The 57,671-nt window shown below is 48.6% G+C and carries 57 protein-coding genes (2 of these 57 running past the window's edge); 41 read left to right on the forward strand and 16 right to left on the reverse strand.

Features of this window, described 5'->3' with window-relative positions:
* The 5 genes from ACO0LD_RS04715 to ACO0LD_RS04735 form a co-directional block, all read right to left on the reverse strand.
* On the reverse strand, positions 1-295 hold the beginning of the coding sequence (locus ACO0LD_RS04715; protein WP_423004253.1) for an acyl-CoA dehydrogenase family protein. The gene continues 896 nt to the left of window position 1, outside the view; only the first 295 of its 1,191 coding nucleotides appear in the window; it begins with the start codon at positions 293-295; the stop codon falls past the left edge of the window.
* A gap of 263 nt (positions 296-558) precedes the next feature.
* On the reverse strand, positions 559-2,412 hold the full coding sequence (locus ACO0LD_RS04720) for a DUF3857 domain-containing transglutaminase family protein (protein ID WP_423004255.1): 1,854 nt from the start codon (positions 2,410-2,412) through the stop codon (positions 559-561).
* Positions 2,413-2,492: 80 nt separating this feature from the next.
* Positions 2,493-2,987, reverse strand: a complete 495-nt coding sequence (locus tag ACO0LD_RS04725; RefSeq protein ID WP_423004257.1) for a GNAT family N-acetyltransferase — start codon at positions 2,985-2,987, stop codon at positions 2,493-2,495.
* A gap of 49 nt (positions 2,988-3,036) precedes the next feature.
* Positions 3,037-4,263: a DUF2863 family protein gene (locus ACO0LD_RS04730; protein WP_423004259.1), complete on the reverse strand. Its 1,227-nt coding sequence runs from the start codon at positions 4,261-4,263 to the stop codon at positions 3,037-3,039.
* A gap of 66 nt (positions 4,264-4,329) precedes the next feature.
* A complete protein-coding gene (locus ACO0LD_RS04735) occupies positions 4,330-5,022 on the reverse strand; it encodes a glutathione binding-like protein (RefSeq protein WP_423004261.1) in 693 nt (230 codons plus the stop codon).
* Positions 5,023-5,190: 168 nt separating this feature from the next.
* Here ACO0LD_RS04735 and ACO0LD_RS04740 point away from each other — a divergent pair, with 168 nt between their 5' ends.
* The 5 genes from ACO0LD_RS04740 (at position 5,191) to ACO0LD_RS04760 (ending at position 10,395) form a co-directional block, all read left to right on the forward strand.
* Complete coding sequence (locus tag ACO0LD_RS04740; protein ID WP_423004263.1) at positions 5,191-6,048, forward strand: DMT family transporter; 858 nt, start codon at positions 5,191-5,193, stop codon at positions 6,046-6,048.
* Positions 6,049-6,200: 152 nt separating this feature from the next.
* Entirely contained in the window at positions 6,201-6,581 is a 381-nt protein-coding gene (locus tag ACO0LD_RS04745) for a BlaI/MecI/CopY family transcriptional regulator (RefSeq protein ID WP_423004265.1), read from the forward strand.
* Positions 6,578-8,170, forward strand: coding sequence for a TonB family protein (locus ACO0LD_RS04750; protein ID WP_423004267.1), 1,593 nt, complete (start codon positions 6,578-6,580; stop codon positions 8,168-8,170). The genes ACO0LD_RS04745 and ACO0LD_RS04750 overlap by 4 nt, the downstream gene beginning before the upstream one ends.
* 71 nt (positions 8,171-8,241) lie before the next feature.
* Positions 8,242-9,588, forward strand: coding sequence for a TonB family protein (locus ACO0LD_RS04755; protein ID WP_423004269.1), 1,347 nt, complete (start codon positions 8,242-8,244; stop codon positions 9,586-9,588).
* Positions 9,589-9,660: 72 nt separating this feature from the next.
* A complete protein-coding gene (locus tag ACO0LD_RS04760) occupies positions 9,661-10,395 on the forward strand; it encodes an SIMPL domain-containing protein (RefSeq protein WP_423004271.1) in 735 nt (244 codons plus the stop codon).
* A 73-nt stretch (positions 10,396-10,468) separates the two neighbouring features.
* On the opposite strand, the gene ACO0LD_RS04765 is transcribed toward ACO0LD_RS04760, so the two are convergent.
* Both ACO0LD_RS04765 and ACO0LD_RS04770 read right to left on the reverse strand, forming a co-directional pair.
* Entirely contained in the window at positions 10,469-11,728 is a 1,260-nt protein-coding gene (locus ACO0LD_RS04765; RefSeq protein WP_423004273.1) for an acyl-CoA dehydrogenase family protein, read from the reverse strand.
* 70 nt (positions 11,729-11,798) lie between these two features.
* Positions 11,799-12,866 (reverse strand): phosphotransferase family protein, encoded by a 1,068-nt coding sequence (locus ACO0LD_RS04770; RefSeq protein WP_423004275.1) that lies wholly within the window; start codon positions 12,864-12,866, stop codon positions 11,799-11,801.
* 407 nt (positions 12,867-13,273) lie between these two features.
* Here ACO0LD_RS04770 and ACO0LD_RS04775 point away from each other — a divergent pair, with 407 nt between their 5' ends.
* Positions 13,274-13,777, forward strand: a complete 504-nt coding sequence (locus ACO0LD_RS04775; RefSeq protein WP_423004277.1) for a hypothetical protein — start codon at positions 13,274-13,276, stop codon at positions 13,775-13,777.
* 274 nt (positions 13,778-14,051) lie between these two features.
* On the opposite strand, the gene serB is transcribed toward ACO0LD_RS04775, so the two are convergent.
* Both serB and mfd read right to left on the reverse strand, forming a co-directional pair.
* Positions 14,052-14,900 (reverse strand): phosphoserine phosphatase SerB, encoded by an 849-nt coding sequence (gene serB / locus ACO0LD_RS04780; protein ID WP_423004279.1) that lies wholly within the window; start codon positions 14,898-14,900, stop codon positions 14,052-14,054.
* Positions 14,901-14,936: 36 nt separating this feature from the next.
* Positions 14,937-18,368 carry a transcription-repair coupling factor gene (gene mfd / locus ACO0LD_RS04785; RefSeq protein WP_423004281.1) on the reverse strand — a complete coding sequence of 1,144 codons (3,432 nt, stop codon included), beginning with the start codon at positions 18,366-18,368 and terminating at the stop codon, positions 14,937-14,939.
* A gap of 156 nt (positions 18,369-18,524) precedes the next feature.
* Between mfd and ispD the strand changes: the two genes are divergently transcribed.
* The 13 genes from ispD to ACO0LD_RS04850 all read left to right on the forward strand — a co-directional run bounded on the left by ispD (position 18,525) and on the right by ACO0LD_RS04850 (position 27,793).
* Positions 18,525-19,253 carry a 2-C-methyl-D-erythritol 4-phosphate cytidylyltransferase gene (gene ispD / locus ACO0LD_RS04790; protein ID WP_423004283.1) on the forward strand — a complete coding sequence of 243 codons (729 nt, stop codon included), beginning with the start codon at positions 18,525-18,527 and terminating at the stop codon, positions 19,251-19,253.
* A 10-nt stretch (positions 19,254-19,263) separates the two neighbouring features.
* Positions 19,264-19,767, forward strand: coding sequence for a 2-C-methyl-D-erythritol 2,4-cyclodiphosphate synthase (gene ispF, locus ACO0LD_RS04795; protein WP_423004285.1), 504 nt, complete (start codon positions 19,264-19,266; stop codon positions 19,765-19,767).
* A 30-nt stretch (positions 19,768-19,797) separates the two neighbouring features.
* Positions 19,798-20,070, forward strand: coding sequence for a DUF4404 family protein (locus tag ACO0LD_RS04800; RefSeq protein WP_423004287.1), 273 nt, complete (start codon positions 19,798-19,800; stop codon positions 20,068-20,070).
* Between the two features lie 186 nt (positions 20,071-20,256).
* Positions 20,257-20,865, forward strand: a complete 609-nt coding sequence (locus ACO0LD_RS04805; protein WP_423004289.1) for a GbsR/MarR family transcriptional regulator — start codon at positions 20,257-20,259, stop codon at positions 20,863-20,865.
* The gene (gene cydP / locus ACO0LD_RS04810) at positions 20,865-21,146 is read left to right on the forward strand and encodes a cytochrome oxidase putative small subunit CydP (protein WP_423004291.1); all 282 of its coding nucleotides are present in this window, start codon (positions 20,865-20,867) and stop codon (positions 21,144-21,146) included. Before ACO0LD_RS04805 ends, cydP begins: the two co-directional genes overlap by 1 nt.
* Positions 21,133-22,737, forward strand: a complete 1,605-nt coding sequence (locus ACO0LD_RS04815) for a cytochrome ubiquinol oxidase subunit I (RefSeq protein ID WP_423004293.1) — start codon at positions 21,133-21,135, stop codon at positions 22,735-22,737. Before cydP ends, ACO0LD_RS04815 begins: the two co-directional genes overlap by 14 nt.
* A 9-nt stretch (positions 22,738-22,746) precedes the next feature.
* Positions 22,747-23,886: a cytochrome d ubiquinol oxidase subunit II gene (gene cydB / locus ACO0LD_RS04820; RefSeq protein WP_423004295.1), complete on the forward strand. Its 1,140-nt coding sequence runs from the start codon at positions 22,747-22,749 to the stop codon at positions 23,884-23,886.
* Positions 23,887-23,917: 31 nt separating this feature from the next.
* Complete coding sequence (gene cydX, locus ACO0LD_RS04825) at positions 23,918-24,088, forward strand: cytochrome bd-I oxidase subunit CydX (RefSeq protein WP_423004297.1); 171 nt, start codon at positions 23,918-23,920, stop codon at positions 24,086-24,088.
* 128 nt (positions 24,089-24,216) lie between these two features.
* Positions 24,217-24,696 carry an FKBP-type peptidyl-prolyl cis-trans isomerase gene (locus tag ACO0LD_RS04830; protein WP_423004299.1) on the forward strand — a complete coding sequence of 160 codons (480 nt, stop codon included), beginning with the start codon at positions 24,217-24,219 and terminating at the stop codon, positions 24,694-24,696.
* 128 nt (positions 24,697-24,824) lie between these two features.
* A complete protein-coding gene (locus ACO0LD_RS04835) occupies positions 24,825-25,103 on the forward strand; it encodes a DnaJ domain-containing protein (protein WP_110253570.1) in 279 nt (92 codons plus the stop codon).
* Positions 25,100-25,702 (forward strand): hypothetical protein, encoded by a 603-nt coding sequence (locus ACO0LD_RS04840; RefSeq protein ID WP_423004301.1) that lies wholly within the window; start codon positions 25,100-25,102, stop codon positions 25,700-25,702. The genes ACO0LD_RS04835 and ACO0LD_RS04840 overlap by 4 nt, the downstream gene beginning before the upstream one ends.
* Positions 25,703-25,711: 9 nt before the next feature.
* Positions 25,712-26,482, forward strand: a complete 771-nt coding sequence (locus ACO0LD_RS04845; RefSeq protein WP_423004303.1) for a hypothetical protein — start codon at positions 25,712-25,714, stop codon at positions 26,480-26,482.
* Between the two features lie 87 nt (positions 26,483-26,569).
* Positions 26,570-27,793 (forward strand): hypothetical protein, encoded by a 1,224-nt coding sequence (locus tag ACO0LD_RS04850; RefSeq protein ID WP_423004305.1) that lies wholly within the window; start codon positions 26,570-26,572, stop codon positions 27,791-27,793.
* A 43-nt stretch (positions 27,794-27,836) separates the two neighbouring features.
* Here ACO0LD_RS04850 and ACO0LD_RS04855 read toward each other — a convergent pair whose 3' ends face one another.
* From ACO0LD_RS04855 to ACO0LD_RS04865, 3 genes are all read right to left on the reverse strand, one after another.
* Complete coding sequence (locus ACO0LD_RS04855; RefSeq protein ID WP_423004307.1) at positions 27,837-28,997, reverse strand: iron-containing alcohol dehydrogenase; 1,161 nt, start codon at positions 28,995-28,997, stop codon at positions 27,837-27,839.
* Positions 28,998-29,062: 65 nt separating this feature from the next.
* A complete protein-coding gene (locus ACO0LD_RS04860) occupies positions 29,063-29,815 on the reverse strand; it encodes an SAM-dependent methyltransferase (RefSeq protein WP_423004309.1) in 753 nt (250 codons plus the stop codon).
* A gap of 42 nt (positions 29,816-29,857) precedes the next feature.
* On the reverse strand, positions 29,858-30,469 hold the full coding sequence (locus tag ACO0LD_RS04865) for a Maf-like protein (protein WP_423004311.1): 612 nt from the start codon (positions 30,467-30,469) through the stop codon (positions 29,858-29,860).
* A 116-nt stretch (positions 30,470-30,585) separates the two neighbouring features.
* Between ACO0LD_RS04865 and ACO0LD_RS04870 the strand changes: the two genes are divergently transcribed.
* The 16 genes from ACO0LD_RS04870 (at position 30,586) to ACO0LD_RS04945 (ending at position 43,485) form a co-directional block, all read left to right on the forward strand.
* Positions 30,586-31,110, forward strand: coding sequence for a YceD family protein (locus ACO0LD_RS04870; RefSeq protein ID WP_423004313.1), 525 nt, complete (start codon positions 30,586-30,588; stop codon positions 31,108-31,110).
* A 124-nt stretch (positions 31,111-31,234) separates the two neighbouring features.
* Positions 31,235-31,417 carry a 50S ribosomal protein L32 gene (rpmF, locus tag ACO0LD_RS04875; RefSeq protein WP_008449924.1) on the forward strand — a complete coding sequence of 61 codons (183 nt, stop codon included), beginning with the start codon at positions 31,235-31,237 and terminating at the stop codon, positions 31,415-31,417.
* 254 nt (positions 31,418-31,671) lie between these two features.
* Positions 31,672-32,766: a phosphate acyltransferase PlsX gene (gene plsX / locus ACO0LD_RS04880; RefSeq protein ID WP_423004315.1), complete on the forward strand. Its 1,095-nt coding sequence runs from the start codon at positions 31,672-31,674 to the stop codon at positions 32,764-32,766.
* Complete coding sequence (locus ACO0LD_RS04885; protein WP_423004317.1) at positions 32,763-33,749, forward strand: beta-ketoacyl-ACP synthase III; 987 nt, start codon at positions 32,763-32,765, stop codon at positions 33,747-33,749. Before plsX ends, ACO0LD_RS04885 begins: the two co-directional genes overlap by 4 nt.
* A 74-nt stretch (positions 33,750-33,823) precedes the next feature.
* Positions 33,824-34,765, forward strand: coding sequence for an ACP S-malonyltransferase (gene fabD / locus ACO0LD_RS04890; protein ID WP_423004319.1), 942 nt, complete (start codon positions 33,824-33,826; stop codon positions 34,763-34,765).
* Positions 34,762-35,514, forward strand: a complete 753-nt coding sequence (gene fabG / locus ACO0LD_RS04895) for a 3-oxoacyl-ACP reductase FabG (RefSeq protein WP_423004321.1) — start codon at positions 34,762-34,764, stop codon at positions 35,512-35,514. Before fabD ends, fabG begins: the two co-directional genes overlap by 4 nt.
* Positions 35,515-35,666: 152 nt before the next feature.
* A complete protein-coding gene (gene acpP, locus ACO0LD_RS04900; protein WP_110253556.1) occupies positions 35,667-35,906 on the forward strand; it encodes an acyl carrier protein in 240 nt (79 codons plus the stop codon).
* A gap of 33 nt (positions 35,907-35,939) precedes the next feature.
* Positions 35,940-37,181, forward strand: coding sequence for a beta-ketoacyl-ACP synthase II (fabF, locus tag ACO0LD_RS04905; protein ID WP_423004323.1), 1,242 nt, complete (start codon positions 35,940-35,942; stop codon positions 37,179-37,181).
* A 61-nt stretch (positions 37,182-37,242) separates the two neighbouring features.
* Positions 37,243-37,701, forward strand: a complete 459-nt coding sequence (locus ACO0LD_RS04910) for a protein YgfX (RefSeq protein WP_423004325.1) — start codon at positions 37,243-37,245, stop codon at positions 37,699-37,701.
* A gap of 136 nt (positions 37,702-37,837) precedes the next feature.
* Complete coding sequence (gene rpoE, locus ACO0LD_RS04915) at positions 37,838-38,440, forward strand: RNA polymerase sigma factor RpoE (protein ID WP_423004327.1); 603 nt, start codon at positions 37,838-37,840, stop codon at positions 38,438-38,440.
* A 72-nt stretch (positions 38,441-38,512) separates the two neighbouring features.
* Positions 38,513-39,181 carry a sigma-E factor negative regulatory protein gene (locus ACO0LD_RS04920; protein WP_423004329.1) on the forward strand — a complete coding sequence of 223 codons (669 nt, stop codon included), beginning with the start codon at positions 38,513-38,515 and terminating at the stop codon, positions 39,179-39,181.
* Positions 39,182-39,300: 119 nt separating this feature from the next.
* Positions 39,301-40,200 carry a MucB/RseB C-terminal domain-containing protein gene (locus ACO0LD_RS04925; RefSeq protein ID WP_423004331.1) on the forward strand — a complete coding sequence of 300 codons (900 nt, stop codon included), beginning with the start codon at positions 39,301-39,303 and terminating at the stop codon, positions 40,198-40,200.
* Between the two features lie 12 nt (positions 40,201-40,212).
* Complete coding sequence (locus ACO0LD_RS04930; protein WP_423004333.1) at positions 40,213-41,700, forward strand: DegQ family serine endoprotease; 1,488 nt, start codon at positions 40,213-40,215, stop codon at positions 41,698-41,700.
* A 134-nt stretch (positions 41,701-41,834) separates the two neighbouring features.
* Positions 41,835-42,089 carry a glutaredoxin family protein gene (locus tag ACO0LD_RS04935; RefSeq protein WP_423004335.1) on the forward strand — a complete coding sequence of 85 codons (255 nt, stop codon included), beginning with the start codon at positions 41,835-41,837 and terminating at the stop codon, positions 42,087-42,089.
* On the forward strand, positions 42,082-42,687 hold the full coding sequence (rnhB, locus tag ACO0LD_RS04940; RefSeq protein WP_423004337.1) for a ribonuclease HII: 606 nt from the start codon (positions 42,082-42,084) through the stop codon (positions 42,685-42,687). The genes ACO0LD_RS04935 and rnhB overlap by 8 nt, the downstream gene beginning before the upstream one ends.
* Positions 42,688-43,485 (forward strand): TrmH family RNA methyltransferase, encoded by a 798-nt coding sequence (locus ACO0LD_RS04945; protein ID WP_423004339.1) that lies wholly within the window; start codon positions 42,688-42,690, stop codon positions 43,483-43,485.
* Here the strand turns inward: ACO0LD_RS04945 and ppsR are convergent.
* The gene (gene ppsR / locus ACO0LD_RS04950) at positions 43,479-44,327 is read right to left on the reverse strand and encodes a posphoenolpyruvate synthetase regulatory kinase/phosphorylase PpsR (RefSeq protein WP_423004341.1); all 849 of its coding nucleotides are present in this window, start codon (positions 44,325-44,327) and stop codon (positions 43,479-43,481) included. The two genes, ACO0LD_RS04945 and ppsR, sit on opposite strands and share 7 nt — an antisense overlap.
* A gap of 232 nt (positions 44,328-44,559) precedes the next feature.
* On the opposite strand from ppsR, the gene ppsA reads away from it, so the two are divergent.
* The 4 genes from ppsA to ACO0LD_RS04970 all read left to right on the forward strand — a co-directional run bounded on the left by ppsA (position 44,560) and on the right by ACO0LD_RS04970 (position 50,827).
* Positions 44,560-46,977, forward strand: coding sequence for a phosphoenolpyruvate synthase (ppsA, locus tag ACO0LD_RS04955; RefSeq protein WP_423004343.1), 2,418 nt, complete (start codon positions 44,560-44,562; stop codon positions 46,975-46,977).
* Between the two features lie 322 nt (positions 46,978-47,299).
* The gene (locus tag ACO0LD_RS04960) at positions 47,300-47,734 is read left to right on the forward strand and encodes an NfeD family protein (protein WP_423004345.1); all 435 of its coding nucleotides are present in this window, start codon (positions 47,300-47,302) and stop codon (positions 47,732-47,734) included.
* 63 nt (positions 47,735-47,797) lie between these two features.
* The gene (locus tag ACO0LD_RS04965; RefSeq protein ID WP_423004347.1) at positions 47,798-48,748 is read left to right on the forward strand and encodes an SPFH domain-containing protein; all 951 of its coding nucleotides are present in this window, start codon (positions 47,798-47,800) and stop codon (positions 48,746-48,748) included.
* Between the two features lie 135 nt (positions 48,749-48,883).
* Positions 48,884-50,827, forward strand: a complete 1,944-nt coding sequence (locus ACO0LD_RS04970; protein WP_423004349.1) for an SPFH domain-containing protein — start codon at positions 48,884-48,886, stop codon at positions 50,825-50,827.
* A gap of 25 nt (positions 50,828-50,852) precedes the next feature.
* Here ACO0LD_RS04970 and ACO0LD_RS04975 read toward each other — a convergent pair whose 3' ends face one another.
* From ACO0LD_RS04975 to ACO0LD_RS04985, 3 genes are read right to left on the reverse strand one after another with little or no spacing between them, the layout of a single operon-like run.
* Positions 50,853-51,743: a putative DNA-binding domain-containing protein gene (locus ACO0LD_RS04975; protein ID WP_423004351.1), complete on the reverse strand. Its 891-nt coding sequence runs from the start codon at positions 51,741-51,743 to the stop codon at positions 50,853-50,855.
* The gene (locus tag ACO0LD_RS04980; RefSeq protein ID WP_423005027.1) at positions 51,740-52,654 is read right to left on the reverse strand and encodes a DUF692 domain-containing protein; all 915 of its coding nucleotides are present in this window, start codon (positions 52,652-52,654) and stop codon (positions 51,740-51,742) included. Before ACO0LD_RS04980 ends, ACO0LD_RS04975 begins: the two co-directional genes overlap by 4 nt.
* A 43-nt stretch (positions 52,655-52,697) precedes the next feature.
* A complete protein-coding gene (locus tag ACO0LD_RS04985; RefSeq protein WP_423004353.1) occupies positions 52,698-54,764 on the reverse strand; it encodes a ferritin-like domain-containing protein in 2,067 nt (688 codons plus the stop codon).
* A 186-nt stretch (positions 54,765-54,950) separates the two neighbouring features.
* Between ACO0LD_RS04985 and ACO0LD_RS04990 the strand changes: the two genes are divergently transcribed.
* Both ACO0LD_RS04990 and ACO0LD_RS04995 read left to right on the forward strand, forming a co-directional pair.
* Positions 54,951-55,643 (forward strand): DNA alkylation repair protein, encoded by a 693-nt coding sequence (locus tag ACO0LD_RS04990; RefSeq protein WP_423004355.1) that lies wholly within the window; start codon positions 54,951-54,953, stop codon positions 55,641-55,643.
* 111 nt (positions 55,644-55,754) lie between these two features.
* Positions 55,755-57,671, forward strand: the 5' portion of a protein-coding gene (locus ACO0LD_RS04995; protein WP_423004357.1) for a polysaccharide deacetylase family protein. 753 nt of this gene lie beyond the right edge of the window; 1,917 of the gene's 2,670 nt are visible here — the first part of the coding sequence; it begins with the start codon at positions 55,755-55,757; its stop codon lies off the right edge, out of view.

A 57,671-nucleotide genomic window follows, 5' to 3' on the forward strand; every position in this document is an offset into this window, starting at 1 on the left:
GGGCCACCATATTCACGCCAAAAGGCAAGATGGCTGGTGTGCCAGCGCGGGCGCATTCTTCTTCAAAGATATGGCGTTGGGTGGCTGTCCAGCCTGTGCCGCCGTATTCTGCTGGCCAGCCTGTGGCTACCCAGCCTTGTTTGGCGAGTATTTTGTGCCAGCGAACAAAGTCTTCTCTGGACAGGCGTTTATGATTCAATACTTTTTGTTGCAGGTCTTGTGGAAGATTGGCTTCCAGATAGTTGCGTACCTGATCCCGGAAGGCAAGGTCTTCTGCCGTATAGTTCAAATCCATGTTGTCTCCTGTTTATAATGGCCGCCGCAAGCTATTAAAGAAAAAAGGCAGAAAAAAGCACGACCGTTCAAAACTAATTGTACATCGGATTTTGGAAATGGTGATAGTCGTGTTTTGCCGACAAATGATGATTGATTTTTAAGCTATTTTCATTGTGCAAACAATATCGGGCTGAACTAGAGAATATAAAAATAATTCTTGGGCACATAGGTTCTTTGACCTGCCCAGATTTAACAGGGCTGGCCCGGACTAGTCAGAAAATTCTACTGCACCTGTACGATGAACTGGCTACGCAAATCTTGCACCATTTTTTTGATGGTGGCTTGCATGGCCTGATGGTCCTTGGGTGTGCATACACGGCTGCCTTCCTTGCCGCTTTTAAATGTGCGTTTGATGATTACCTGTTTGTCGTTGTGGGTATATTTTGCCTGATACTCAAAAAAGGCAGTATGCACATCGACATCCTTGGGGACATACAGGATTTTTGCTTGCGCAGGGAATTGATAGACTGCTTCTTCGACGATATTGTTTTCCGGGCATACGAAATCTTGTGTTCGTTCTACTTCAGCGGTCAAGCCATAAATGTTATTGGCCATACCGGCATACAAACTGCTATTGGTGGCTATGCCAACTGTGCCGGGTAAATACGTCCAGTTATCGACTTCACCTTTTAGTTTGAATTCATATTGGTCTTCGTTTGCCTTCAGGTCACCCAGTTCCACCGTGCCGCTGCCGGTCATGCCATAGCCTTTCAGTATGTTTTCGACGGCGAGTTCCCGATCGTTGATGCGCCAGTTACTTTGTTCGTAGCGTGTGACCTCGGCCAACTGGCCTGCATCCTTGCGCGTAAATTCAAACTGGGCTGCACCTGTGGTCGTGATATTGACTTTGTAGGTGTTATTGGTTTTGAAGAATTCCGTTGCAGGGGTTTTGCCAATTTCTCCGGTCTTGGTCAATATTGCAGGTTTGTCCCACACTGAAGCAGGTAAATAGCCATGATTGACGTTGATGGCAGTTGAATCAAGATAAAGGTTCAGACTGGGGATATAGGTAATGGCATGGTTGAGCTGACCCAGGCTGGCAACAGGTGATAGTTTAAAGGAGTCGCCAGAATTGATCAGCACTGGGGTGCTGTCAATTCCTGCGGTGGCCAACATGGCCTCCATCAGACTGGTGTGGTCTTTGCAATCACCATACAGGTTGTCCAGGATTTCATCTGCATTGTGCGGCACCAGCCCACCGTTGCCGATGTACACGGCCACATATCGAATATTCTTTCTTACCCAGTCATAAATGGCATAGGCCTTGTCACGTGGATTGCTCAGGCCTTTTATTATTTCTGTGGTTTTTGCCTTTATTTTTGCATTCGCCTCTGTCGTCAGGGCTGCTGTCTGGTAATAGGCTTTGCCCAGACTGGCATAATCCGTAAAAGTGGAAACCACCAGTTGCTTTCCATAATCTGCATAATTGACTGAAGATGCTTCTATGCGTGGATTGTCTGAGGGAAGATAATCCCAGCGATACATGGTACGACCATTTTTTGTGACGGGAGATGTGGCGGCAAAACCATTTGCCTGGCTATGCAAGAGCATCTCGGCAGGCATATCATAATTGATGGTTAGCTGTTTTGTCGGAACATAACGGCCAGCTGTGTAATCGCTGAACTGGCCAGGGAACATTGCCGTTTTGCGTATTTTGCGGTGCCTTGAGTAAATCTTGTCGCCGACAGCCACTTCGGGGTAAATTGCCACCTTGACTTGCATGTCCTGAAACATGGGTGCACCACTGTATGCAGGCTCTTGCTGTAACTTTATCTGCTCTGGCTTGACATGGACTTTGCGCCCGTCAGGTTTTTCTATGTAGGCCTCCAGTAACTCCAGGGTCTCCAGGCTTTGATTAAAGTGCCACTGCCGCTGTGACTCTGATTCCACTGCACGTTCTTCGTTGATCTGTATGCAGGACTCAATGGTTTCGGTATAGCTACCGTCCTTGTTGACGACGATGGATTGTATTTCTTTCAGGATGGTGATTGATCTGTCCGTTCCATTGTCTTTAGCTGCGACTGAGGTACTGGCGAAAGTGAAAATGCAGGAAAAAACGATCAGATATTTTTTCATAAACAGGTATTTTTTTTTGGTATTGTTTGTCGTCAAATTGGAGGCTACTGCTCATTCTGACAACTTTTCTGTTCGAATGTTCAATTAAATTGCATGGGCAAAAAGGTGATTCCATGCATTGCCACGATCTGTCCCTTAGCCTGGAAGCTAAAACGTTCATAGACCGGGATGGCATTCAGGGAGGAATTGACCGTGAAACTGGTGCCATGGCCTTGCGTAGTAGCATAGCGATGAGCGCGTTGCCACAAGGCGGTAGCTAGCTTTTGCCTCTGAAATGCAGGATTGACAAACAAGTGAAACAGATGACCAAGGTCGCGCATGGCAATGAATCCGGCCAGCATCCCGCCCTGTATTGCAAGGATAAAGTGGTAGCGGCTATCTGCAAGATACGTTCGCTCTGCCGCCTCTGACACCGACTGATGAAATACTTCGGCACCGCTACCATCAGAGTTGATACAAAAGTCTTTGGCAAACAGCAGGATCAAGTCGCTGACGATCTTTGCGTCTGCAGTCAAACCAGCCCGGAAATGTAAATCAGTGCTGATTTCATTACCGGACTGTTCGCTTTTATGCATTGACCTGTCTTTGAGCGCCATAACGAACCATCAAGCCATGCGAATTGCATCAGTGGAAGTGGGTAGCGCCTGGTGTTGGTGCATCATCTGGCATCTCAGTGTGTACCAGGTCGCTGTCACGATCTGCAAACAGTGGCGTACCACAATCATCGCAGAATTCCATGGCAAAAATTTCTTCCAATTGAATGATGTCGGTGACGCCGCATTCTTGCAAGATGCCTGGGATTTCACCTGCAAGCTGCTCGTTTTCATCCAGATTGACGGCAATGATCTGGTCCTCTGCCTGGTACAGAGGCCAGACCACGCCATAGATCACTTCTGGCGCATCACGCAGGCAAAAACTGATGCGGTATTCATCGATTTGCCCTGGATTTTCCTGCTCGCCAAAAGACGCAATGATGACAGTGAACTGGTCAGCTTCTTTGCTCAGGGTTTGGGAGAGATAGAACATGGCAGAGCGTATGGTTGCTGGGCGTATCCTGATATCTGCTTCACGGCAAGCCGTGTAGTAGGATTCGGGTAATAAAAGTTCTATGCCACATCCGGGTAGCAGGCGTTTAATGCTCGCATCTGTCTGTAGCTGCCATTGCAGCAAGGCATCACTTTTGGCCTGTGCGCAATCATAAGGCGCATCTATGGTTTGCCATTGGAAGAGTGGGGCTCCTTTTTTGACTACCAGGACCCCAAGTACATAGCGTATGTCAGCCAGAAAAGGAATGGTGGGCGCGCGCTCGGCTTCTGCTGGCGCCGGCATATTTTTTAACAAGGCCAGACTGTGGCGCTCCAGCAAGGCATAGGTTTCTACATGGCTACGCGGCAATTGATCTATCGAGTACAAGCTGGGCAGCAGGCGCAGTTGAGCCTCATCAGCCAACAAATGGGCATTCAATTGCGTGTGCAGTACGCTCAGTGCTTCTGTGGGTACACTGCCCGAGGCAATTTCAAAACGCGTCCATGCCAGTATGGGGGCGGCAATCAGCAAGCTGGTATAAGTCTGCCCATCATGTTCAAACTGAGCGCAGGTGCTGACTGATTCCAGTGTTTCAGTGAGTACCTCATAACCATTGGGGTGGGTCTGGAACAAATGTTCAGTCGCTGCCTCCAGCACGTCCTGGTGATGTTGCCTGAGGCTTTTTGTCACTAGTGCATCCAGTTTGGCTTGCCAGTCCAGGTCCTCCACCCGGCTGGCAGATTGTGCAACTGCAAGCGCAAGATTGGCGACGCGCTGGCTTTCAGCGGCGAGTTTAAGGCGGTTTCTTTTTATAGGGCGACGCATACTGAAATAGTGTTGAGAGGTAAAGCCCATTGTAACGGCAATTGGCTTTACCCCCGGTGAATGGGTTTATTTCTTTGCGTACTGTGTTTTTCCAAACAAAACTTCTCTTGCCTTGTCATTGTCGAGTGGCTTGCGCAAGTCTGCCAACACTTGCACGCCACGCTGTACTGCAGGGCGTTGGCTGATGGCATCAAACCAGCGTTTAGCATTCGGGAATTCTGCCCAGTCTACACCCTGATTGGCGAATGAACGTGTCCATGGGTAGGTGGCGATATCAGCGATGCCATATTCCTCTCCTGCCAGGTAAGTAGTTTTCTCCAACTGTTTATCGATAACACCGTAGATGCGCTTGGTTTCATTGGTATAGCGGTCAACGGCATACGCTATCTTTTCGGGAGCATACATCCGGAAATGATGGGCCTGACCCAACATAGGGCCAACACTGCCCATCTGGAACATCAGCCATTGCAGCTCATTGTATTTTTCCCTGTCGGTTTTTCCAAGGAATAAGCCAGTTTTACCAGCCAGATAAATCAGGATCGCACCAGATTCAAACAGGGCGATAGGTTTGCCATCGGGGCCATCGGCGTCGACGATGGCAGGTATTTTGTTGTTAGGTGAAATCGCCAGGAAATCAGCTTTGAATTGATCGCCAGCGCCAATATCAACTGGAATGGCGCGGTAAGGCAAGCCGCATTCTTCCAGCATGATGTGTACTTTGTGTCCGTTTGGTGTCGGCCAGGAATAAACGTCTATCATTGCTTCCCTCTTTAATGGGTTGATGAAAACAGCAAGTATCCATTATGCATAGATTCATGCGTTTGCGCTTTAATCCAAAATAAAAGTGCTACACCCGCATCTGACATGTTGCATCAACGGCTTTCTACTTCGGTTGTATACTCACCACTCGCCAAGCATAAACACAACATGAAAAAAACTGCACTGTCGTCTTTATTTGCCCTGCATATTGCGGTATTTTTATTTGGTACTGCGGGCGTGCTTGGCAAGTCGCTGACGGTCAGCTCTTTATTGCTGGTGTTCGGACGCACTTTGTTTGCCGCTTTGTGCCTTATACCTGTGCTGGCGTATCAGCGACAATTGCATTTTCGCGATATCTCAAAGAGTGTTGTCCTTTGTGGTTTTTTGCTGGCTGTACACTGGCTGACTTTTTTTGCCTCACTCAATTTTGCGCCAGTTGCTTTTGGCTTGATGGGCTTTGCCAGCTTTCCTTTATTTGTGGCATTGCTGGAACCCTGGTTTTTTAAAGAGCCGAGGCAGACACATGACGCCTGGGCCGCCATATTTGTAGTCGTCGGTATGGTAGTTATGGTCAGCGCCACATCATGGGGTGATGGGGCTATTTATGCTTTAGGCTTGGGTATATTATCCGGCTTTAGTTTCGCCTTGTTGGCAATGGTGAATCGCTGGCAGGGTGGGCATATTCCCCCATTTAAACTGGCGTTTTTGCAAAATGGTGTGGCAGCTATTTTGCTTTTGCCTTTGATATTAGTGACAGGTGATCTGGCAGGCAACAGCGCACAAACCTGGTCGGGATTGATTTTGCTGGGTGCAGTGTTTACAGCCTTATCCCATGGTTTGTTCATGTTCAGCCTGCGTTATTTATCCACCAGTTTCGCCAGCATCGTGACTTCGCTGGAGCCGGTGTATGGCATGTTGCTGGCATTCCTGTTTTTACAAGAAATGCCTGGCATGCGTGAATTTGCTGGTGCTTTCATCATACTAGCGGCTACTGCTTACGCCAGTTATCAGCATCAAGTGCACTAGCTTATTCTTGCTGCTAGCTTTCCATTCAACCTTTCCGTTTGTATCTTTTTAGCACTTATTTTAATTGCGTCATGAAGTAGATAAAATAATCTAGACAAAATTATCTAGACCATATAATCTACATCTTAATCAATTATCTACGAGAGCAAGATATGGGCAAAATCATTTCACGTAAACCGACGACAGCAGAGTTGGATTTGTTGCGTCTGATGTGGCAATTGGGGCCATCAACTGTCAAGGATGTACATCAGGCAGCGGTGCAAGACAGGCCCGAACTATCTTATGCAACCGTATTGCGGCTCATGCAGGTCATGCATACCAAAGGTTTGCTTAGCAGGGATGAAACCCAGCGCTCACATGTGTATGCCGCAGCGCAGGCACAAGATTCCCTGCAAACCAATCTGCTGAAAGATTTGATCCATAAGGCTTTTTCAGGATCAGCCAAAGACTTGGTCATGGCAGCTTTGCGTGGCCATGTCAGTAAAGAAGAACGGGAAGAAATTCAAAAATTGCTGAATGAGGACAAAAAATGAGCCAATTTTTTCAACAAGCTGTCAATGCGCTTGGTTGGGCATTATTGCATTTTGTCTGGCAAGGCCTGCTGATCGCGCTGCTATTGGCTGTGTTGTTGAATTTTATAGCGTCCGCTCACGCCAGGACACGTTATGCCACTGCGTATATTGCCCTGATTACTTGTATCTGTCTTCCAGTCAAAGAGTTTTTCTTCAGGATGAGTGAAAAATACGCGGGTAAAGAGGTGTCGGCATTGAGTGAAATACCGATTCAACTTGGGCTTGATACCACATCAATCTGGCTTGATTTCATGACTTGGCTGGACGTGCATATGAACGATATTGTAGTCGCATGGATGATATGCGTCGCAGTTCTGGCTATACGCATGTGTATGGGCTTGCTTTGGTTAGCTGCTTATACCCAGCCCAATCGCAGCAAACCTGACCCATTCTGGCAGGCGCGTATCGATCAGATGAGCCATAAATTTCATATCCGCAGACGGGTGATATTCAGGGTAGTCGAAAATTTGGATTGCCCTGTCACGGCAGGTATAGTCCGCCCCATGATTTTGTTGCCAGCGGCAATGCTGACCGGCATGCCAGTTGATTTGCTGGAAATGCTGCTGGCCCATGAAATGGGTCATATCAAGCGTCATGATTATTTATTGAACCTGATTCAGACTGCGATAGAAACACTGCTGTTTTACCACCCGGCAGTGTGGTGGATATCAAAGCAAATCCGTAGTGAGAGAGAAGAAATTGCGGATGAAATAGCCGCAAGGGTTACAGGTGAACCACGACGTCTCGCTCTTGCACTTTCTGAATTGGCCAACTTCCAATTCACAACACCCCAACTAGCCCAGGCGGCGCATGGAGGAAATCTTATGTCTCGTATTAAACGTTTGCTTCAACCTGAAGTTAAAAATGCCAGTGCTCGCGGTATCCTCGGCTTGCTTGGTGTGGCGGCAACGACGGTGGTGTATGCAGGCCAGGCTTTGACTTCCTCGTCTGATGCGATTGTTGCAGAAGTGGCGACGAATATTCAATCAGCTGCAAACATACAGTTGTCACAGCAGGTCAATGTGCAATACCTGCTGCAGGAAAAAATGGGCAATCCGGTTTTTGTTTCTTCTTCAAAGCAAGAAATCAAACTGGCTCTACTGCAACCCAAGCCAAAGACTATAAGCAAGATACCGGCGACCGCTGTTCCTGAGACTGAAAGTCAGGATGCTCCAGCCGATAAAAGCGCGGACGCAGCACAAGAACTAAGCAAGCCTGATACTGAAAAAACGCCGGAGCCGGAAAAACCCAAACAAATTGATGCAGCTATTGCCAAGCCAAAATTTTCATATGATTTTTCAGCCTGTTATCCGGCATACCCGCGTAGTTCTTTAAGGAACAACGAAAGCGGCGCGACCTCCCTGCTTTTCAAGGTAGGTACAGACGGAATCATTGATAGCGTAAAAGTGGCTAGTTCCAGTGGTTTTTTTAATCTGGATAATGCGGCAGCACAGGCTTTTCAGGGGTGCAAGGTAAAGCCAATGCAAGTAGACGGAGCGGCTGTCGCAAAAAATGTAAAAATCCAATTTATTTGGCAGATTAAAAAATGAGAATTTTTTGCTCTCAGTTTGCACACGCTTGTAATTGAGCTGCCTATTAAAATATTTTGGGATGATATCAAATGAATGAGTTGCTACCAGTCGTCGTCAATGCCTTGGGGCGGGCTTTATTGCATTCTATCTGGCAAGGAAGCCTTGTTGCATTGGGTTTGGCTTTATTCCTGAGTTTAATTGGTAGTAATCATATCAGAGCGCGTTATCTGGCCAGTTATTTGGCTTTGATAGTCTGCATGGGACTCTTTGTCAACGAATTCTGCTTGCGTGTTTTTACTCCTTTCGCTGAGAAGATTGTTCCGACTCTGAATCAAACCATCACCAGTCAGGTGTGGGTATCGAATGACTTGTTAAGTCTGTCTTCGTGGCTGGAAACACGCATGGAGATGATCGTCATCGTATGGTTGAGTTGCGTAATTTTGCTAGCTTTGCGCATGTGTGCAGGTTTGCTATGGATAGATAGTTATACGCAGCGCAATCGTAGCATGGCTCATCCTTTGTGGCAGGCACGAGTCAACCGCATGGCTGAACAGTTTCAAATCCAGGGCAAAGTCTTACTCAGGGTGGTCGATGATTTACACAGCCCTTTGGCCGTCGGCGTTCTTCGCCCGATGATTTTGATACCAGGAGCAATGTTGACGGGTATGCCAACTGATTTACTGGAAATGTTATTGGCGCACGAAATGGCACATATCAAACGGCATGACTATTTACTGAATCTGATTCAATCGCTCATAGAAATGATTTTGTTTTACCACCCTGCAGTTTGGTGGATATCGAGACAGATTCGTAATAACAGAGAAGAAATTGCGGATGATCTAGCCGCAAGAGTCACAGGCGAACCGCGGCGTCTTGCTCTTGCACTTTCTGAATTGGCCAACTTCCAATTCATAACCCCTCAACTGGCCCAGGCGGCCCATGGAGGAAATCTTATGTCCCGTATCAAACGTCTTGTCAAACCTGAAGTAAGAACCGCGAACTGGAAGGCGACATTTTTTATTCTTGGCCTGGTATCAAGTTCCTTGACCTTGTTTGCTCATGCCAATGTCTCATCTGCAAATGGTGCAAAAGAAACTGGCACTGCAAAAGAGGCTAGTGCTGCAAAACAGCTTTACAGGGATGATGAAAAGAAAGGTGACAAAAAGCCCGTCATCGATTTTGCCAAATGCCGTCCCATGTATCCGAGAGAATCTCTGAATAAAAAAGAGTCCGGGCGGGTGCAGATGTCAGTGCTAATTGGGGCAGATGGCGACATACTGAATGCCAAAGTAGATCGTTCCTCTGGCCATCGGATGTTGGATAATGCGGTAGTAGATGCATTGAAAACCTGCAAGGAAAAAGCGACACCAGGCAAAATCAATGGTGAGTATGCGCAAATCTGGACAAAAGTGCAGTTTGTCTGGAAATTGGAGTAAGCATGCTTTGCCGGTGGTAGCTGGTCTGCCACCGGCTTTTACCCAGGATAATGAATATCACAGTGAGTATCGATGAATTTACGCTATTTCATATTTTTTATTGTCGCACTTGTTTCAGCAGGTGTGCAAGCGGGTACGTTGCCAACTTATCCCTTCATCCACGTCAATGGAAGTGCCACCATTACTTTACCTGCCAACATTGCCGAAATGGATTTTGAACTGACATCTTTCGAGGCCAGTGCAGATGAAACGCTGACACTGTTAAATGTACAATCCAGTGAAGTGCTGGAATTTTTGTCAGGCCATCAGATTATCGCTGCAGATATTGAAGCGCATGACACCAGGAAATTAGTCAGCGCGAACGAGATGCAGGCAAACGACCAGCGCCTGCAACGTCATCGCCTGATCAGAACTTTCCATGTCTACGTCAAAAATCTGGAGCAATGGAATGCCATGACGCAATACCTGCTTTTCAGGCCGTATCTGGGTAATTTTTCGGTGCGGTTTGGGCGTACAGACTATACGGAAATTGAGCACCAACTGACATCTAAAGCGGCAGAAAATGCCAGGGACAGGGCCAGAGAATTGGCCGCTGGCTTCGCTGTAAAACTGCTGGGGCCAACGGCAGTTTCAGAGCAGGCTTTGAGCCGGATAGACAGTGAACTAGGGTTGGATGGAGCCAGGCTCGTGCAAAATAACGCCGGGTCAAGTGTCAATGCGGGCGACAAACCTACCATGAACGATCTGTCACTGCCTGGCGCATTGATGTACAAAAAATCTGTTAATGTGATTTATCGTACCAAATAAAATCAGATGATAGTCTCGTGCGCAATTCATGTTGTTATCGAATTGCGCACAAAGTCAATCTGGTCTTGATTGCTTAAGAACGGGTAATCGGCAAGCCCAGATCTTCAGTCAGGCTGATGTACTTTGCCAGTTCCAGTTTTGCAATCGCATTTCTGTGTACTTCATCCGGGCCATCTGCCAGGCGTAAAGTGCGATTGCCAGCCCATTGCGCCGCCAGCGGGAAATCGCCAGAAACACCGCCAGCACCATGGGCCTGTATGGCCCAGTCCAGCACTTGCTGGGTGACATTCGGTGCCAATACCTTGATCATGGCAATTTCTGCCTGTGCATGCTTGTTGCCGACCGTATCCATCATGTACGCAGCCTTCAGCGTTAACAGGCGCGTTGTATCGATTTGTATGCGTGATTCGGCAATACGTTCGCGCCAGATGCTTTGCTCGGAAATTTTCTTGCCAAAGGCAGTGCGGCTGTTCAGGCGCTTGCACATCAATTCCAGCGCGCGTTCTGCGACACCTATGGCACGCATGCAGTGATGGATGCGGCCAGGGCCAAGACGGCCTTGGGCAATTTCAAAACCACGGCCTTCACCTAAAAGGATATTTGATGTCGGCACACGTACGTTTTCAAACAGGATTTCACAATGACCATGTGGTGCGTCATCATAACCAAACACAGGAAGAGGGCGGACCACGGTAATGCCGGGAGTTTTGGCATCCACCAGTATCATCGATTGTTGTGAGTGGCGCGCAGCGTTGAAATCAGTCTTTCCCATCAATATATAAACGGCACAACGTGGGTCACCAGCACCGGATATCCACCATTTGTGGCCATTGATGACGTAGTCATCGCCATCGCGGTCTATGCGTGTTTCTATATTGGTAGCGTCAGATGAGGCAACCCCAGGTTCTGTCATGGCAAAGGCAGAGCGGATTTCGCCGCGTAACAAAGGTTCCAGCCATTGCTTCTTATGTTCTTCACTGCCATAGCGTTCTATGGTTTCCATATTGCCGGTGTCAGGTGCCGAGCAATTGAATACTTCTGGTGCCCAGCTTACACGCCCCATGATTTCGCACAGAGGTGCGTAATCGAGGTTCGACAAGCCTTCTGGCGCACGTACTGATTTTGGCAGGAATAAATTCCACAAACCTTGCGCACGTGCTTTCGGTTTTAAATCTTCAATGATCTGGGTGGCGATCCAGCGATTGCCTTTTTCAAGGCCATTGCGGTCAATTTCTTCCTTGTAGGCTTTTTCATTGGGATAAATATGCTCATCCATGAAACGCAAGAGCCGGCCTTGCAAGTCTTTACAGCGATCTGAGTATTCGAATTCCATGATGTCTCCAATGATATTGTCGTTTTTGCGCTGCTTTGGAACTGAGAGAATGTGCTGTCTGAATAAATGATTACTTTTTAGCGTAGCTCCAGCCCAGTTCAGCCATGGGGCGAGCCGCTTCGCCAGATTTCTTGGCCTGGGCGCTGGACGCTGTGCCATCAACATAGCGTTTCATGATGCCTTGCAAAATCCCGGCCATACGGAACAGGTTATAAGCCAGGTAGAAATTGAAATCTTCCTGACGTATGGTTTTACCTGTGCGTTCGCAATATTTGGCAATGTATTCCTGCTCATTGGGGATGCCCAATTCCTTGTGATCAAGACCGGCAATGCCACGGAACTGGCCAGGCGTAACATGCCAGCTCATGCAGTGGTAAGAGAAATCAGCCAGTGGATGACCGAGTGTTGACAGTTCCCAATCCAGTATCGCCATGATGCGTGGCTCAGTCGGGTGGAACATCATATTGTCGAGACGGTAATCGCCGTGCACGATGCTGGTGTCGTCACCAGGCGGAATATTGTGTGGCAGCCAGGCTATCAGATTATCCATGGCTTCTATTTTTTCAGTCTCGGAAGCGCGATATTGCTTGGTCCAGCGGTCTATCTGGCGGGCAAAATAATTGCCAGGTTTGCCATAGTCGGCCAGACCGATGGCGGCATAATCAATGGTATGCAATTGCGCGATGACGCGATTCATTTCGTCGTAGATTTCGCCGCGCTGAGCGGGCGTCATACCGGGCAGCGATTGATCCCATAGCACACGGCCATCGACAAATTCCATGATGTAGAAGGCGCGGCCTATAACATCCTCATCCGCACACAAGGCATATTGGCGCGCTGCCGGGAAGCCTGCCTTGTTCAAGGCATTCATGACCTTGAATTCACGTTCTATGGCATGGGCAGAAGGCAGCAGTTTCGCGACTGGGCCAGGTTTGGCGCGCATAACATAACGCTGATCACCCGCACTGAGTTTGAAAGTCGGGTTGGACTGCCCCCCCTTGAATTGCTCGACCACCAGCTTGTCTGCCAGCGTAGCGTCAAAACCTTCCACATGCTGACGCATATAGTCTGCCAATGCCGCTACATCAAATTTCTGGCGTTCGGCTACTGGCATGGTGCCCATGAATTCTTCAAACATCGGTGTCTCCCAATTGTTTCAGTTTTTGTATGATCTTACTCCTGGCACAGGTGGATGTGCTGGATGAGCTGAAACTATTCTAACTCAAATAATAGAACGTTCGTACTATTTATTGTTTGCTTATGATATTTGCTCATTTTTTGAATGACTGCATTGTTGAAAGTTAGCGAGCTGTCCAGTTGAACGTAGAGAGCCGGTCATGTGCGCACCGTTGCTTTGAGCCTCACGCCTTACTCTGATGTCCTGCCTTCCACTTCCATTACTACAATCTATTAGTTATCCTAGGCGTGTTTTTGACGATACGCGCTGTATAAGAAAACGCGACTTTTTAGTAGCTTGTTGCTGTGCCTGGTTCAATGCCGCAGACTTGTATTTCCTCTATAACTTTGCCATACAAGGAAATATACATGCTCAAACATATCCTCGTCAGCCTCGCCATCTTGTTATTCACTTCTATGCCAGTGGCCGCAGCGCCTGGCTATGTGATTATTGATGCCAGAAAACCTAATGTGACAGTGTATACCTCAACACCCAAGTCCTTGTCTGAAGCTGAGCTCGATAAGGTAAGGGCTGCAGTGCGCCCGCAAGCTGGCGTCAGCATGGAAGCATGGGATACCTTCAAAAACAATTTGAATCTATATGTAGAAGCCAGGATACAGAAGAATGACTATCCCGAGCTGCGTACCAAGGAAGGATTGATGGCCTTTCTTGAAAAGTATGAAGGCATGCCCTTAGGTCTGGCATGGAACGGTGGTATCGCTTTTACTTACAACGACTACGCGTATACGCAAAAAACTTACCAGACCTATTTGGAAAAGCCGGATTCTGTGACGAGAATAAGCGACAGGAAACGTGACCCTGTTCATCCGGCTAATCACTTTGGGCCGTTGTTGTCGAATCTGTTCGATTAGAACAGTGGCTTATTCATTGCAATATCTTTTGCTCAGAGTCGGGGGCTTAGTGCAGCCTGATAGCGTACGTGCATGGGGTGCACGGCGGCTGAGGTTCGAATTCCCTCACCCTGATCAGTTGAATGGAGCCTTAAATTCGTGCTGGACATCTTCAGAGTTGTGCATTGAGATTATTTTCAGTATAGAAAGAGCCTGCAATTTTTTAATTGCAGGCTCTTTCTATTTTATCTTCAACAATTTCCTGGTAGGGTAAGTCTTAGAGCAAACTATATGTTCAAAGCAGATTTAACACCCCATCCAGCCCGACAAAATTCAGGGCCACATCTGCCTGTGCACGCACCACAGGCTTGGCCCTGAATGCGACTGACAAGCCAGAAATTTTCATCATCTTCAAGTCATTCGCGCCGTCACCCATGACGATGGCCTGGCTGGTGGAAATGTCCATCTCAGCACAGACGCGTTCCACGGTTCTCTGTTTTTCGTCGGCGTCAACGATAGTGCCTATGACTTTGCCAGTCAATTTGCCGTCTTGGATTTCAAGTACATTGGAGTGGGTGTAGTCCAGATTCAGGCGTGATTTCATGCGGTCGGTGAAGAAAGTAAAACCACCGGATACCAGCAAGGTCTTGAGGCCAGCTTGCTGTATGGTCTTCAGCATCTGGTCTGCGCCCAGGGATAATTGCAGGCGTTCGTCATATACGCGTTGCAGGGCGCTGGCATCCAGGCCTTTGAGCAGGGCGACGCGGCGGATCAGGCTTTCCTGAAATTCCAGCTCGCCGCGCATGGCTGCTTCGGTGATTTTTGCTACCTGCGGTTTCAGGCCCTGCATGTCAGCGATTTCATCGATGCATTCTATGGTGATCAGGGTTGAATCCATGTCCATGGCGACCAGTTTGAAATCGGCCAGAGCAAGATGCTGATCCAGAGCCGTGACATCCAGTTGGGCAGCGAAGCAGCGTTCGCGTATCGCGCTCAAAGCCTGTTCATCACATTCTGCATCGTCCAGGCGCACTGCCTGGGCATTCAATTGCACCAGTTTTGCTCTGGTCTGGCTGGCGATATCTTGAACGAGTGCTGCGTTATTGCTGAGTGTGTTGTTCAGGCCTTGTATGGTCAAATGCATTGTCTTCTCTTTTTATTCAATTATTTATTCGATTATTTAGTGCAGTGCCTTGATGGTAGCCTTGATCTGGGCTACGCGGCTGGCGAGGTCGGGCATGGCTGCTGTGATGCGCAACTTGTCCTGGCCATTGAGTTTGATGTGCTTGTTCTTTTGCACCAGTTCTATGATGCGCATGCCGTCTATCGGCGGCTTGGGTTCAAACTGCAGGGTCGCGGCTTCGCTATGTGCGTCAATCTTGATAATGCCCAGTGGCTTGGCGGCAACGCGCAGTCTATGTGTTTCCAGCAGCGATTTTACAGGTTCTGGCAGTTTGCCAAAGCGGTCTATCATTTCTTCCTGCATGTCATCTATGCCATTGGCGCTACTGCAATTGGCCAGGCGCTTGTAGATGGACAGGCGCTCATGCACGTCACCACAGAATTCATTCGGAAGCAGGGCAGGGATGTGCAGGTTGATTTCTGTCGTCGTCGATAATGGCGCGGCCAGATCAGGTTCCTTGCCATTTTTCAGCGAGCGTACTGCCTCACTAAGCATGTCGGAATACATCTGAAAACCTATCTCATGCATTTCGCCAGACTGGTTATCACCCAGCACTTCACCAGCACCACGAATTTCCAGGTCATGCATGGCCAGGTAAAAGCCGCTACCCAGTTCTTCCATCTGCTGGATAGCTTCCAGGCGACGATTCGCCTGTTTGGTCAGGCTTTGTACATCATGCACCAGCAAGTAAGCATATGCCTGGTGATGCGAGCGACCGACGCGGCCGCGCAACTGATGCAATTGCGCCAGGCCAAATTTGTCTGCTCTGTGCATGATGATGGTGTTGGCGGTTGGTACGTCGATACCGGTTTCGATAATCGTGGTACACAGCAAAATATTATGACGCTGGGCCACAAAGTCTCGCATGACCTTTTCCAGGTCGCGCTCATGCATCTGGCCATGTGCCACGACTACGCGCGCCTCTGGCAGCAGGGCTTCCAGCATGGCCTTGCGGTTTTCTATGGTCTCGACTTCATTGTGCAGGAAATAGACCTGACCACCACGTTTCAGTTCACGCAAACAGGCTTCACGGATGACAGAATCATCTTCGCCGCGTACAAAGGTCTTGATTGCCAAGCGTTTTTGCGGCGCGGTAGCAATGACAGAAAAGTCACGCAAACCTTCCAGTGCCATGCCCAGGGTGCGCGGTATAGGTGTTGCTGTCAGCGTCAATACATCGACCTCGGCACGCAAGGCCTTCAAGGCTTCTTTCTGGCGTACACCAAAGCGGTGTTCTTCATCAATAATCACCAGGCCAAGGCGCGAGAATTTGACGTCGCCAGACAGTAATTTATGCGTGCCAATGACGATGTCAACAGTGCCGTCGCCCATGCCCTTCATGGCGATACTGATTTCCTTGCCAGAACGGAAGCGCGATAATTCAGCAATTTTCACTGGCCAGGCGGCAAAGCGGTCAGCAAAAGTCTGGGCGTGTTGTTCGGCCAGCAGGGTGGTAGGTGCCAGGATGGCGACTTGCTTGCCACCCATGACTGCTACAAAGGCGGCACGCAAGGCCACTTCTGTCTTGCCAAAACCAACGTCGCCGCAGATCAACCTGTCCATGGGCTTGCCCGAGGTCATGTCGCCAATCACAGCGGTGATGGCGGCTGCCTGGTCTGGCGTTTCATCAAAGCCAAAACTGTCGGCAAAGGCTTCATAGTCACGCGCGGAATATTCAAAGGCATGGCCCTGGCGCGCCGCACGGCGGGCATACAGGTTAAGCAGTTCGGCGGCAGTATCGCGAATTTGCTGTGCAGCTTTTTTCTTGGCTTTTTCCCACTGACCAGAACCCAGGCTGTGCAAGGGCGCATCATCTGGCGAAGCACCGGAATAGCGAGAAATGACATGCAGTTGCGATACCGGCACATATAGCTTGGTATCTTTGGCGTATTCCAGATGCAGGAATTCGGTTTCACCTTCGCCCAGATCCATGCTGATCAGGCCCATGTAGCGGCCTATGCCATGGTTGCTGTGGACGACGGGATCACCGATTTTCAATTCTGACAGGTCGCGCACCATGTGCTCTACCTGGGTAACTGCTTCCTGCTTTTTGCGGCCTATGCGCTTGCCACTGCCAGCATACAACTCGGCTTCGGTAATAAAAGCCAGACCATCGGCCAGCACAAAGCCAGCGTGCAGGGGCGCGACACCCAGCATGAGCTTGGCGTCTGCCGTGGCAAAGTCGGTATAGCCTTCACACAGGCTCAGGCGTATATCGTATTCAGTGAAATATTGCTGCAAGGTTTCGCGCCGGCCCAGAGTCTCGGCGCAGATCATTACGCGTTTATCTGTTTGCAGCAGGAAGGAGCGCAAGTTCGTCAGCGGATCATCAGCGCGACGATTGACGGCGATGTCTGGTAAAAAGCTGGACACTTCGGACGCGGCAGCAGCCTTGTCTGCTTCTGCGATGGTCCAGCGTGCCAATGGTTTCATGGCGGCAAAGAAGTCTTCATCGCGTAAAAACACAGTTTCTGGTGCCAGCACCGGACGTTCGCGATCGGACTTTAAAAACTGGTAGCGTGAGCGGGTATCGTTCCAGAAGCGTCTGATAGCATCATCTATATCACCCAGCAGCGCAAAATGTGGCGCTTCAGGCAGATAATCAAACAGGGTAGCAGTTTGTTCAAAGAACAGCGGCAGATAATATTCTATACCGGCTGAGGGTATGCCATTGCCTATGTCCTTGTAGATGCTGGAACGTGAAGGATCACCTTCAAAAGTTTCACGCCAGCGGCTACGGAAGGCAGCGCGCGCTGGTTCATCCATAGGGAATTCACGCCCCGGCAGCAGACGTACCTCCGGCACAGGGTAGAGCGAACGCTGGGTGTCAGCATCAAAGGTGCGTATGGTTTCTATGGTGTCGCCAAACAGGTCCAGGCGGTAAGGCAGGGCCGAACCCATGGGGAACAAGTCTATCAAACCACCGCGCACAGAATATTCGCCCGGCGACATGACCTGGTTGACGTGGCTATAACCTGCCAGGGTCAGCTGGGTTTTTAGCTTCGCCTCATCAAGACGGTCACCTTTTTTAAAAAAGAAGGTGTAGGCTGCCAGGAAAGAGGGCGGTGCCATGCGCAATAAGGCGGTTGTCGCCGGTGCCAGCAAGACATCACAATTGCCATTCTGGATTTCATGCAGGCTGGCCAGACGCTCAGACACCAGATCCTGATGTGGTGAAAAGGCGTCGTAAGGCAGGGTTTCCCAGTCCGGCAGCAAATGGCAGCGTAATTCCGCATTAAACCAGGGGATTTCATCCAGCAAGCGCTGTGCATCTCCCGGGTTGGCTACAAAAATGGTCAGCATGCGCTTATCAGCCTTGAGCGCAGTCGCTGCTTGCGCCAGGGCATAAGCATCGGAAGAACCATGCAAATTGGGGAGTGCCAGTTTATGGCCGGGTTTTGCTAAGGATTTGCTGAAATCAAATGACATTGCGGCGATATTGCGGCTATATAAGTGAATTAGGTGAATGCTAAGTGGGTGCCGTAAAAGCTGCTTACGGAACAAGATACGCGGTTAAAATGAGCGCCTAATTATAAACGAAGGGGCTCTTTCATATTGGAGCAGCTTCAAGAGCTTGTGACATTCATGGAAAAACAATTGCAAGAACTTCATTTTGAAGCTGAAAAGGTGATAGATACACCTCACTATGTTGCGCTGATTCCCGCTGCCGGGGTAGGCGCGCGTATGGGGGCGTCCACACCAAAGCAGTACATGCTAGTCGGTAATAAATCAGTTTTGCAGCACACTGTAGATGCTTTTCTTGATTTTTCCAAAATACAGCATACCTATGTTGTCGTCAGCCCGGATGATGCTTATGTTGATGAGTGCCTTGCAAAAGCAGAAAACCTGACAGTCTTGCGCTGTGGCGGTGCCAGTCGCAGGGATACAGTCAGAAATGGCTTAAATAAAATAGCTAACAAACTAACAGGCAATGACTGGGTACTCGTACACGATGCAGCCAGGCCGGGCTTGACATCCGGCTTGCTGCAATATTTGATTGCGCAGGTTGGTGACGATACAGTCGGTGGCTTGCTGGCTTTGCCAGTGGTCGATACTGTTAAACGGGTAGAAAGCGGCAAAGTACTAACCATATCCCGTGATGGCTTGTGGCTGGCGCAAACACCGCAAATGTTCCGTTATCAGCTACTGTGCGACGCACTGGATGCGGCAGATCAGGTCACTGATGAATCCAGCGCTATTGAAGCTGCTGGCCATGTCCCCATACTGGTTGAAGGCCATGTGAGAAACATGAAGCTGACTTTGCCTAGCGATATGGCATTGATCGCCCAGTATTTGAATAACCCGGAAGAATAAAGGAAGCTTGATGCAAAATAAGATGCTACCGTTCAGAATAGGTCAGGGTTATGACTGTCATGCACTGGTGCCTGGCCGCAAATTGATTATTGGCGGGGTGACTATCCCGCACACCACAGGTTTGCTTGGGCATTCAGATGCGGATGTGTTATTGCATGCAATTACTGATGCACTATTTGGCTCAGTGGCCTTGGGTGATATAGGCAGGCATTTCCCGGATACCGATACCCGTTTTGCCGGTGCAGATTCGCGTGTTTTATTGCGTGAAGCGGTCAAGCGTATTCATGCTGCGGGTTATGAAGTGGGCAATCTGGATGCCACCATCATTGCCCAGGCACCGAAGATGGCGCCGCATATTGCAGGCATGGTGGCAAATATTGCTGAAGATATGCAGGTCGACATCAGTCAGGTCAATATCAAGGCAAAGACCAATGAACGCCTTGGTTATCTGGGTAGGGAAGAGGGTATAGCTGCCGAAGCCGTGGTACTGGTTTTTCCGCGAGTCAGCAACTAAACTAAGAATGTTCCATCAAGGAGATACGATATGAAACAAGAGCAATTAAAACATTTGCTGGGCCTGTTGCATCAAGAACTGGCAAGCACTGAAGCGGTTGATGATGAGTTGAAGTCCTTGCTGGAGAAATTGAATGATGATATTCAACACGTCCTGGCAACGACGCAAAATCAAGATGACCCCGTATTCGCTGCCTTGAGTGAGCGTTCGCAGGCTCTGTCAGCGAAATTCGCTGCACAGCATCCCAAGCTGGAACCGGCTTTGCGTGAGCTAGGCACCATGCTTGAAAAAATTGGTGTTTAATCCATCAAGCTTAATATCCCCTTGACTCTGAAAAAACCGCTGCGGCGGTTTTTTTATTCCCCGCTCAATAATAAAGCCTTGCAATAAATTATCTTAATGCTACCCTTTTGATGGTGCTTAGCAAGAAATTCCAGCATATTCTATAATTTCAGTAATTCGTGAAAATTCAGAAAATTGGAGAAATTGATGATGGAAACGCTAAGTCCGCTAACGCAAAAATTCATCTTGCACTTTGGTGAAATGGGCAGTCGCTGGGGCATCAACCGCACAGTCGGCCAAATCTATGCCTTGCTATATGTGCAAGGTCAAGCCTTGAATGCGGATGATATTGCCGAAGCTTTAAGTTTTTCACGTTCCAACGTCAGCATGGGCTTGAAAGAGCTGCAAGCCTGGCGGCTGGTCAAGCTCTTGCATAAGCAGGGTGACAGACGTGAGTACTTTGAGCCGCCAAAAGATATCTGGGATATTTTCAAAGCCTTGCTGGAAGAGCGCCGCCGCCGTGAAATAGAACCGACCTTGTCCATGCTGCGCGATGCCTTGCTTGAAAGTCCGGCCAGCGAGGCTGACAAGCAGGCGCAAGAACGCATGCGGGAAATGTATCAACTTATTGAGCTATCCACTTCCTGGTTTGACGATGTGCAGCGCCTGTCGCCAGAAACCCTGGCATCGTTGATGAAAATGGGGTCCAAGGTCAAAACCATACTCGATATCCGCGACAAGTTCCGCTTTGGCGGCGGTAGCCAGGCAGAGACCGAACATGCGACAGAAGAGCTTGTAGTGAAGCGGAGCGAATAATGCTGGCGACCGATAAACTCAGGGTTGCCTGGCGTTTGCCTTTGTGGGCAGAAATCACGCTGGTCTTGCTGGTGAAGGTCGCCATCCTTACTCTACTTTGGAATGCCTTCTTTTCCAAACCGCAAACAAAACACATGCGCCTGCCGACAGAAAAAGTCGAGCAGCAACTCTTGAGCAAAACTGACTTGAATAATTCTAAAGAATTGCCAGGGCCAGGGATGCAGATCAAAGATGCGTTAGAAAATCAACCCGAATTGAGAGAAAAAAATGGCTCCCATTGAAGAAGTCGTCAATCTGTCGCGCCTGCAGTTTGCTGCGACAGCGATGTATCACTTTCTGTTCGTTCCCCTGACGTTGGGTTTGTCCTGGATATTGTTCATCATGGAGGCCGTCTATGTCATGACTGGTCGCGAAATATACAGGGACATGACCAAGTTCTGGGGCAAGCTGTTTGCGATTAATTTTGCCATGGGGGTCACTACCGGCATTACCCTGGAATTTCAGTTTGGTACCAACTGGTCCTATTACTCGCATTATGTTGGTGATATCTTTGGTACGCCGCTGGCCATAGAGGGCATGATGGCCTTCTTTCTTGAATCCAGCTTTGTTGGTCTGATGTTCTTTGGCTGGAATCGTTTATCCAAACCAGCTCATCTGGGAGTAACTTTTTTGGTCGCTCTTGGTTCCAACCTCTCAGCCTTATGGATTTTGATTGCCAATGGCTGGATGAATAATCCCGTTGGTGCGGATTTCAACTTCGAGACCATGCGCATGGAATTGGTGAGTTTGAAAGAGGTCTTCTTTAACCCGGTTGCGCAAGTCAAATTCGTGCATACCGTGGCTGCCGGTTATGTTGCTGCATCCATGTTTGTACTGGGCGTATCTTCCTATTACTTGCTCAAGGCCAGGGATACGGCATTTGCAATCCGTTCATTTGCGGTTGCCTCGGCCTTTGGCCTGGCATCGACCTTATCAGTGATAGTACTGGGTGATGAGTCTGGTTACACGGCTGGCGAGGTCAATAAGGTCAAACTGGCAACCATAGAGGCCGAATGGGAAACCGTGCCTGCACCCGCACCTTTCACTGTCATAGGCTTACCGAATGACAAGGAGGAGCGAACCGACTATGCCATCAAGATACCCTACCTGATGGGTTTGATTGCCACCCGCTCACTGGACACGCAAGTGACAGGCATCAAGGATTTGAAACAGGAGCATAAGGTTCGCATTATCAATGGCATGGCCGCCTACGCAGCATTGACACGCCTGAAAGGTGGGGATAGATCACCAGAAGCGCGGGCAGATTTCGAGCGCTTGAAAAAAGACCTGGGTTATGGTTTGCTGCTGAAAAAATATACAGCGAATGTGGTTGATGCAACGCCAGAGCAAATCGATAAAGCCAGCCATGATTCCATCCCCAAGGTAGCGCCCATGTTCCTGGGTTTCAGGCTGATGGTGGGACTGGGTATCCTGTTCCTGTTTATCTTCTCCACATCCTTCTATTTCTTGATACGCCGTCGCCTGGCCAAGCAAAGATGGTTATTGAAGCTGGCGCTGTACAGCATACCCTTGCCCTGGGTGGCAATCGAAACAGGCTGGATCGTTGCTGAATATGGCCGCCAGCCCTGGACTATCTCCGGCATTTTGCCCACGCACTTGTCTGCATCCACTTTGCAGGTGAATGATCTGTATTTCAGCCTCGCCGGGTTTATGGGGTTTTATACGCTGCTGCTAGTGCTGGAACTGTACCTGATGTTCAAGTATGCCAGGTTGGGGCCTAGTGCCTTGCATACTGGTAAATATCATTTTGAAAATGATCTGACTAATATAGCTCTAAATACAGCTCTACCCAATGTACCTGCAAAGGCATAAGGAGGCATCATGTTTGACTACGAAACATTAAAGATCATCTGGTGGGCTTTTGTCGGTGTCCTGATTATCGGTTTTGCCCTGATGGACGGGTTTGACTTTGGCGTGGGGATGTTGCTGCCATTTGTTGCCAGGACTGATATCGAGAGGCGTATCGTCATCAATTCCATAGGCCCCACCTGGGAGGGTAATCAAACCTGGTTCATCGCTGCGGGCGGTGCCCTGTTTGCTGCCTGGCCACTGGCGTATGCAGCTGCATTTTCTGGTTTTTATGTGGCGCTGATGCTATTGCTGTTTTCCTTGTTCTTCCGCCCGGTGGGCTTTGATTATCGCAGCAAGGTACAAGACCCGCGCTGGCGTTCCGCCTGGGACCGGGCCTTGTTCGTAGGCGGTTTTGTACCGCCGCTGATCTTTGGCATTGCCTTTGGTAACCTTTTGCTGGGCGTGCCTTTTCATTATGATGACACCATGCGCCTTGAATATATCGGTGGCATCCTTGGCTTGCTGAATCCTTTCGGTTTGCTGGCTGGGGTGTTAAGTGTGGCCATGTTGGTCATGCACGGTGCTGCTTTTTTACGCTGCAAGGCTGACGACATAGTCAGGGACAGGGCAAAAGTGTTATTACTGGCCGCAGCCATTGTGACTTTCCTGAGTTTTTCTATAGCAGGTGTCTGGGTAGCTTATGGGATTGATGGCTATCGCATCGTCAGCATGCCTGACGTGAACACCTCGTTCATGCCAACCGTGAAAACTGTGGAGCGCGCAACAGGAGCCTGGCTTGATAATTACTCGCGTATGTCGCTGCTTTGGTGCTTGCCTGCGATAGGCTTGCTGACCAGCATCCTCAGCCCGGTATTTGCGTACAAGAACAAGGACGTCGCCGCGTTTTTATGCAGTGGCACTACCGTCGCCATGGTGATTTTGACAGCCGGTGCATCCATGTTCCCGTTTGTCATGCCATCATCCTTGCATCCATCCAGCAGTTTGACGGCATGGGATGTGGTGGCCAGTCATAAGAGCCTGGGCGTGATGTTCTGGGTGGTCGTGATCTTCTTGCCCATCATCATCGTCTATACCGCATGGATTTATCGTGTATTGCGTGGCAAGGTGGGCGAAGCGCATATCAACGCCAACGAGCATTCGGCATACTAAACTGACAATGCAGCTAAAAAAGGAGCAAATCATGTGGTATTTCAACTGGATACTGGGCATAGGACTGGCGCTGGCTTTTGGCATTATCAATGTCATGTGGCTGGAAGCAAATTATGCTTTTGGTGAGCGTGACGAGGCATTGACCAAAGAACGTTTCGAGCAGGCAAGACAGGACTACAAAGACAGCAAACTCAGTAAATAGGGGGCAGCTCTGCTACAATACGCGGTTAGCCTATTGAAATGGGTGCTTGTAGGCTATATATGCTTGGATATCGGGGTTACTCATTTCAATCTTGTCGCAATAATGCGCAATTACTCTATTTATTTGTCATGCAAATCACACAAAATACCGCTGTCACTTTGAATTACACCATGTTCAGTGCTGAGGGCGAGGTCATAGACCAGAATCAGCAGCCCATCGTTTATTTGCATGGTGGATATGATAATATTTTGCCAGCAGTTGAGGCTGCACTGGATGGCAAAACAGTCGGCGACAAAGTCTCTGTAACCTTGGCTCCAGAAGAAGGTTTTGGTGAATTTGATCCAGAATTCGTGCGCGAAGAAGATATCAGCGCTTTCCCGCCAGATATTGAAGTTGGCATGATGTTTGAAACACGTGAGCCAGAAACTGGCGAAACCATGCAGTTCCGCGTTACTGCAATCGATGCAGGCGTGGTCACTGTAGATGGTAACCATCCCCTGGCTGGCATGACCATACGTTTCGATGCAGAAGTGCTGGAAGTACGCGAAGCTACTGATGAAGAAGTTGTGCATGGTCACGTGCATGGCGAACACGGTCATCACCATTAAGATGCATCCTCAGGAATAGTTGATTCTGGCTTATTCCTGCATAGGGGAATCCATACAAATGGTTTCCCTTGTTCTTCGCTGCTGATCTGCAGTGTCAATTCAAGTCCAAGTGCAAGCCAAAGGTGTGTATGAAAGACTATTATTTTATTCTCGGTATTGCCACCAATGCGAGTCTGGCAGACGTCAAGAAGGCGTTTCGTCAAAAGGCTGCAGAGTTTCATCCAGACAGGAATGATTCTGAACTGGCACCGGAAAAATTCCACGCGGTCAAAGAAGCTTACGATATTTTGTCGGATGAGGCAGCGCGTACGGCCTATGATGAAAATCGCAGGCGCAATTTGCTGGATTCTCCTATAGAGACAGCGACCGAAATCTGGAAAAATTATTTATCAGGAGTATTGCAGTGAAATTGTCACGTTTTTTTGAAGATATTATTCCGCTCTATAAGGCTGAATTGGAGGATTTGAAATCCGATTCCGAGGGCAAGAATGTGCTCAAGGCCAGATTGCGCGAAAAGGCTGAACAATTGCCCATGCTGCTGCCTATGATGGCGAGCAATCCTGAGATGTTGGCGGTGGCTTTTCATGAGGGCTTTATTTTCATGAATCCGCTGACCATGGAGTCATTGATTGCCAAAGAAGCAGGCAACTTCCCTTCATGGAAAACTATATCGGCTGCAGTCAAGCTGGAGCCGTGGGCGGAACCCTTGAGCCGCATCGTCTTGAAAGACCCTGATGGTGAAACTTTTCTGGTGACGGCTGCAGCGCTGGAATATCTGAATCGTAGCAATACCACACGCAAGGCTGGTGCCAGCGATGCGGCAGGTGCTGACGAGGATGAAGATAAAGAAGCCAACGAGGAAAATGAAGAGTTAAAAGAACATGGCGATCTTGATGGCCGGTACGGCAGGCATGGTCGCGATGACGGTGATGATGGTGATGATTATGATCTGGGCGAAGCCGGTGCAGACTGGTTGGCTGAGCAAGGTTTTGACCGTAAAGAATAAGGAGTACAGATGAATTATCCTGCATTAATCGAAGCCCAAAGCCTGGTCAAGGCGGGTGATATTGCCGGTGCTGAACATGCACTGGCCAATCTGGCTGAAACCGAAGGCGATAAAGCGCTGGTAGCTGCCCTGGATGAATTTCCGGCCAAGGATTTGCTGGCGATTATCCGTGAATATGATGCATCCAAAGAGTCTTTGGTCAACCTGCTGGTCACGCCTGAGCAATTTGCCCAGGCCGTGGTGCTGGAACGTCGCTATGGCGACCAGACCCATGAGCAATTGCGTGGCATGGTCAATTCCGTCATTTTCCGTGAAGGTGCTGATCCGGCAGAATTTTTGTATGAAATTGCTGAAGTAGATGGTGGCTATGATGCCCTCGTCGATTACCTGCTCGACAGGGCGCAAATGGTAGAGCATTTCTACCGCTATGCAACCTTCGACTTGTATGAGTACGGCGACGATAACAAAACCCAGGCACTGGATGATGATTTGCTGAATCTGACGCGCGACACCGAGAGCCTGGCGTCGCCTTTGGATATGGCAAATCTGGAAGATCATGACTGGATGCAGGTCACCTACATACTGCGTTATGAGTTGCCAGAAATTTTCCGCGAAGTGCTGATGAAATTACGTGCACGTTATAAGGCTTATCAAGCAAGCCTGGCGCAAGATGAATTATTGGAAGGCGGAGAGGGCGGTGCTGAAGAAGAGCCGGCAGAACGTCCTAAAAACAATGACGATGGCGACGACAAGGATGACGACGAAGAATCTGCCTTGTAATTGTTGATGTTATTTTGATGCGCGTGGCAGGCAGGAGTTTTCCTGCCTGCCTTTCACTTTTTATAGCCTGCCTCTACTTTGGTATTTATGTCTGAAAATACTTTTGAAATTGCCCTGCTTGATAATCGCCCCTATTTTGAATCGGCGCTGCGTTATGGCGTGCAAAAGGCAATTATTCCTACCGCCAAGATTGCTGCGATTGAGGCTGAGGCCCCAAAAGGCATGGTGCAGATAGCGGATGCTTTCGGCAGTAAATACCTGCGCCCTGAAATTGAAGCGGCACGCAAACGTATCGTCAACCTGGCTAGCTTGTATCTGATCGAGGCCACCAAGGGTGACCTTGAGCTGGCCGCCAAGATGATACGTGACAATACCTTTTTGACTTTATCGCGCGGCGGCTCAGGTTTGCTAAAGGCTTTGTTCGCCATGCCGGAATATGCCTTGCTGGGTAACGAGGCCAAGGGCAAGGTGGAGGATTTTCTGGAAGCCTGGTCACTCAAGGAAAAGCCGATTGAGTACAGGAACACGCTCGAACACCGGCAAATGAATGCACTGGAAATTGAGGCTGGCTACTGGTTTGGTGAGGAACTGGGCTTGTCCGCCAGTTACCTCAAAGAAGAAGATGTCGAAGCCGTATCCGTAGTCCGCACTGCATTGTTGCTGCGGATGTTTTGCAAGCCTGAGGCTACACTGCAAAACCAGGTAGAGTTCGCCAGCTTGATCGACGCTATCCGCACATACACTGCGGCGAAGTTGAAGAAGGCTTTGTCCTCGATTGATCTGGCTGATATCCCCGAGAAATTTCATGCCATCGTTGAGCGCGTACTGGGCGAAATCAAATCCCATGATCTGCCACAATTGCAGGACAAATCCGCATCTCTCGACAAGCTGGTGTATGAGCTCAAGGATCGATATTACCTGCGTGATCATGAGGTAGAAGACACTTCTGAATACGATGCCCTGGTGTCCAAGGAGTGGACGAAACTGACCAAGGGTAAAACCGATATCGATTCGCTGCTGACCCTGTTCGTCTGTATCGTTGGTGGGATTGCGCCAAAAACGACCTTGCCAGAAAAGACCGCGAAAAGCTTGGTGAAAAAGTTTCGTGATGAAGGTTTCAATTCAGGGTTGGCAACAGACTGGATTAAAACTGCCGCACCGCATGAAAAGCAGGAAGGTTTGCTGGAAGACTGGAATAATTTCGTGGAAGAGGCCGGTAATTATTTGATGGATGACTGGGATACCAATTACACAGGAGCCATGCGTTTTTTGGATGCGAATTGTCATATTCAAAAGCCGGCAAAAAAATAAATAGCGGCCATTAATTCTTTTGGAATAAATGGCCGCTATTTAATTACAAACTCAATTCCAATACTTGGCGGCTGACATCCAGCGTCACATCACGTTTTTCACCCAGACTGACCATGCGATGGGTTTCCAGTGCTGACAAAATAGGCGCAATATCATTGCTGCCAAGCTGATAGTCGCTGAGACGGGTTTTGACACCCATCTGCTCAAAGTAATCCTGCATGTGGCTGATGGCTGTTTCTATGCGGCTGTCTTCATCACCTTCGTGTAAACCCCAAACGCGTTCGGCAAATTGCAGCAACTTTGCCCGTTTGCCTTCCTTGCGGACGCGCAGCATGCTGGGCAGCACGATGGCCAGGGTTTGGGCGTGGTCGATGTTATGCAGGGCCGTCAGTTCATGACCTATCATATGCGTTGCCCAGTCTTGCGGCACGCCAGTCGAAATCAGGCCGTTCAGGGCCATGGTGGCGCACCACATCAGATTGGCGCGCACGTCGTAGTCTTCTGGGTTGGCCAGAGCTTTCGGGCCTTCTTCTATGAGTGTTAACAACAAGCCTTCAGCAAACCTGTCTTGCACTGGTGAATTTACTGGGTAAGTCAGATATTGTTCCATGACATGAACAAAGGCATCAACCGCACCATTGCCTATCTGGCGTACTGGCAGGGTAAAGGTCTTGGTTGGGTCCAGTACCGAGAATTGCGGGAAACAATGACGGCTGGAGAATGCCATTTTTGCCTTGATGGATTTACGGGTGACGACCCCGCCATTATTCATTTCCGAGCCAGTGGCTGGCAAGGTCAGTACGCTGCCAAATGGCATGGCCTTGGTCACATTGCTGCCGCGTTTTTCCATGATGATCCAGGGATCATCACCTTCGAACAGGGCTGCGGCGGCGATAAATTTGGTGCCATCAATGACAGAGCCGCCGCCAACTGCGAGCAAAAAGTCTATCTTGTTTTGCTTGATGAGTTCGACAGCCTTCATCAGGGTTTCATAGCTGGGATTTGGTTCTATGCCAGTAAATTCCGTCACTTGGCGTGTGCCGAGTGCGGCAATAACTTCATCGTAAACACCATTTTGTTTAATGCTGCCGCCGCCGTAAAGCATTAACACATGGGCTTCAGCCGGGATGGCTTTGTTCAGGTCGGCTATGCGCCCTTTACCAAACAGGATTTGTGTAGGGTTGTAAAAATCAAAATTCAGCATATGCATTCCTCCAGAAAAAAGACATCTTAGCGCAAATAGAAAAAAATCGACCGGTCGTACACTTTTTAATTGCTCAAGAATAAAAAAACTGTCGGTTTTTTATGAAAATCAGGACCTTGCTGCTTGTTTAAATTGCTTTTCCACTCAGCGGCAGTTTTTGTTTGCAGTGATTCTGTGTCGAGGCTCAAATCTGTTGCGACGCATATCAGGGTGCCTGGATTGCAGTGATTGCTCAGTGCTTCCAGCATGGCTGCATTGCGATACGGGGTTTCTATGAGAAGTTGTGTCTGCTTCTCTTTTTTTGATCTTTCTTCGAGTTCTTTAATGCGCTTTGCCCGCAACGCGGCATCAGTTGGCAAGTAGCCATGAAAGGCAAAGCTTTGCCCATTCAGTCCACTGCCCATCAAAGCCAATAGCAGCGAGGAGGGGCCAACCAGAGGGCGTACCTTGATATTGCGCTGATGAGCGAGCCTGACCAGATTGGCGCCGGGATCGGCAACGGCTGGCACGCCAGCTTCAGATATCAAACCTACATCATGGCCTTGCAACAAGGGCTGCAGCAGGCCTTCCAGTGCTTGCGCAGGGGTGTTGATATTCAACTCGCTGATCTGGATTTCCTGCATGGCTTTTTGCAGGGTGTGTACCTGAGACAGGTATTTCAAATAAGCACGCGTGGTTTTGGCATTTTCAGCGACAAAATGGCTGAGTTCTGCCGTCATTTTTTGTACGGTGTCAGGGATGATGCTGGCAAGTAAATTGACTTGCTGATCTTCGTTCAGACCCAGGGTATTGGGGATTAAGTAAAGCGTGCCTGTCATGGGTTTGATTTTTTATTTTATGAAATGGAAAAAACGATAAATTCAAAGATTGAAGAAGCTCAGGCCGGTATTGCGCAACATGCTGGTCAGGGCGATAAGTGGCAGGCCAGTTAGTGCCGTGGGGTCGTCACTTTTGATACTTTGTATGATGGCGATGCCCAGTCCTTCGTTTTTGGCACTGCCTGCGCAATCGTAGGGCTGCTCTATGCGCAGATAGGCATCCAGCTCTGCATCGCTTAAGTCCCTGAACCTGACCATCGTGCAGACATCTTGAATTTGTACAGGAGAGGGTGCGTGTTGACGGTTATCCAAAACGCACAAAGCCGTATGAAACGCTACTTCACGTCCACGCATGAGCTGCAATTGCTTTAAAGCTGCGGCATGATTGCCGGGCTTGCCAATTTGCAGGCCGTCCAGCGTTGCGACCTGATCTGAGCCTATGATAATGGCTTCTGACTGATTTTTTGCTATCGCTTCTGCTTTTTGTTGCGCCAGGCGCAAGGCGGTTTGTTCGGGGCTTTCGCCTGACCTGGGGCTTTCATCAAGTTCAGGTGCTATACTTTCGAAATTGAATTGCAGTCTGGTTAGCAATTCACGGCGGTAAACTGAGCTTGATGCCAGTATCAACCTGATTTGCTGCTTATTTGTTTGCATTGTGAAAACATTTTCCATGGTTTTCATAGCCATTACGCGAAAAAATCACGCCAATTCTTTGACTACTTAGGTGTAATCCTGTTATTATCGCAGGTTTTCTGGGTTCAAATAATCCTATGCAAGCATTTGTGATTGACGCTTTCACGTTCTCCCGGCTCGAAGAGCAGCGTTCGGGAAGCATTTTAGTCGCAGATTTACCTCGCCTGTCAGAAGAAAGTGCAAACACCGAAGGTGCGTTGAACTGGTCTCTGCAGGGTGGAAATGACAAGCTGGGCCATGCGCAGTTGCAATTGTCTGTGAATGGTTCAGTGCAGTTGATGTGTCAGCGTTGTTTGACACCGTTTGCATTTGATATTGACTCTGAATCCAAATTGATACTCGCCAAAAACGAAGAAAATGCAGATGAAATTGATGCATTGCTTGAGGATGACGAGATCGATGTTGTAGTAGGTAGCAAAACATTCAATGTCATGGATTTGATAGAGGATGAGGCGCTACTGGCAATACCCCAATCGCCCAAACATGCAGTATGCCCGGATCTACCGTTGGCTTCAGCAGATACTACTGCAGCGATTGACGCGGAAGTCGGTAAAAAAGCTTCACCTTTTGCCGTGCTGAAGAAAATTAATGGGCGTACCTAGTGGCATTATTCTGAAAAAACACTCAGGTCGAAGTATTGTTAGGGATTCTTGGTTGCTGATGTTCGCATTCTTCAACCAGGCGTGTTAAATTTTAGAAACATTTTTTGAAGTATTAGGAGTTATCATGGCAGTTCAGCAAAATAAAAAATCCCCATCCAAGCGTGGCATGCACCGTTCCCACGATTTCCTGGTTGCACCACAACTGGGTATCGAGCCAACGACTGGTGAAACGCATCTGCGTCACCACATCAGCCCTAACGGCTTTTACCGTGGTCGTAAAGTATTGAAAACCAAGAACGACGAGTAATCTCTGTTCCTGGTAAAGAAGCGGCGTGACGAGTCTCTGACTTGGCGCCGCTTTTTTGCGTTAACCTTCTGGAATTACTTGCATACCGCATGCATGCAGAGTTGAGTGGGGGCTTAATTTACTTTTTTGATTGAATTGTTGTCGGTGAGTCTTTGAATTTTTGAGATAATCCTGCTTTTGAAAAATTAATTCGGGATGATGTCTGTTCCGGTTTGATACACTCGCTGTTTCAGATTGAAGTTTCGTATCACTACATGACAATTAAAATTTCCATAGACTGCATGGGCGGAGATCATGGCCCGGCAGTTACAGTGGCAGCAGCTGTTGCTTTTGCCAATCGCGAACCTGATGTCGAATTTCTCCTGGTGGGCTCTGAATCAATCATTCAGGCCGAGCTGAAGAAGCTGCATGCCAGTGCACATGCGCGCCTGAAAATTATCAATGCTACAGAAGTGGTGGAGATGGATGACCCGATAGAAGTTGCCTTGCGCCGCAAGAAAGATTCTTCCATGCGCGTCGCTATCAATCAGGTCAAGGAGGGCGCTGCCCAGGCCTGCGTTTCTGCAGGTAATACTGGCGCTCTAATGGCAGTTTCCCGCTATGTATTGAAAACCATGCCGGGTGTCGATAGGCCTGCAATTTGCAGTATCTTGCCGAATCAAAAAAATCTTCCTACTTACATGCTGGATCTGGGCGCGAATGTGGATTGCGAGCCTCTGCACCTGCATCAGTTTGCCATCATGGGTTCTGCTCTGGTATCTGCGCTGGAGGGCAAAGATAAGCCAAGCATAGGTTTATTGAATGTAGGCGAAGAAGATATCAAGGGCAATGATGTCGTCAAAAAGACAGCGCAATTATTGCGTGCCGATCATGAGCGTGGCCTGCTGAATTTTTATGGCAATGTCGAAGGTAATGATATTTTTGAAGGTACGACCGATATCGTCGTCTGTGATGGCTTTGTCGGTAATGTCACCCTGAAAGCGGCTGAGGGCATGGGGCGCTTTGTAAAAATTACCCTGACAGCAGCCTTCAAGAGCAATCCCCTGAATATGCTCGGCGCGATTTTTGCGCGTGGTGCTCTGAAATCCATCTCGCGCACCATGAATCCTTCCAACTACAATGGCGGCAGTTTGCTGGGCTTGCGTGGCCTGGTATTTAAAAGCCATGGTAGTGCAGATAAATATAGTTACGAGTGGGCAATACAGCGCGCATTCGATGCCGCGAAAAATGATGTATTGTCACGCATTGCAACTTCAATGGCAAAATTGATGCCTATGGCAGATGCTGAGGCAGTTGCCGAAGTAGTTGCTCCAGACAATAATGAACTCTTGGTACAGAAAACCGCATGACTTTCTATAGCAAAATTATAGGGACTGGCAGTTACCTGCCTCCCAAAAAAGTAAGCAATCAGGAATTGACCGATCAACTGGCGGCGAAGGGCATAGAAACTTCGGACGAGTGGATATTTTCCCGTAGCGGGATTTCCTTCCGCCATTATGCTGAGCCTTCTGTCGCGACCAGTGATATGGCTGTGGAAGCTGCAAAGCGTGCACTGGATGCCGCTAAAATGCAGGCCAACGATATCGATTTGATCGTACTGGCAACCTCAACACCTGATTTTCTCGGTGGTTTCCCAAGTACTGCTTGCGTAGTGCAAAACAAGCTGGGCATCACTAATGGTGCGGCGGCAGTTGATGTGCAGGCGGTGTGCAGTGGCTTCATGTACGCGTTGTCCATCGCTGACAGCATGATCAAGGCTGGTAACCATAAAAACGTGCTGGTGATTGGTGCTGAGGTATTTTCCCGCATCCTGAATTTTGAAGACCGCACTACCTGTGTATTGTTTGGTGATGGTGCGGGCGCAATCGTCATGTCCCACTCAGAAGAACCAGGTGTCCTGGCGACCAAATTACATGCTGATGGCAGCTATGCCAATATTTTATGCGTACCAGGCAATGTCCAGAGTGGCGTCGTCGAAGGTAGCGCATTTTTGTATATGGATGGCCAGGCTGTCTTCAAGCTTGCTGTCAATTTGCTGGAGAAAGTTGCCAACGAAGCGCTGGAAATCGCTGGCCTGACTACAGATCAGATCGACTGGCTGATACCGCATCAGGCAAATATACGCATTATGCAAAGCACTGCGAAAAAAATGCGCATGCCTATGGACAGGGTAGTCGTCACAGTTGATCAGCATGGCAATACATCCGCCGCTTCGATACCGCTGGCACTGGACCTGGCTGTGCGTGATGGCCGGGTCAAGCCTGGTCATACAGTGATGCTGGAAGGTGTGGGCGGTGGTTTTACCTGGGGTGCAGCCATCGTCAAGATGTAAGGATTCTGGTAAAAGAGCCTGCAATCAAGCTGGACATCAATAATGAATATTAGAGATAAGATTAGAGATAAGAAATGACGCAATTTGCATTTGTATTCCCTGGGCAGGGTTCGCAAGCGATAGGCATGTTGAATGGCTTTGCTGATAATCCTGTCGTGCAACAAACCATTGCCGAAGCATCCGATGCGCTGCAACTGGATTTGGGCAAGATGATTGGCGAAGGTCCAAAAGAAGCGCTGGACCTGACCACCAATACCCAGCCCGTCATGTTGACGGCAGCCGTAGCCTGCTATCGTGCATGGATCGCCGCAGGCGGTGCCGCACCCAAACTGGTGGCTGGTCATAGTTTGGGCGAATATTCAGCCCTGGTCGCTGCTGGTGTTATCGCGTTTAAAGACGCGGTGCCTATGGTGCGCTTCCGCGCGCAAGCCATGCAAGATGCCGTGCCTGTAGGGCAGGGCGGTATGGCCGCTATTCTGGGTTTGTCGGACGAGGATGTGCAGGCAGTGTGTGCTGAGGCAATGGCAGTAGTGCCAGGCGAAGTGGTGGAGGCCGTGAATTTCAATGCGCCAGCACAAGTTGTCATTGCTGGTAGTAAAGCCGCTGTAGACCGTGCTTGTGAAATTGCCAAGGCAAAAGGTGCCAAGCGTGCTTTGCCTTTAGCAGTTTCTGCACCTTTTCACTCTTCCTTGCTCAAGCCTGCATCAGATAAATTGCGTGAATATCTGGCCAGCATTCCATTTTATGCACCGGCAATTCCGTTGATTAATAACGTCGATGTTGCCATTGTGAATGATGTGGAGGCGATCAAGGACGCGCTGGTCAGGCAGGCTGCAAGTCCAGTGCGCTGGGTAGAAACCATTAACAAGATGCATGCTGATGGCATTACGCATGTAGTCGAATGCGGCCCAGGCAAGGTCTTGACCGGCTTGACCAAGCGCATTCAGTCAGAATTGACAGGCGACACTGTATTTGATCAGGCAAGTTTAGAAAAAGTATTGGAACTCTTGAAATGACTCAACAATTAGAAAATCAGGTGGCATTGGTCACTGGTGCATCCCGTGGTATTGGCAAGGCAATTGCTATTGGCCTGGCCAAGGCTGGCGCTAAGGTCATTGGTACTGCAACGACAGAATCTGGTGCAGCAGCAATTACTGCCTATCTGGAAGAATTGGCCCCCGGTTCTGGCAAGGGTATAGCTTTCAACGTCAACGACGTAGAGCGCGCTGCCAGCCTGGTAGATGAAATCCAGAAAGAATTTGGCAGTCTGTCCATTTTGGTCAATAACGCCGGTATTACCCAGGATCAACTGGCCATGCGCATGAAGGAAGAGGAATGGGATAGCGTTATCTCTACCAATCTGACTTCCGTCGCGCGTTTGTCGCGCGCAGTATTGCGCGGCATGATGAAAGCCAAGCATGGCCGTATCATTAATATTACCTCGGTAGTCGGTTCATCTGGCAATCCTGGGCAAATGAACTATGCTGCTGCCAAAGCGGGTGTGGCTGGCATGAGTCGTGCACTGGCCAGGGAAATAGGTAGTCGCAATATCACAGTCAACTGTATTGCCCCTGGTTTTATCGATACTGACATGACCAGGGCCTTGAATGAAGACCAAAAAGCGGCCATTTTGCAGCAAATTCCACTCGCCAAACTTGGTCGGCCGGAAGATATTGCCGCAGCAACAGTGTTTTTGGCATCACCAGATGCTGGGTATATCACAGGCACGACACTGCATGTGAATGGCGGGATGTATCTGGCCTAATCATTTTGTTGATTTTTATAGGTAACTTCGACGAAAATAGCAGGAGTTGTTGCCGAGGATCAGAGGCTTGCTTTTTTTGCCCGCAAACCTGCTAAAATGCGCGCACCTTTCTGTAGGCCCTTATTTTTTTGATTTTTTCACTGGAGACACACATGTCCGATATCGAACAACGCGTTAAGAAAATCGTCGCTGAACAACTGGGCGTCGCTGAAGCTGACATCAAAATCGAATCTTCTTTCGTAGATGATTTGGGTGCAGACTCTTTGGACACAGTTGAATTGGTGATGGCACTCGAAGACGAATTCGAAATGGAAATCCCTGACGAACAAGCTGAGAAAATCACGACTGTTCAACAAGCGATTGACTACGCTAAAGCCCATCTGAAGGCTTAATTAGTCGAATTTTTTCAAATCCAGGAGAAACGCTTGAGTCGTTCGCTTAAACGTCGAGTCGTTGTAACCGGGCTCGGTTGTATTTCGCCAGTCGGCAATACTGTCGCAGATGCCTGGAGTGCCATCACTTCAGGCAAATCCGGAATTGCAACGATTACCAAATTTGATGCAACACCATTTACCACGCATTTTGCAGGTGAGGTGAAAGGCTTCAATGTCGAGGATTATATTCCGGCAAAAGAAGCGCGCAACATGGACACCTTTATCCACTACGGCATCGCCGCAGGGATGCAGGCGTTTCAAGACTCTGGTCTTGCCGTCACTGAAGAAAATGCAGATCGTATTGGTGTCATCGTAGGTTCAGGTATCGGCGGTTTGCCGTTGATAGAGGAAACCAAGGAAACTTTGATAGCGCGTGGACCACGCCGTATCAGCCCATTCTTTGTGCCAGCCTCAATCATCAATATGATTTCTGGCAATCTGTCGATCAAGTATGGTCTGAAAGGACCTAATCTTGCAATCGTGACGGCTTGTACCACTGGCTTGCATTGCATAGGTTCCGCTGCTCGTATGATTGAATACGGCGATGCTGATGTGATGATCGCTGGTGGCGCAGAATCAACGATTTCTCCTCTGGGTCTGGGTGGCTTTGCTTCTGCAAGGGCACTCTCGACCCGAAACGATGATCCGGCGACAGCCTCCCGCCCTTGGGATAAAGACCGCGATGGTTTTGTCCTGGGTGAAGGTGCCGGTGTCATGGTTCTGGAAGAATATGAACATGCCAAGGCACGTGGTGCAAAAATTTATGCTGAAGTTATCGGCTTTGGCATGAGCGCTGATGCTTATCACATCACCACGCCTACCATGGATGGTCCGCGCCGCAGCATGATCAATGCCATGAAAGATGCTGAAATTAACCCTGAGCAAATCAGTTATCTGAATGCACACGGAACATCTACATCAATCGGCGACCAGAACGAAACGGATGCGATCAAGGCGACTTTTGCTGACCATGCATACAAAATGACCATCAATTCGACCAAGTCGATGACAGGGCATTTGCTGGGCGGTGCGGGTGGTCTGGAATCCTTGTTTACGGTTCTTGCCCTGCATAATCAGGTTTCACCACCTACCATGAATATCTTTAATCAAGATCCAACATGTGATCTCGATTATTGTGCAAATGTTGCACGTGATATGCGCATGGATTATGCAGTGAAAAATTCCTTCGGCTTTGGCGGAACGAATGGCACGCTGATATTTGCAAAAGTCTGATTTTTAAAAAATTAGCCTTGGCACTTCATTTCAAGCGAAATGAAGTGCCATTTTTTTTACCATGACGATAGCACTGCATATTGTTACCCGCGCTTCACGCATACTGCTCATGGCATGCTTTTGCATGCTCATACTGGTGCATCTGAGTATTTTGCTGCTAATGAGGTCAAGCTCAGTGCCAGCTTATTTCATTTACCTGTTTATCGTCAGTTCATTTTGCAGCAGCGCTTACCTTGTTTTCAGGTATTGGCAGCAAACTCAGCAAAGCTGGCAACTGAGTATTTCTGCGGCAGGTGAAATCATTCTGCACCAGAAAACACAGCAAGAGGTGCAATTAGCAGGACTGAATGTGCATTTAAGTCACAAAAGTCGTATTTGGCCATACTTTTTATCAATTTTTTTACTTGATGAACTAGGCAAGGAACATAAGTTGCTTATACTGCCAGATTCATTGAGTCCTGCTGCATTCCAGGCATTGAGAGTTAGTTTGATATGGATTAGCCAACATCAGACTACCTGACATGAAATTTACTTCTGCCAAAGGAACTTTTAGGAATCATGCGGACTCTGACTGTATATAGATCGCGTATGTTGACGGTAATAACATGCATTTGGAACGAGCTTTTCTTGTTCCATGCAAATTTAGGAATGAATGAGTGACGACAGAACGCGAAATTGATCAGCTATTGGTTGAGCGCGTCCAGCGTGGTGACAAAAAAGCATTCGAGCTTCTGGTTTCCAAATACCAAAGGAAATTAATGCGGCTCGTGTCCCGGCTCGTCTATGATCACGCAGAAGCGGAAGATGTTGTACAAGAAGCATTTATCAAGGCATACAGGGCGTTACCAAATTTTCGTGGCGAGTCCGCTTTTTATACCTGGTTATACCGTATCGGGGTAAATACAGCGAAAAACCATTTGGTAACGCAAGGACGCAGGGCTCCCACGTCAACAGAGGCTGATGTGGATGAAGCAGAGTCTTTTGTCGATGCGGATGGGTTGAGGGACATCAATACACCAGAGTCTCTGTTGGCAAGCAAGCAGATAGCCGAAACAGTGAACTCAGCCATGTTGACCTTGCCCGAGGAATTGCGAAATGCAATTACCTTGCGAGAAATAGAGGGCCTGAGCTACGACGAAATTGCAGAAGTAATGCTCTGTCCCATAGGGACGGTGAGAAGCAGGATATTCAGGGCACGTGAAGCGATAGCTGAGAAATTACGACCCTTGTTGGGTACCACACTGGAACAACGCTGGTAAATGCGAGTCAAAGTCTGATCCGACAAAAAGCAGTACAAACGAATTTAAAAATAGTGGTAAAAGGTGAAAATTATGAACAAAAGCACAAACCAACACGAGAGCATCTCAGCCATGGCAGATGGTGAATTGAGTGATGCTCAGCTGGATTCCCTGCTTGCGAGTTTAAATGAAGCGGAGAGCAAGGATGCGTGGGAAATTTATCACCAGATAGGTGATGTGCTTCGCTCAGAAGAATTGGCGGTTACTTTCAGTGCCGATTTTTCTCAACGGTTTTCTGAAAAACTAAATGCTGAACCTGTCATTTTGGCACCAGCAGCCATGCAAAAAAGCAAAGCCCAGGACAAGCAAGGGAAACAGAAATTCCTCGGCGCTTACGCAGCCGTAGCCAGTATGGCCGCTGCAGCAGCATTCGCCTTTATCATGATTCCGCAGTTGCAATCATTTCAAGCCAAGCCTGATGCAACGAATCAAATCAGCAGCAAGTCCACAAACGCAGGCAGTGTGCAGTTAGCAAATCACACTGAAAATCCAGGTATCAATACGCTGGCGGTGAATGAATCTGCCAAGCAAGCTTCCCAGCTTATGGCCGGCAACGATAAAAAACCGGTAGAAATTGATATGCTGCGTGACCCTAGAATTGACAGCTATTTGATGGCACATCAGCGCTTTTCTCCTGCAATCAATAACGGAGCACAATACGTTACGCACGCTAACGCCGTTTCATCTGCTTCGGAAAAATAAATATGATGTGCGTATGGCGTTTTAACATCGCATTGGCGGGGTCTGCCTGCCTGCTAAGTTTATTGGCGCCAGCAGCGGCGCAAGATACGGTAGACGATAAGCGTGAAGTGCATAGCGTATTGCGAAAAATGCAGGCTTCTGCGCAGAAGCTGAATTATTCGGGCACCTTTGTTTATCAGCAAGCCAATCAAATCAGGACTTCCAGAATTACCCATGTTCTTGATGGCAATAATGAACTCGAAAAACTGGAAATCCTCGATGGCCAGCCCAGAGAATACTTGCGAAAAAACGAAGAAGTAACCTGCTATCTGCCTGAAAGCAAAACCTTGCAGGTAGAAAAAAATGCCACGCAAGAAGTATTTCCCGCCTTGTTGACCTCTAATGCGCAATCTCTCCCCGATTCTTATTCAATAAAAAAAGCCGATCTTAGCCGTGTTGCGGGTATCGATTGCCAAACCTATTTACTCGATCCCCGTGATGGCTACCGCTATGGCTATCGTCTCTGTGTAGAAAGAAATTCTGGCTTGCTGTTGCGCGCACAAACCGTCAACACTAAAAATGAAGTAATAGAACAAATCGCTTTTACCCAACTTAGCATTGGGGACATAGACAAGCAGAGAGTAAAACCGACTTTTCAAAATACTGCACAATGGCAGGTTGAAAATTTGACGGTGCAGTCCAATATTCATTCAGGATGGATTGTGAAATCTCTGCCGACCGGGTTCAAAAAAACCCGTGAAATGAAGCGCTTGATCCCCGCTGCAGGAAATGCAAAAAACAGTGATGGAACAGCGATCAAGTCACATCAGGTGATACAAATGATTTTCTCTGATGGCCTGGCAGCGATTTCTGTTTTTATTGAACCGGACAGCGAAAACCGCACTGAAGGCAGTTTGCAGCAAGGTGCCATGACCATTATGGGTAAGCGTCATGCAGAATACTGGCTCACGGTTGTGGGTGAAGTGCCAGCCACCGCAATCCGGCAAGTAATGAACTCAATTGAATTTAAACCTAAATAAGCGAATGACACCATGAAAGCGAATAAACTTTTTCCAATTGAAAAAATTGCTTCTACCCTGGTCTTGAGTGCCTGCGTGGGTTTTATAGCGCCGACTGCAATCAATGCCAATCCTGTAGCTGAGGCTGCGTCCGCGTCTGTAGTTGGCCTGCCTGATTTTACCGAGTTGGTAGAAAAATCTGGCCCGGCAGTCGTGAATATCAGGACGACAGAGAAAGTTCAGTTAAATCAAAATGGCACGAGCGCTGAAGATGAGCAGATGCAGGAATTTTTCCGCCGCTTCTTTGGCACACCTATGCCAACGCCAAAACAACAGCCTACGCCGAAAGGCCGCAAGACACCTCAGCAGCAAGAGGAAGAAGTGCCACGCGGCGTCGGTTCTGGTTTCATCATCTCTCAGGATGGTTATGTACTGACCAATGCGCATGTAGTTGAAGGCGCATCCGAAGTCTATGTCAAGCTGACAGACAAGCGTGAATTCAAGGCTAAAGTTGTTGGTGCAGATCGCCGTACTGATGTGGCAGTCTTGAAAATTGACAGTAGCAAATTGCCCCGTGTCACCATCGGTGACTCTGACAAGATCAAGGCAGGCGAATGGGTGATTGCCATTGGTTCACCTTTTGACCTCGACAATACTGTGACTGCTGGCATTATCTCTGCCAAGGCACGCGATACTGGTGATTACCTGCCGTTGATACAAACGGATGTTGCAGTCAACCCAGGTAACTCCGGTGGCCCGCTGATCAATATGCGTGGTGAAGTCATTGGTGTGAATTCGCAAATCTATAGCCGTTCAGGCGGCTATATGGGCATTTCATTTGCAATTCCTATAGACGAGGCCATGCGTGTTGTTGAGCAGCTTAAATCTGCCGGCAAAGTAGTGCGTGGTTATCTCGGTGTAGAGCGTATCGATGTGACCAAGGACATTGCAGATGCATTGGGTCTGGCAAAAGCGCAAGGCGCACAGATACAACGTGTCATGCCTGGCTCTCCAGCTGAAAAGGCGGGTATTGAGCCAGGAGACGTGATTCAAAAAGTAAATGGCATCGTCATTGATAAGGCCGTTGATTTGAATCGCATAGTCGGTGACATCAAACCAGGTGGCAAGGCAACAGTGACGGTATGGCGCAGGGGTGGTCTGAAAGATATAGTCGTGACCGTCGCCGAAGCGGATGCAGAAAAAGCGCCAGTAAAAACTGGAAAACAAAAGGCCGAACCTGCTTCCAATGTCTTTGGATTGACAATCACTGACCTGACTGAAGCGCAGAAGCGTGATGCTCATGTCAGCGGCGGCGTGATACTGGAAAGTGCTGAAGGCGGTGCGGCCCGTGCCGGCTTGCAAGCGGGCGACATCATCACACGTATCGGCAATGCCGATGTCAAGGATGCCAAGGAATTCGCGGCTGCCATGACAAAAGTTGATCAGAAGAAACCTCTTTTGTTATTGGTCAAGCGTGGCGATGTGTCTAAATTCGTGGCAGTACGTCCGACCAATCAATAAACTTTTCAAGTAATGTAAAGGCCGCCTGTTTTGCAGGTGGCCTTTTTTATTTTGTAGGTCTGATAGGGGCGACTTATAATGCAGGCATGGAGATTGAGCGCATGATGTTAGCATCCCCACTACTTTAGGCGGAAATGATGATTCAATTTACACTTTATTCACGCAGTTATTGCCATCTTTGCGATGATATGCTGGAACAACTGCAAGCCTATAGCCCTGAATACGGCTTTACCGTCAAGGTAGTCGATGTTGATCAGGATGATGAAGTACTGGCCCTGTACGATGAGCTGGTGCCCGTCCTGGTAGGCCAGAAAGAAGGCCAGAATCAGCAAAGAATTTGCCACTACTATCTCGACCCCGCAGCACTGAAAGCTTTTTTCCATGCATGACCTGACATCTGGTTTATCTCTGTTTGACTATGAAAATGAAGTGATTTGCGGCGTTGATGAGGCGGGCAGGGGGCCATTGGCTGGCCCTGTCATGGCAGCAGCCGTGATTCTTGATCCTAATCGCCCCATTGCAGGCTTGCGTGATTCAAAAAAACTCAGCGAAGCAAAACGTGAGCAACTGGCGATAGAGATCAAGGAACACGCCCTGGCCTGGTGTATTGCCGAATGCTCTGAACAGGAGATTGATGAACTCAATATCCTGCAGGCGACCATGCTGGCCATGCGCCGTGCGGTTGAAGGTCTGTCTGTCACGCCTACACTGGCACTGATAGATGGCAATCGCTGCCCGGTAATGGCGATTGCTTCGGAAGCGATCGTCAAGGGTGATGACAAGGTGCCTGCGATATCAGCGGCATCCATACTCGCAAAAACTGCACGTGACCATGTCTTGATGCAGTTGCATGAAACTTATCCCCAATACGCGCTGGATCAGCACAAGGGCTATCCAACAGCTTTGCACCTGGAGCGTTTGCGCGAACATGGTGTGTCACCGATACACAGAAAATCTTATGCGCCTGTGAAAGCCTTACTCAAATAAATGAAATCGATTACTTCCCGCGACAATCCTCTTTACAAAGAATTCAAAAATCTTGCCACCAGTTCGCAGGCACGGCGTAAGGCTGGCCGCACTTTGCTCGATGGAGTTCATCTATGTGAAGCATATTTCCAGCATCTTGGCGCGCCCGAGTATTGCATCGTTACAGAAAGCAGCCTGCATCATGCCGAGGTGGCGACAGTACTGGCGCAAAGCGAGCAGCACAGGACGCAATGTATTTGCCTGCCAGATGCCCTCTACAAGGCGCTCAGCCAGGTTGAGCATGGGGTAGGTGTGATGTTCATTATCGCTACGCCCGCGCCTGAGTTTCCTGCGACCTTGGCATCATCGTCTGTGGTGCTGGATAATTTACAGGACCCCGGTAACCTTGGCTCCATCCTGCGCAGCGCTGCCGCAGCAGGCATAAAAAATGTATTTTGCAGCTCTGGTACCGCATTTGCATGGTCCCCAAAAGTCATGCGTGCAGGCATGGGCGCGCATTTTTTGCTGAATATTTTTGAAAATGTCGACTTGCCTGCTTTATTGAGCAGCGCCACTATTCCCGTGCTGGCGACCAGCTCTCATACCAGGCAGACTATCTACCAAAGTAACTTGAACCAGGAAGTGGTCTGGCTGTTTGGTCATGAGGGACAAGGTGTTTCACCTGAGTTGATGTCCATGGCTACCAGTACAGTGACCATACCCCAGCAAGCCGAGATAGAGTCACTGAATGTGGCTGCCAGTGCTGCTATCTGTTTTTTTGAACAGGTACGGCAGCAGTTGGATGCAAAAGTTCAGTAAATCCGCACGTCGGATTTAATTTCCTGCAAAATCGTGGTCGAAATTTCTTCTATCGATTTTGCAGTTGATGACAGCCAGCGTATGCCTTCGCGCTTCATCATCAGTTCCGCCTCATTGACTTCGTAACGACAGTTTTCCAGTGAAGCATATTTGCTTCCTGGGCGACGTTCGTTACGAATTTCTGACAGACGTTCAGGCGCGATACTCAAGCCAAAAATCTTGCTTTTAAATTCAGGCAATGCCGATGGCAACTTGCCACGTTCAAAATCATCAGGAATCAATGGGTAATTTGCCGCCTTGATGCCATATTGCATGGCTAGATACAGCGTGGTAGGAGTTTTGCCGGAGCGCGAAACGCCAACCAGTATCACATCGGCAGTCGATAAGTTTTTGTTTGACTGACCATCGTCATGCGCCAGCGAGAAATTGATGGCTTCTATCCTGTTTTTATATTCTTCAGAATCCGTAATATTGTGACTGCGCCCTATGGTATGGGTGGACTTGACGCCCAGCTCTTGCTCCAGTGGCGACACAAAGGTTTGTATCAAATCCATGTGCAAACCCTTGGATTTAAAAACAACGCCAGCCAGGTCAGTTTTGACCAGGGTGGAAAATACGATAGGGCGATTGCCTTCAGCTGTATAGGCATCATTGATCTTGCGCACGGCATCGTGGGCTTTTTCGAGTGTATCGATAAAGGGCAGACGGACTTGTTTGAATTTCAAGTCAAATTGTGTCAATACCGAGTGACCAAAGGTCTCTGCGGTGATGCCAGTGCCATCGGAAACGAAAAAGACGGTACGGTTTGCTGCAGGCCGTGCTTGCTGGGGGGTATCTGACATGATAATTTTATATAAATAATGGCAATAGACTGGACGGAATATATTTGTACTCTTAGAAACAAAAAAGACTGCAAATTCTTATTCCGTTTAGATAAATCTTGCAGGACACAATGTAAAATGCTGCAACAGCATGTCAAGCGTAGCTCGCCTCAAGAATAACAAAAAAACAGCGGGATACGAAGCAGCACGACATTAAACAGCAAAGATTTCTTACCATCAAAAAGAGGTTGTTATGTCCAACGCAGCAATTACTGAAGCAACTTATGTTGCCTCGTTTGAGCATTTACGCATGACGGATGTTGAATCCGTCGGCGGAAAAAATGCTTCTTTAGGCGAAATGATTAGCCAGCTGGCAACAGCGGGTGTGCGTGTTCCTGGTGGTTTTGCCACCACTGCTCAAGCTTTTCGCGATTTCCTGACACATAGTATCGACGGCGGTTTGCCATTGGAAAAACGTATTGCCGACCGTCTTGAACATCTGAATATCGATGACGTCAAGGAACTGGCAAGAGCCGGTGCTGATATCCGTCAATGGATCATAGACACACCGTTCCAGCCGCGCTTGCTCACAGAGATAGAAGAGTTCTACAACAAGCTGGTTTCTGATTCTACGGCTGAAATGTCATTTGCCGTGCGCTCTTCAGCTACCGCAGAAGATTTGCCTGATGCGTCTTTCGCCGGTCAGCAAGAAACCTTCTTGAATGTTGTCGGAATTGACAATATTCTGGAGGCAATGAAGCATGTATTTGCCTCACTGTACAACGACAGGGCGATTTCCTACCGCGTTCATAAAGGCTTTACCCATGCCGAAGTCGCCTTGTCTGCTGGTGTGCAGCGCATGGTGCGTTCTGATTTGGGCGCTGCGGGTGTAATGTTCACGATAGATACAGAGTCCGGTTTCAAGGATGTGGTCTTCATCACTTCCAGCTATGGTCTGGGCGAAACCGTGGTGCAGGGTGCAGTCAACCCTGACGAATTCTATGTCCACAAACCTATGCTGGAACTGGGAAAATTGCCAGTTATCCGCCGCAATATCGGTTCTAAACTCATCAAAATGGAATTCACTGGCGAAGCCAAGGCTGGCCGCTCGGTAAAAACAGTCGACGTGCCAGTGGAATTGCGCAACCGTTATTCCTTGAATGATACTGAAGTGGTGGAACTGGCTAAATACGCGACCATCATCGAGAAGCATTATGGCCGCCCTATGGATATAGAGTGGGGTAAAGATGGCCGTGACGGCAAACTCTACATCCTGCAAGCTCGTCCAGAAACCGTCAAATCCCAGCAAAAGCCTACTGACGCACAACAGCGCTTCAAACTCAAAGGCAGTGGCACAGTATTGGTATCTGGCCGTGCGATTGGTCAGAAAATTGGTGCGGGTCGCGTACGCGTGATACATGATCCATCCGAGATGGAAAGAGTGCAGCCCGGCGACGTACTGGTTGCCGACATGACAGATCCCAACTGGGAACCCGTCATGAAGCGCGCTGCTGCCATCGTCACCAATCGTGGTGGTCGTACCTGCCATGCAGCGATCATCGCACGTGAACTGGGTGTGCCGGCTGTAGTTGGCTGTGAAGATGCCACTGACGTGCTGAAAGACGGCACCCTGGTCACCGTATCTTGTGCTGAGGGTGACGAAGGCAAGATTTACGACGGTTTGCTGGAAACCGAAATCACTGAAGAATTGCGCGGCGAATTGCCCAAGTTGCCCTTGAAAATCATGCTCAATGTCGGCAATCCTCAACTGGCATTTGACTTCCAGTCTGTACCGAATGAAGGTGTGGGCTTGGCACGTCTGGAATTCATCATCAACAATAACATCGGCGTACATCCAAAAGCGATACTGGAATATCCGAATATTGATGCTGACCTGAAAAAAGCAGTGGAATCTGTTGCCCGCGGCCACGCGTCTCCAAGAGCTTTTTATGTCGACAAACTGGCAGAGGGTATTGCGACCATTGCTGCTGCATTCTGGCCCAAGAAAGTCATCGTTCGCTTGTCTGACTTCAAGTCGAATGAATACAAGAAGCTCATAGGCGGATCCCGTTACGAGCCGGATGAAGAAAATCCTATGTTGGGTTTCCGTGGTGCTGCGCGTTATCTGGCACCGGATTTTGCCGAGTCATTCGAAATGGAATGCCAGGCAATGAAACGCGTGCGCAATGAGATGGGCCTGACCAATGTAGAAATCATGGTGCCTTTCGTACGTACGCTGGGTCAGGCCGAAAAAGTCGTGAACCTGCTGGCAAAAAATGGACTCAAGCGCGGGGAAAATGGCTTGCGTTTGATCATGATGTGCGAAGTACCATCGAATGCAATCCTGGCAGAAGAATTCCTGCAATTCTTTGATGGCTTCTCTATTGGTTCCAATGATTTGACGCAGTTGACGCTGGGCCTGGATCGCGATTCTGGTATGGAATTACTGGCGGCAGATTTTGATGAGCGCGACCCTGCAGTACGCGCTTTGCTGTCACGCGCCATCGCTGCTTGCCGCAAACTCGACAAGTATGTCGGCATCTGTGGTCAGGGGCCATCTGATCATCCTGACTTTGCTGAATGGTTGATGAAAGAGGGAATAGAATCGATTTCCCTGAACCCGGATTCTGTGATTGATACCTGGCAGAAACTGGCGGCAGTCGGAAAATAAGTAGTTTGAATTGAAGTTGGAAACGGGAGTTCCTTGAAAAAGGACTCTCGTTTTTTCTTGTTGGTGCGCCGCAACATAAATCGAATGTGACCCCTTGTATTTTTTAAAATTAAGACTAGACTACCGATGTCGAAACTTAAGAAAAAGAAAATCAATACTTCAACAAAATTCCTGAGAAAGCCCTCGTTACCATGTAAGGTAACGGGGGCTTTTTTGTGAGTAAATTTCTATGGCGATTACCGATGAAAAATATAAGCCAGTCGTAGAAAATGTAAAGGTAGCAGTGTAGAAAAGTACAAAAATTGATAAGGAGAATAAGAATATGAACGGATGGATGATGTGGATGATACTGGCGGGCCTGGTCGTGATATTTGAATTGTTCACGGGTACCTTTTATTTATTGATGATTTCAATTGGACTGGTGGCAGGTGCCTTGGCAGCTGTATTTCAGTTGGGTTCGGAGAGTCAAATGATCGTTGCGGCTGTTGTTGGCGCGCTCGCAACCACAGCCTTACACAAGAGTAAATATGGCTGGAAAGAAAATGCAAATGCTGCCCGTGACCCAAACGTGAATATGGACATAGGGCAAACCTTGCAAGTCAATGATTGGAAAGAATTGGGTAATGGCAAGTTTGCTGCGAGAACCATGTATCGCGGTGCCATGTGGGATGTTGAATTGCAGCACTCGGCAGGCTATCCCGGTGCTTATGTGATTGAAGAAATACAAGGTAGCCGTTTGATAGTGAAGCCTTCATAGCAGTAATTAAGATCAATATAAAAATCAATATAAAACAGTCTGAATAACAATAAAGGTAAGGATATGGAAAATATAGGTAGCGTCGCTCTGGTTTTATTGGTGTTGGCCATGGTATTTGTTTTCAAAACCATCAATGTCGTACCACAACAGCATGCCTGGGTGGTAGAGCGTTTGGGTAAATATCATGCCACCCTGGGGCCAGGCTTAAATATCGTGGTGCCATTTGTTGATCGCATCGCTTATAAACACATACTGAAAGAAATTCCGCTGGATGTACCACCGCAAGTTTGTATCACCAGGGACAATACGCAGTTGCAGGTAGATGGTATTTTGTATTTCCAGATTACCGATGCCATGCGCGCTTCATATGGTTCTTCAAACTATATTGCGGCGATCACACAACTGGCACAAACCACCTTGCGCTCTGTCATCGGCAAAATGGAACTCGACAAGACGTTTGAAGAGCGCGATCACATCAATACCACTATCGTGAATGCAATTGATGAGTCTGCAGCCAACTGGGGTGTCAAGGTCTTGCGCTATGAGATCAAGGATTTGACCCCGCCAAAAGAAATTTTGCATGCGATGCAGGCACAAATTACTGCTGAGCGTGAAAAACGTGCTCTGATCGCTGCTTCTGAAGGCCGCAAGCAAGAGCAGATCAATATCGCCACTGGTGAACGTGAAGCGTCGATTGCCAAATCCGAAGGTGAAAAACAGGCGTCGATCAACCGCGCACAAGGTCAGGCTGCGGCCATTCTGTCGATTGCAGAAGCCAGCGCAGAAGCGATACGCAAAACTGCCGCAGCGATGCAATTACCAGGCGGCTCTGACGCGGCTAACCTGAAAGTGGCTGAGCAATATGTGGCAGCATTTGCCAATCTGGCCAAAACCAATAACTCGATTATTATCCCGGCCAATCTGGGTGATATGAGTGGCCTGATCGCGACAGCCATGCAAGTTGTTAAATCTCAGAAACCTGCTGTTATTGAATCGCCACGACGACCTGTCTAATAAAATGAGGGGCGTGACAGGCTCCTCATTGTCGTAACACTATCCACACAAAATTCCGTTGTACTGCTGGTATCTCCCAGATGCCAGCAGAGCTGCTGCATTTCCGAAAAACTGGGACTTTAAAAGAGGCTAAGTATGTTTGAAATTATTTTGGCAGTCGTTGTTGCTGTCATTATTTTGCTGTTGTATAGCAGTAATGTATTGGTGTATATCTCCAATGAGAAAATTGGTATCGTCGAAAAAAAATGGTCAACAAGTGGTTCGGTGCAGCATGGATTCATTGCACTGAATGGCGAAGCTGGTTTCCAGCCTGAAGTTTTGCGCGGTGGTTTCCATATGTTTTTCCCATTTCAATATTCCATCCACAGACATGACCTGGTGACGATACAACAGGGTACGCTGGCTTATGTATTTGCCCGCGATGGACAAGCCATGGCACCAACTCAAAATCTTGCTTGTAATAAGGAGGCCAATGATTTTACTGATGTTCGTAGCTTTCTGACTAATGCTGGTCAAAAAGGTTTGCAACGCAAGATACTGCGTGAAGGTACTTATGCCATCAACCTCGCGCAATTCGTGGTGCTGACTGCCGAACGCGTGTACGCCTTGCCTTTGCCTGGTGATGGCAATATCAGTAACGATGGTATCGTCGTCGGGCAATTGGCTGAAATGCTGGATGAACTGCGTTTGCGTAATGGTTTTCTTCCCTTGGTCATACGGGACGATAAACTGGCGGTGATTACCACACATGAAGGTCAGTCTTTGCCTGAGGGAACGATTGTTGCTCCAGTAGTTGGTGCAGATCCGCATCAAGAGCGCAGCTATCATCATGATTTCCAGAACCCGGAAGTATTCATAGATGCCGGTGGTTACAAGGGACGTCAATTACAAGTCCTGGTCGAAGGCACTTATTATCTGAACGCACGTTTCGCCAGTTATGAGATAGTTGAGAAACGTGTAGTGCCAGTTGGTTATGTCGGTGTTGTCGTGTCTTATACAGGCAAAGCAGGTAATGACGTCACAGGTGATGCTTACCGCCACGGTGAACTGGTCAGTAGCGATGAAAAAGGCGTACAGGTAACCCCATTGTTGCCTGGCAAGTATGCGCTGAATCCTTATGCCAAACGTGTCATTGATGTGCCAACCACCAACTTCATTTTGAAATGGCAATCAGGCCAGGTTGGTTCGCATGAACTGGACAAACACCTGAGCGAAGTATCCCTTATCACCAAAGATGCGTTCGAGCCGGACTTGCCTTTATCGGTAGTCGTCAATATCGACTATAAAATGGCACCGCTGGTCATACAAAGGTTTGGCGATATCCAGAAGCTGGTAGAGCAGACCCTGGACCCCATGGTGGCAGCGTACTTCAAGAACATAGGCCAGGGCAAGACCCTCATTGAATTACTGCAGGAACGCTCAGACATACAGGAGCGCGCCAAAGCAGAAATGCGCAAGAATTTTGAAGGCTATAACCTTACCTTGAATGAAGTCTTGATAGGCACGCCGCGCGCCAAGAATGGTGACACCCAGATCGAAGTGATCCTGAAACAATTGCGTGAGCGCCAGGTATCGAGAGAGCAACTGGAAACCTATAAAACCAAGGAAACCGCAGCAGTGCAAGAGCGTATCTTGCGCGAAGCAGAAGCCAGGGCAAAACAGCAAACAGCCATTACTGAATCAGAATTGGCCGTCAAGATTGCAGAAAATCAGGGTAGTGCAGCCGTGCAAAAAGCGATCAAGGCAGCTGAGGAAGCGCGTCAGGTTGCTTCTGGTGCAGCTGATGCCAAACGCACCCTGGCCAATGCCGAGGCTTATCAAATCCAGCAAATCGGCGAGGCGCAGGCGAAGGCGACTGAGTTGAACGTCGAAGCTTATGGTGGCCCTGAACTGCAATTCCAGCAAACAGTCTTGCTGCGTTTTGCTGAAGCGATAGAGAAAGGCCATATCGCCATGGTGCCCAGCATACAGACCGGTGGCAATGGCAGCAGTTCAGCCGTAGATGCTTTCCTGGCACTGGCTGCAAAAGACCTGTTGAATAAAGGAGAGGGCAAGACAGCAATTATTAATGCCAGTTAATCTTGTATTTGAGAGGTGGCTTTGATCAGGTCAAAGTCACTTCTTCTGTGGTCAGCAGACCAAGCGCTTGAGCTTGTGGCTGCCACAGGCAAATATCTGCCAGTAGTGCGTGAAGGTCCAGTCCGGTCTCTTTGGAAGCATCTACTGCACATTGGTGAAGATCAGGATTGTGATAAGCAGCCTGTAAAAAATGATATTGCCAGGGAAGCAGGCTGATCAGTTGTACTCGATAATTCAGGCGGGTAAATGCCAGATGGCTGGTTTCAGGATTTGGTGGTGCTGGTAAATCTTGATCAGCAGGTGCGTGTTTAGCCTGTTCCCAGTACTTCAGTAAAGGAAAACTGGCTTTCAGTAGCCGTACGCAGGCCGGGATATGGATGTCTGCATGTGAACCCATCAGCAGATCAAACGCATTGTGGGTTTTGATATTACGGTTATTCTCCAGTCCAGGTGCCCGTATTACCTCGGTAAACGCCCGTTCCAGTCTCGCCATCTCTACCGGAAACTGCAGTAGCAGGTCTGCTTCGCCAGCCTTTAAATCCTCTGTATTTTTGGGCTGGCTCTCCAGCAGGAAGTTGGCAAAGCCAGCACCTAAATCATACAGAGACGGCGCGCGGGATGGGTATCGCCAGATATAGTTATGGGCAAAAAAATTAAACAATTCATTGCCCATCAAACGATGTAGAACCGGGAAATCCGCCTGCAGGCATTCTTGCAAGCGCAAGATATAGCCGTTAGCATAAATGTGCATGCGCGATTGTTTACCTGGCGTGATCTTGATTACGCTCGACTCTTCCAATCCCAGATGTTCCTGTGCCAGCGATAAACCTCTTGCCAGACCGCCGGGTGCAGTCATCACTGTTAAAAACCAGTGCTGTAATTGCGATAGCGATGGATCAGGTGCAGGCTGGCTCATGAAGTACTGAGTTCTTCCAGTTGAAAATGCACAGGCGTAGAAATGCTCGTACCCGATGCAGCATTGATTTTCATCTCTGGAAAACGACCAGTCATGACCAATCGTGCCTTGTCCAGTTCTGCCAGTAAGTCTGGATAGTCAGGGATATTGGCATCCCATTCCAGCAGAGTGGAAACACCACCCGTCAAGGCTTGCGCCAGTGCATATAAGTGCCAGACTGGTGTTGGCACAGGCTGATCATGCGTATCTATCATATAGTCACCATAGTGACTTGGCCCCGCCAGATGAATTTGCACGATGCGGTCTGCAGGCAGGTTGCGTATATAACGTTCAGCATCAAAGCCGTGATTGTAGGCAGACACATAAACATTATTGACATCCAGCAGCAGTCCACAGCCAGTTTTTTCGGTTAAACGACTTAGAAATTCATCCTCCGCCATGTTTGACTGTTCAAACTCTACATAGGTACTGGGATTTTCCATAATCAATGGACGCTCCAGAAAATCCTGCACTATGCGTACTCGTTCAGCTACATGCGCTAGCATGGCCTCATTCAAGGGTAGTGGCAGCAAATCATGGGTATTCATTGCAGCGGCACCTGTCCAGCACAAATGGTCAGATACCCAAACTGGCTGCAGTTCTTTTGCCAGTTGCCTGAGTTTTTTTAGATAGTCGAAATCCAGTGGATCTGTACTGCCTATCGACAGCGAAACACCATGCATGACGATAGGACAGGTTTGCGCTATTCGTTCCAGAACGTGGCGTGCATAACCATGGTTATCAATGAAGTTTTCTGCAATCACTTCAAACCAGGCTACTCCGGCTCCGTGTTGAAGTATGTGCTCAAAGTGCGTATTGCGCAGACCAACACCCAGGCCTAGATTAGGCAGGCCCAGACGTGGCTGTACTATGTTCATAGTTTGCATAGTGTGTTTCTAAGGCATGCCCATATCATCAGGTTGATGGTGGCAAAGCCAGGCGCAAGTCATTGGGTTTTGGCATTTCCCCAGGATTTTTGTGGCGCGTCGTCATTACCGTGCTGTAGGCCGCCCAAGCTGTGTCAAAAACACTGTCACCTTGCTTGAATTTGATGTTCTTGTTCAATAGATGCTCCGCATGTGGTGGCGCATCATCAAAAGTATACAAAGTCATTGTGCCGCTCGCGGGAAACAGTTGCGATGCAGAGATAGGCACAGCACAGCCGCCATAGGTTCTGCAGCGGTTATCGCTTGGTGCGCTATATAAGGTGCCGGTAGGTGGAGGGCCCGGCGGCGCGCCGCAAATACCGTGTGAGCCGCGGTCTGGAGTTGCGATGAGTAACGGTTCTTTTTCCGGTTTAACAACCATGTCTATCTGGGCAAAGCCACAGCCACCTTGGGCCTCGCAGCCATTTGATCCACGGCAACTGTGATAAACCGCAATTGCAGCGCATTGATTAATTGCCTCTTCGGATTCTGTTACTTTGTTGGCGTTGAAATCCAGACCCTGGCAGGAGTGATACAAAATATTCTTGTCTGGTAGTGGAACGCTGACTGACAAGTCCGGTGAGCAACCAGTAATCGCCCAGCAAATCGACATACGGTCACCTGATCCGACCATGGATGGATAAGGGAAAGCTGCGTCCTTATTTGTCCAGTATTCATCCAGTACCGAGGTGATACCATAAATCGCACCTGCAGATACGCTGCTTAACATCTGCACGGTTTTTGCGCCTTCGCTTTTCAGACGGTTCAGCGCCCCGGCGACGTCATCAGGTGTCGGGATATTTTGTGGTGCTGACGCTGCATCGTAATCCTTATTGGTCAGCATGGCGGCGGTCCACTGATTGCCCGCAACGGCATGCCATTGTTCCCAAGTCAGCAAATGATCAGAGGTACCTTTTCCAGAATGCTCCATGTCTTTCCTGATATCCTGGAAGCGTTCATAGTGGTCAAATGCCGCGCTATGGAAACGTGCTGCAGCATCTCTTGATTCATCTAATTTGCCGTCACCATCATATGCGGGATAATCTGCTTTCAGAGCGTCGTCGGACTCGCGATAATCGGGTTGAACGGCACGCAGTAATTGAGTACGACGGTAGTGTTTGATCCCTGCAGAATTACCTTCGCCCTGATCGGTGATGGCACACATCATGTCGATGGCCTTGTTTTGCGAAGCGGCCATGCCGCCATCAAGATCTTCAGGGCTGAACAAAGTATCAAATTGCGGATATTCTTTTTGGGGATGACTGTCGTTCGGCTGTTTAGGTGTGCTGTGGACATTGAACATGTCTTTTTGCACTGAATTGTTATCAAACAGTTTTTGCCACAAAGTCTGACCATCCGTGTATTCCATGCTGATGTATTTGGCATAGCATTCATACATATAGCCGATGGTGCCAAACAGCGGCAAGTCAGCAAAGCCCTTGCCTGGACTCCAGTTCGCCAAAGGTATATCCGGGAAATACTTGTCGGCGTTGTGGCGCAATTCTTCGCGTGCCTGCTTTTCTGGCTGCTCGATTGCCAAAAACAGTTCTATCTGGTTTTTATTCAGTGATTCCAGATTGACCCTGACATCTTTGTAGCTGTTGGTATCCCTGAGATCAACAATGCAGGGTATGGTGTAGTTGTCTGGACCATAGCAAGTCCAGCCACGCTCACTGCTTTGCAGACCTGAATCTTTGGTAAAGCTGGGGGCAACGCCAATAGCGGTGGCGATATTGGCAGCCATCTGCAAATGCAGCATCTCTTGGATGAAAACGCTGAAGATGATATTGAATGCGCGCTCATTGGCTGTAACAGCTTTTGCCGTGGTCGCCATTCCTGGCCATTGGCGGCCTTTATAATAATTGTTACCCTTGGAATTGATTTGATGCGTGCCATAGATCGAGTACATGGAGTTCATGTACAGCGGTATCGTAAACAATTCCACGCTGACAGTTGCCTGAGCAATTGCCCTTACGGCGGCGGCATCGGTGTTGAATTCTGATAAGGGACGATTCTTGATGGCGTGCTGCGGTGTTTCAGGTATGGCTGCGAACATGAGACGACTCCTGCGCTGGCTTGATATGATTGGGGGATGTGCAGACGAAATGCGGCAGTAAAAAATGAACAAAACGTAATGACTTTAACATAAAAGAATATGTGCTTGAAAGTATTTGAGCGCACCTGATTCTTTTCAGGCTGTTTGCTTTTTTGCGGCATCTTCACAATTTTTGGAGCAATCGGTATGAAAGAAATTATCAGTCAATGTCAGCTTGGCTTATCGTCGCTTGCAGACCCGGTAAGGGCACAGGCCATGCGTGCCTATATGAAAAACCGTTTTGAATTTTTGGGTATTCCCGCACCTGACAGGCGCAAGGCATGTGCGGACATTCTCCGCCAATTAAAGACGGCTGATGCTGACGAACTTTTGCAGATCGCAACTGGCTTGTGGGCCTGTGAAGAGCGAGAATACCAGTATCTGGCAGTGGATATCCTGGCCAAGCATTACCGACGCTTACGCCCGGCAGACATACCTGCATTGCTAGTGCTGGCGCAGCAAAAATCCTGGTGGGATACTGTCGATGGACTGGCCGGTATTGTTGGTGATCTATTGCGGCAAAATTTGACGGCGAGCCGGGATATACAAGCAGGCATGGATAAAGCACTTGAACATCCCGATTTTTGGGTGAGGCGCATCGCTTTATTGCATCAGCTAGGCTGGCGCGAGCAGACCGATGTGGACAGATTATTTACTTATACCCTGACACTAGCGGATGAAAAAGAGTTTTTCATCCGTAAAGCGATAGGCTGGGCATTACGTGACTATGCTTGGCATGATCCTGCTGCCATTCGAGAATTTTTGCAAGAGAACCAGAACCTGTTTTCTGGCCTGAGCTACCGCGAAGCCGCTAAAAACCTGGAGAAATTGGGGAAATAGTTACAAAAAACTTTGCAGTTCATTCCGCAGCAGCACATTAAGCAACCATGCTGCATGGCATTTGCAATATGATATCGGTTGTTTGTTAATTGCCAGTCTGCATTTCTCCTGATGAAACCTCAAAAACTTATCTTGTCTGCCATCGCCGTAGTCGGCGTGGCTATCGCTTCTTATTTTGTCGTACAAAAAACTAATCAGTCTCCAGAGAGCAAAGCGGTAAGCTCTCAGGCTGAGCAAAAAGAGGCATTTGATCCTGCCAAATTACCAGAAGACTTGAATGGCTTGTTGGTCGCCTATCGCAAAATCATCATCTTGCTGGCTGACGAGAAAAAATTGAATGCCAAAGAGCGCAATGAAGCAAATCGGGTAGGGCAGGCTTTGTTCCATGAAAATCTTGTCAGGCTCAATGATCTGGATGTATTTTTCAGTAAGTTAAAATCACTCAGCAATGCCAAACGTGAAGCCAGTTTTGACACCATCCTGACCTATATAGAATCTGGTGAAGATTTATATGATGCAGACCGTCTCGCATTCCGCGAAGTTTTGCTTAAGATGCAAACACTGATTGCTACAGAGCAGACTTTGCCATCGATTAAACTGCACAAGCGTGTCAGCGATGATTTGAATGCGCTAAGCGAAATCGAAAAAGAATACGACAAAGAACTTAAAGAGATTTTCTCTCGTTTTGAGTCGCGCTCCATAGAACTGAAACGTGAGCGCTGGGATGATTACATTGTCAAACTGCGCAAGCTGTATAACCGCGAGCAAATCCTCAAGGATTACGGTTTCATCTTGCCTTACCCCGAAAAACCGGAAGCCGCCGATGAAAAAGACAAGGAAATTTTCGGTCAGGGCTTGCCACCAAAAACCGTCGTATTGACTTTTGACGACGGTCCACATGCCACTTATACCGATGAAATTGCAGCGATACTCAAGCAATACAATGTGCCAGGCGTGTTTTTCCAGGTTGGCAAGAACGTCGGCAGCGTTGATGCGCAGGGAAAAGAATCGCTGAATAAAAATGCCGCAACCAGCAAGAAGCTGTTGAGCGCAGGCCATGTATTGGCCAATCACAGCTTTAGCCATGCTTTGCTGTCCAAACAAAGCGGCGATAATCTGAATGCAGAGATTGAGCAGACAGATAAATTGCTGAAGGCCATAGACCCGGCACGTTCATCCTTGTTTCGTTTCCCTTACGGCGCAAAAAACAAGGAAGGCATGCAAATCCTGCACAAGCTGGGCTTGCGTTCAGTCATGTGGAATATTGATTCCCTGGACTGGGCTGACCCGGTACCCAATTCGATTGCTGGCCGGGTGCTTGGCACTTTGGAGAAAGAGCAGCGCGGCATCATCCTCTTCCACGATATCCATGAACGCACGGTAAAAGCCTTGCCACTGGTATTGGATAAACTGATTGCTGACGGCTATAGCTTTGCATCATGGGATGGCACTGACTTCAAGATCGCCAAAGGTGGCAAGCCTACGCCTGAAAAAGTCAGTATCAGTACTGACTATCAAAATAGCTGGGCTATCGTGATCGGCATCAATGACTATCCAAAATGGCCCAAGCTGCAATATGCGGTGCAAGATGCCAATGCTATCCGTGACACCCTGATCAATCGCATGGGCTTTGCCGGTGACAAGGTATTGACACTGACCAATGCAGATGCAACCCGCAATAATATTTTGGCCTTGTTCCATGAAAAACTGGGACATGGGCAATTGAAAAAAGACGACAGGGTATTCGTCTTCTTTGCTGGTCATGGTGCAACCAGGAAGCTGAGTTCTGGCCGCAACCTGGGTTATATCATTCCTGTTGATTCTGACCCTGAGCAGTTGTCTGTCGATGCCATCCCCATGACAGATTTGCAGAACATCGCCGAGAGCCTCAATGCCAAACATATCCTGTTTGTCATGGATGCCTGTTATAGCGGGCTGGGGCTGACGCGTGGTGGTGGCACCAGCGCATTTTTGCGTGAAAATGGGAAGCGTCTGGGGCGACAAATGCTGACTGCAGGTGGTGCAGAT

The sequence above is a fragment of the Undibacterium sp. Ji83W genome (assembly GCF_049340385.1).
In the GTDB taxonomy this organism is placed as follows: domain Bacteria; phylum Pseudomonadota; class Gammaproteobacteria; order Burkholderiales; family Burkholderiaceae_D; genus Undibacterium.

Coding starts and splice junctions, on each gene's coding strand:
- ACO0LD_RS04770 (WP_423004275.1), bottom strand. CDS start 12,866: ATGTTTGAAGAATTCATGGGCACCATGCCAGTAGCCGAACGCCAGAAA.
- cydB (WP_423004295.1), top strand. CDS start 22,747: ATGTTTGACTACGAAACATTAAAGATCATCTGGTGGGCTTTTGTCGGT.
- ACO0LD_RS04835 (WP_110253570.1), top strand. CDS start 24,825: ATGAAAGACTATTATTTTATTCTCGGTATTGCCACCAATGCGAGTCTG.
- ACO0LD_RS04800 (WP_423004287.1), top strand. CDS start 19,798: ATGAAACAAGAGCAATTAAAACATTTGCTGGGCCTGTTGCATCAAGAA.
- ACO0LD_RS04935 (WP_423004335.1), top strand. CDS start 41,835: ATGATGATTCAATTTACACTTTATTCACGCAGTTATTGCCATCTTTGC.
- ACO0LD_RS04805 (WP_423004289.1), top strand. CDS start 20,257: ATGATGGAAACGCTAAGTCCGCTAACGCAAAAATTCATCTTGCACTTT.
- acpP (WP_110253556.1), top strand. CDS start 35,667: ATGTCCGATATCGAACAACGCGTTAAGAAAATCGTCGCTGAACAACTG.
- plsX (WP_423004315.1), top strand. CDS start 31,672: ATGACAATTAAAATTTCCATAGACTGCATGGGCGGAGATCATGGCCCG.
- fabD (WP_423004319.1), top strand. CDS start 33,824: ATGACGCAATTTGCATTTGTATTCCCTGGGCAGGGTTCGCAAGCGATA.
- cydP (WP_423004291.1), top strand. CDS start 20,865: ATGCTGGCGACCGATAAACTCAGGGTTGCCTGGCGTTTGCCTTTGTGG.
- ACO0LD_RS04870 (WP_423004313.1), top strand. CDS start 30,586: ATGCAAGCATTTGTGATTGACGCTTTCACGTTCTCCCGGCTCGAAGAG.
- ACO0LD_RS04765 (WP_423004273.1), bottom strand. CDS start 11,728: ATGGAATTCGAATACTCAGATCGCTGTAAAGACTTGCAAGGCCGGCTC.
- ACO0LD_RS04735 (WP_423004261.1), bottom strand. CDS start 5,022: ATGATAGACGTTTATTCCTGGCCGACACCAAACGGACACAAAGTACAC.
- ACO0LD_RS04865 (WP_423004311.1), bottom strand. CDS start 30,469: ATGCAAACAAATAAGCAGCAAATCAGGTTGATACTGGCATCAAGCTCA.
- ACO0LD_RS04965 (WP_423004347.1), top strand. CDS start 47,798: ATGGAAAATATAGGTAGCGTCGCTCTGGTTTTATTGGTGTTGGCCATG.
- ispF (WP_423004285.1), top strand. CDS start 19,264: ATGCAAAATAAGATGCTACCGTTCAGAATAGGTCAGGGTTATGACTGT.
- ACO0LD_RS04960 (WP_423004345.1), top strand. CDS start 47,300: ATGAACGGATGGATGATGTGGATGATACTGGCGGGCCTGGTCGTGATA.
- ACO0LD_RS04730 (WP_423004259.1), bottom strand. CDS start 4,263: ATGCGTCGCCCTATAAAAAGAAACCGCCTTAAACTCGCCGCTGAAAGC.
- ACO0LD_RS04725 (WP_423004257.1), bottom strand. CDS start 2,987: ATGCATAAAAGCGAACAGTCCGGTAATGAAATCAGCACTGATTTACAT.
- ACO0LD_RS04910 (WP_423004325.1), top strand. CDS start 37,243: ATGACGATAGCACTGCATATTGTTACCCGCGCTTCACGCATACTGCTC.
- ispD (WP_423004283.1), top strand. CDS start 18,525: ATGGAAAAACAATTGCAAGAACTTCATTTTGAAGCTGAAAAGGTGATA.
- fabG (WP_423004321.1), top strand. CDS start 34,762: ATGACTCAACAATTAGAAAATCAGGTGGCATTGGTCACTGGTGCATCC.
- ACO0LD_RS04775 (WP_423004277.1), top strand. CDS start 13,274: ATGCTCAAACATATCCTCGTCAGCCTCGCCATCTTGTTATTCACTTCT.
- cydX (WP_423004297.1), top strand. CDS start 23,918: ATGTGGTATTTCAACTGGATACTGGGCATAGGACTGGCGCTGGCTTTT.
- ACO0LD_RS04975 (WP_423004351.1), bottom strand. CDS start 51,743: ATGAGCCAGCCTGCACCTGATCCATCGCTATCGCAATTACAGCACTGG.
- ACO0LD_RS04920 (WP_423004329.1), top strand. CDS start 38,513: ATGAACAAAAGCACAAACCAACACGAGAGCATCTCAGCCATGGCAGAT.
- ppsA (WP_423004343.1), top strand. CDS start 44,560: ATGTCCAACGCAGCAATTACTGAAGCAACTTATGTTGCCTCGTTTGAG.
- ACO0LD_RS04745 (WP_423004265.1), top strand. CDS start 6,201: ATGGGCAAAATCATTTCACGTAAACCGACGACAGCAGAGTTGGATTTG.
- ppsR (WP_423004341.1), bottom strand. CDS start 44,327: ATGTCAGATACCCCCCAGCAAGCACGGCCTGCAGCAAACCGTACCGTC.
- ACO0LD_RS04760 (WP_423004271.1), top strand. CDS start 9,661: ATGAATTTACGCTATTTCATATTTTTTATTGTCGCACTTGTTTCAGCA.
- ACO0LD_RS04945 (WP_423004339.1), top strand. CDS start 42,688: ATGAAATCGATTACTTCCCGCGACAATCCTCTTTACAAAGAATTCAAA.
- ACO0LD_RS04830 (WP_423004299.1), top strand. CDS start 24,217: ATGCAAATCACACAAAATACCGCTGTCACTTTGAATTACACCATGTTC.
- ACO0LD_RS04990 (WP_423004355.1), top strand. CDS start 54,951: ATGAAAGAAATTATCAGTCAATGTCAGCTTGGCTTATCGTCGCTTGCA.
- ACO0LD_RS04740 (WP_423004263.1), top strand. CDS start 5,191: ATGAAAAAAACTGCACTGTCGTCTTTATTTGCCCTGCATATTGCGGTA.
- rnhB (WP_423004337.1), top strand. CDS start 42,082: ATGCATGACCTGACATCTGGTTTATCTCTGTTTGACTATGAAAATGAA.
- rpmF (WP_008449924.1), top strand. CDS start 31,235: ATGGCAGTTCAGCAAAATAAAAAATCCCCATCCAAGCGTGGCATGCAC.
- mfd (WP_423004281.1), bottom strand. CDS start 18,368: ATGTCATTTGATTTCAGCAAATCCTTAGCAAAACCCGGCCATAAACTG.
- ACO0LD_RS04970 (WP_423004349.1), top strand. CDS start 48,884: ATGTTTGAAATTATTTTGGCAGTCGTTGTTGCTGTCATTATTTTGCTG.
- ACO0LD_RS04985 (WP_423004353.1), bottom strand. CDS start 54,764: ATGTTCGCAGCCATACCTGAAACACCGCAGCACGCCATCAAGAATCGT.
- ACO0LD_RS04720 (WP_423004255.1), bottom strand. CDS start 2,412: ATGAAAAAATATCTGATCGTTTTTTCCTGCATTTTCACTTTCGCCAGT.
- ACO0LD_RS04755 (WP_423004269.1), top strand. CDS start 8,242: ATGAATGAGTTGCTACCAGTCGTCGTCAATGCCTTGGGGCGGGCTTTA.
- ACO0LD_RS04855 (WP_423004307.1), bottom strand. CDS start 28,997: ATGCTGAATTTTGATTTTTACAACCCTACACAAATCCTGTTTGGTAAA.
- ACO0LD_RS04930 (WP_423004333.1), top strand. CDS start 40,213: ATGAAAGCGAATAAACTTTTTCCAATTGAAAAAATTGCTTCTACCCTG.
- ACO0LD_RS04885 (WP_423004317.1), top strand. CDS start 32,763: ATGACTTTCTATAGCAAAATTATAGGGACTGGCAGTTACCTGCCTCCC.
- ACO0LD_RS04850 (WP_423004305.1), top strand. CDS start 26,570: ATGTCTGAAAATACTTTTGAAATTGCCCTGCTTGATAATCGCCCCTAT.
- serB (WP_423004279.1), bottom strand. CDS start 14,900: ATGCATTTGACCATACAAGGCCTGAACAACACACTCAGCAATAACGCA.
- ACO0LD_RS04845 (WP_423004303.1), top strand. CDS start 25,712: ATGAATTATCCTGCATTAATCGAAGCCCAAAGCCTGGTCAAGGCGGGT.
- ACO0LD_RS04750 (WP_423004267.1), top strand. CDS start 6,578: ATGAGCCAATTTTTTCAACAAGCTGTCAATGCGCTTGGTTGGGCATTA.
- ACO0LD_RS04860 (WP_423004309.1), bottom strand. CDS start 29,815: ATGACAGGCACGCTTTACTTAATCCCCAATACCCTGGGTCTGAACGAA.
- ACO0LD_RS04815 (WP_423004293.1), top strand. CDS start 21,133: ATGGCTCCCATTGAAGAAGTCGTCAATCTGTCGCGCCTGCAGTTTGCT.